Origin of the sequence: Streptomyces sp. NPDC051051 (assembly GCF_040682975.1) — a bacterium.
Taxonomy (GTDB): Bacteria; Actinomycetota; Actinomycetes; order Streptomycetales; family Streptomycetaceae; genus Streptomyces.
Window position 1 is genome coordinate 1 of the sequence record NZ_JBFBCB010000044.1, and the last position, 57,671, is coordinate 57,671.

General features: G+C 72.2%; 45 protein-coding genes, 2 pseudogenes and 1 riboswitch (1 of these 48 running past the window's edge). Of the genes and pseudogenes, 31 read left to right on the forward strand and 16 right to left on the reverse strand.

Annotation, left to right across the window (positions count from 1 at the left end; genetic code table 11):
- Nucleotides 1-99: 99 nt before the first annotated feature.
- A complete protein-coding gene (locus AB0N31_RS27945) occupies nucleotides 100-633 on the reverse strand; it encodes a TerD family protein (RefSeq protein WP_366061202.1) in 534 nt (177 codons plus the stop codon).
- A gap of 153 nt (nucleotides 634-786) precedes the next feature.
- Here AB0N31_RS27945 and AB0N31_RS27950 point away from each other — a divergent pair, with 153 nt between their 5' ends.
- The 3 genes from AB0N31_RS27950 to AB0N31_RS27960 all read left to right on the forward strand — a co-directional run bounded on the left by AB0N31_RS27950 (nucleotide 787) and on the right by AB0N31_RS27960 (nucleotide 3,089).
- A complete protein-coding gene (locus tag AB0N31_RS27950; RefSeq protein WP_366061203.1) occupies nucleotides 787-1,392 on the forward strand; it encodes a YdbC family protein in 606 nt (201 codons plus the stop codon).
- A gap of 121 nt (nucleotides 1,393-1,513) precedes the next feature.
- A complete protein-coding gene (locus AB0N31_RS27955) occupies nucleotides 1,514-2,194 on the forward strand; it encodes a histidine phosphatase family protein (protein ID WP_366061204.1) in 681 nt (226 codons plus the stop codon).
- Nucleotides 2,184-3,089: an ADP-ribosylglycohydrolase family protein gene (locus AB0N31_RS27960; protein WP_366061205.1), complete on the forward strand. Its 906-nt coding sequence runs from the start codon at nucleotides 2,184-2,186 to the stop codon at nucleotides 3,087-3,089. The genes AB0N31_RS27955 and AB0N31_RS27960 overlap by 11 nt, the downstream gene beginning before the upstream one ends.
- A 352-nt stretch (nucleotides 3,090-3,441) precedes the next feature.
- On the opposite strand, the pseudogene AB0N31_RS27965 reads toward AB0N31_RS27960, so the two are convergent.
- Nucleotides 3,442-4,236, reverse strand: a pseudogene (locus tag AB0N31_RS27965) (MFS transporter); the annotation flags it as partial.
- Nucleotides 4,237-4,348: 112 nt separating this feature from the next.
- Between AB0N31_RS27965 and AB0N31_RS27970 the strand changes: the two are divergent.
- From AB0N31_RS27970 to AB0N31_RS27980, 3 genes are all read left to right on the forward strand, one after another.
- A complete protein-coding gene (locus tag AB0N31_RS27970; protein WP_366061206.1) occupies nucleotides 4,349-4,972 on the forward strand; it encodes a TetR/AcrR family transcriptional regulator in 624 nt (207 codons plus the stop codon).
- Nucleotides 4,973-5,064: 92 nt separating this feature from the next.
- Nucleotides 5,065-5,766: a ribonuclease HII gene (locus AB0N31_RS27975; protein ID WP_366061207.1), complete on the forward strand. Its 702-nt coding sequence runs from the start codon at nucleotides 5,065-5,067 to the stop codon at nucleotides 5,764-5,766.
- 68 nt (nucleotides 5,767-5,834) lie between these two features.
- Nucleotides 5,835-6,479: a hypothetical protein gene (locus AB0N31_RS27980; RefSeq protein WP_366061208.1), complete on the forward strand. Its 645-nt coding sequence runs from the start codon at nucleotides 5,835-5,837 to the stop codon at nucleotides 6,477-6,479.
- 390 nt (nucleotides 6,480-6,869) lie between these two features.
- Here the strand turns inward: AB0N31_RS27980 and AB0N31_RS27985 are convergent, their stop codons facing one another.
- Entirely contained in the window at nucleotides 6,870-7,487 is a 618-nt protein-coding gene (locus AB0N31_RS27985) for a hypothetical protein (protein WP_366061209.1), read from the reverse strand.
- Nucleotides 7,488-7,903: 416 nt separating this feature from the next.
- Between AB0N31_RS27985 and AB0N31_RS27990 the strand changes: the two genes are divergently transcribed.
- The 8 genes from AB0N31_RS27990 (at nucleotide 7,904) to AB0N31_RS28025 (ending at nucleotide 21,825) form a co-directional block, all read left to right on the forward strand.
- The gene (locus AB0N31_RS27990) at nucleotides 7,904-10,057 is read left to right on the forward strand and encodes a RecQ family ATP-dependent DNA helicase (RefSeq protein ID WP_366061210.1); all 2,154 of its coding nucleotides are present in this window, start codon (nucleotides 7,904-7,906) and stop codon (nucleotides 10,055-10,057) included.
- Nucleotides 10,058-10,192: 135 nt separating this feature from the next.
- Nucleotides 10,193-12,061 (forward strand): DUF4192 family protein, encoded by a 1,869-nt coding sequence (locus AB0N31_RS27995; RefSeq protein ID WP_366061211.1) that lies wholly within the window; start codon nucleotides 10,193-10,195, stop codon nucleotides 12,059-12,061.
- Nucleotides 12,062-12,498: 437 nt separating this feature from the next.
- Nucleotides 12,499-14,418 carry a glycogen debranching N-terminal domain-containing protein gene (locus tag AB0N31_RS28000; RefSeq protein ID WP_366061250.1) on the forward strand — a complete coding sequence of 640 codons (1,920 nt, stop codon included), beginning with the start codon at nucleotides 12,499-12,501 and terminating at the stop codon, nucleotides 14,416-14,418.
- Nucleotides 14,419-14,549: 131 nt separating this feature from the next.
- On the forward strand, nucleotides 14,550-15,308 hold the full coding sequence (locus AB0N31_RS28005; RefSeq protein ID WP_366061212.1) for an NUDIX hydrolase: 759 nt from the start codon (nucleotides 14,550-14,552) through the stop codon (nucleotides 15,306-15,308).
- A gap of 275 nt (nucleotides 15,309-15,583) precedes the next feature.
- A complete protein-coding gene (locus AB0N31_RS28010; protein WP_366061213.1) occupies nucleotides 15,584-17,779 on the forward strand; it encodes an ATP-binding cassette domain-containing protein in 2,196 nt (731 codons plus the stop codon).
- A gap of 162 nt (nucleotides 17,780-17,941) precedes the next feature.
- Nucleotides 17,942-18,829: an FCD domain-containing protein gene (locus AB0N31_RS28015; RefSeq protein ID WP_366061214.1), complete on the forward strand. Its 888-nt coding sequence runs from the start codon at nucleotides 17,942-17,944 to the stop codon at nucleotides 18,827-18,829.
- 446 nt (nucleotides 18,830-19,275) lie between these two features.
- A complete protein-coding gene (locus AB0N31_RS28020) occupies nucleotides 19,276-20,817 on the forward strand; it encodes an RNA polymerase sigma factor (RefSeq protein WP_366061215.1) in 1,542 nt (513 codons plus the stop codon).
- A gap of 132 nt (nucleotides 20,818-20,949) precedes the next feature.
- Nucleotides 20,950-21,825 (forward strand): serine protease, encoded by an 876-nt coding sequence (locus AB0N31_RS28025; protein ID WP_366061216.1) that lies wholly within the window; start codon nucleotides 20,950-20,952, stop codon nucleotides 21,823-21,825.
- A 102-nt stretch (nucleotides 21,826-21,927) separates the two neighbouring features.
- Here the strand turns inward: AB0N31_RS28025 and AB0N31_RS28030 are convergent, their stop codons facing one another.
- Nucleotides 21,928-22,152, reverse strand: a complete 225-nt coding sequence (locus AB0N31_RS28030; protein WP_073492764.1) for a hypothetical protein — start codon at nucleotides 22,150-22,152, stop codon at nucleotides 21,928-21,930.
- Nucleotides 22,153-22,594: 442 nt separating this feature from the next.
- Here AB0N31_RS28030 and AB0N31_RS28035 point away from each other — a divergent pair, with 442 nt between their 5' ends.
- From AB0N31_RS28035 to AB0N31_RS28060, 6 genes are all read left to right on the forward strand, one after another.
- Nucleotides 22,595-24,718, forward strand: coding sequence for a DNA topoisomerase IV subunit B (locus AB0N31_RS28035; RefSeq protein WP_366061217.1), 2,124 nt, complete (start codon nucleotides 22,595-22,597; stop codon nucleotides 24,716-24,718).
- Between the two features lie 241 nt (nucleotides 24,719-24,959).
- Nucleotides 24,960-25,490, forward strand: a complete 531-nt coding sequence (locus AB0N31_RS28040; RefSeq protein ID WP_366061218.1) for a DUF1453 domain-containing protein — start codon at nucleotides 24,960-24,962, stop codon at nucleotides 25,488-25,490.
- On the forward strand, nucleotides 25,487-26,638 hold the full coding sequence (locus AB0N31_RS28045; protein ID WP_366061219.1) for a histidine kinase: 1,152 nt from the start codon (nucleotides 25,487-25,489) through the stop codon (nucleotides 26,636-26,638). The genes AB0N31_RS28040 and AB0N31_RS28045 overlap by 4 nt, the downstream gene beginning before the upstream one ends.
- A complete protein-coding gene (locus tag AB0N31_RS28050; RefSeq protein WP_366061220.1) occupies nucleotides 26,635-27,318 on the forward strand; it encodes a response regulator transcription factor in 684 nt (227 codons plus the stop codon). Before AB0N31_RS28045 ends, AB0N31_RS28050 begins: the two co-directional genes overlap by 4 nt.
- Nucleotides 27,319-27,399: 81 nt before the next feature.
- Nucleotides 27,400-27,960 carry a DUF485 domain-containing protein gene (locus AB0N31_RS28055; RefSeq protein ID WP_366061221.1) on the forward strand — a complete coding sequence of 187 codons (561 nt, stop codon included), beginning with the start codon at nucleotides 27,400-27,402 and terminating at the stop codon, nucleotides 27,958-27,960.
- The gene (locus AB0N31_RS28060) at nucleotides 27,957-29,549 is read left to right on the forward strand and encodes a cation acetate symporter (protein ID WP_366061222.1); all 1,593 of its coding nucleotides are present in this window, start codon (nucleotides 27,957-27,959) and stop codon (nucleotides 29,547-29,549) included. The genes AB0N31_RS28055 and AB0N31_RS28060 overlap by 4 nt, the downstream gene beginning before the upstream one ends.
- 75 nt (nucleotides 29,550-29,624) lie before the next feature.
- On the opposite strand, the gene AB0N31_RS28065 is transcribed toward AB0N31_RS28060, so the two are convergent.
- From AB0N31_RS28065 to AB0N31_RS28080, 4 genes are all read right to left on the reverse strand, one after another.
- Nucleotides 29,625-30,305, reverse strand: a complete 681-nt coding sequence (locus AB0N31_RS28065; RefSeq protein WP_366061223.1) for a response regulator — start codon at nucleotides 30,303-30,305, stop codon at nucleotides 29,625-29,627.
- On the reverse strand, nucleotides 30,302-31,972 hold the full coding sequence (locus tag AB0N31_RS28070; RefSeq protein WP_366061224.1) for a sensor histidine kinase: 1,671 nt from the start codon (nucleotides 31,970-31,972) through the stop codon (nucleotides 30,302-30,304). The genes AB0N31_RS28065 and AB0N31_RS28070 overlap by 4 nt, the downstream gene beginning before the upstream one ends.
- 135 nt (nucleotides 31,973-32,107) lie before the next feature.
- Nucleotides 32,108-33,049 (reverse strand): sucrase ferredoxin, encoded by a 942-nt coding sequence (locus tag AB0N31_RS28075; RefSeq protein ID WP_366061225.1) that lies wholly within the window; start codon nucleotides 33,047-33,049, stop codon nucleotides 32,108-32,110.
- Nucleotides 33,050-33,176: 127 nt separating this feature from the next.
- Nucleotides 33,177-34,433 (reverse strand): citrate synthase, encoded by a 1,257-nt coding sequence (locus tag AB0N31_RS28080; protein ID WP_366061226.1) that lies wholly within the window; start codon nucleotides 34,431-34,433, stop codon nucleotides 33,177-33,179.
- Between the two features lie 98 nt (nucleotides 34,434-34,531).
- Between AB0N31_RS28080 and AB0N31_RS28085 the strand changes: the two genes are divergently transcribed.
- Nucleotides 34,532-35,695: a citrate synthase/methylcitrate synthase gene (locus tag AB0N31_RS28085; RefSeq protein ID WP_366061227.1), complete on the forward strand. Its 1,164-nt coding sequence runs from the start codon at nucleotides 34,532-34,534 to the stop codon at nucleotides 35,693-35,695.
- 236 nt (nucleotides 35,696-35,931) lie between these two features.
- Here the strand turns inward: AB0N31_RS28085 and AB0N31_RS28090 are convergent.
- Nucleotides 35,932-36,188: pseudogene (locus tag AB0N31_RS28090) on the reverse strand (hypothetical protein).
- Nucleotides 36,189-36,342: 154 nt separating this feature from the next.
- Nucleotides 36,343-36,894, reverse strand: a complete 552-nt coding sequence (locus AB0N31_RS28095) for a DUF6082 family protein (protein ID WP_366061228.1) — start codon at nucleotides 36,892-36,894, stop codon at nucleotides 36,343-36,345.
- A gap of 319 nt (nucleotides 36,895-37,213) precedes the next feature.
- Here AB0N31_RS28095 and AB0N31_RS28100 point away from each other — a divergent pair, with 319 nt between their 5' ends.
- Nucleotides 37,214-38,389: a GTP-binding protein gene (locus AB0N31_RS28100; RefSeq protein ID WP_366061229.1), complete on the forward strand. Its 1,176-nt coding sequence runs from the start codon at nucleotides 37,214-37,216 to the stop codon at nucleotides 38,387-38,389.
- Here the strand turns inward: AB0N31_RS28100 and AB0N31_RS28105 are convergent.
- Nucleotides 38,386-40,842, reverse strand: coding sequence for a DNA topoisomerase IV subunit A (locus tag AB0N31_RS28105; protein WP_366061230.1), 2,457 nt, complete (start codon nucleotides 40,840-40,842; stop codon nucleotides 38,386-38,388). The two genes, AB0N31_RS28100 and AB0N31_RS28105, sit on opposite strands and share 4 nt — an antisense overlap.
- Nucleotides 40,843-41,200: 358 nt before the next feature.
- Between AB0N31_RS28105 and AB0N31_RS28110 the strand changes: the two genes are divergently transcribed.
- From AB0N31_RS28110 to AB0N31_RS28125, 4 genes are all read left to right on the forward strand, one after another.
- Nucleotides 41,201-42,562, forward strand: a complete 1,362-nt coding sequence (locus AB0N31_RS28110) for a pitrilysin family protein (protein ID WP_366061231.1) — start codon at nucleotides 41,201-41,203, stop codon at nucleotides 42,560-42,562.
- Entirely contained in the window at nucleotides 42,559-43,947 is a 1,389-nt protein-coding gene (locus AB0N31_RS28115) for a pitrilysin family protein (RefSeq protein WP_366061232.1), read from the forward strand. The genes AB0N31_RS28110 and AB0N31_RS28115 overlap by 4 nt, the downstream gene beginning before the upstream one ends.
- A 210-nt stretch (nucleotides 43,948-44,157) precedes the next feature.
- Nucleotides 44,158-44,325: riboswitch (cyclic di-AMP (ydaO/yuaA leader) on the forward strand.
- A 13-nt stretch (nucleotides 44,326-44,338) separates the two neighbouring features.
- Nucleotides 44,339-45,082, forward strand: a complete 744-nt coding sequence (locus AB0N31_RS28120) for a M23 family metallopeptidase (RefSeq protein WP_366061233.1) — start codon at nucleotides 44,339-44,341, stop codon at nucleotides 45,080-45,082.
- 188 nt (nucleotides 45,083-45,270) lie between these two features.
- Entirely contained in the window at nucleotides 45,271-45,963 is a 693-nt protein-coding gene (locus AB0N31_RS28125) for a GntR family transcriptional regulator (protein WP_366061234.1), read from the forward strand.
- Nucleotides 45,964-46,211: 248 nt separating this feature from the next.
- On the opposite strand, the gene AB0N31_RS28130 is transcribed toward AB0N31_RS28125, so the two are convergent.
- A complete protein-coding gene (locus AB0N31_RS28130) occupies nucleotides 46,212-46,493 on the reverse strand; it encodes an HPr family phosphocarrier protein (RefSeq protein WP_189262368.1) in 282 nt (93 codons plus the stop codon).
- Between the two features lie 178 nt (nucleotides 46,494-46,671).
- On the opposite strand from AB0N31_RS28130, the gene AB0N31_RS28135 reads away from it, so the two are divergent.
- Genes AB0N31_RS28135 through AB0N31_RS28150 form a run of 4 tightly spaced genes read left to right on the forward strand, consistent with a single transcriptional unit; the run spans nucleotide 46,672 to nucleotide 52,135 of the window.
- Entirely contained in the window at nucleotides 46,672-49,602 is a 2,931-nt protein-coding gene (locus tag AB0N31_RS28135) for a GNAT family N-acetyltransferase (protein WP_366061235.1), read from the forward strand.
- 52 nt (nucleotides 49,603-49,654) lie between these two features.
- The gene (locus tag AB0N31_RS28140; RefSeq protein WP_366061236.1) at nucleotides 49,655-50,242 is read left to right on the forward strand and encodes a DUF5998 family protein; all 588 of its coding nucleotides are present in this window, start codon (nucleotides 49,655-49,657) and stop codon (nucleotides 50,240-50,242) included.
- On the forward strand, nucleotides 50,242-51,432 hold the full coding sequence (locus tag AB0N31_RS28145; protein WP_366061237.1) for a nucleotide pyrophosphatase/phosphodiesterase family protein: 1,191 nt from the start codon (nucleotides 50,242-50,244) through the stop codon (nucleotides 51,430-51,432). The genes AB0N31_RS28140 and AB0N31_RS28145 overlap by 1 nt, the downstream gene beginning before the upstream one ends.
- 55 nt (nucleotides 51,433-51,487) lie before the next feature.
- The gene (locus AB0N31_RS28150; RefSeq protein WP_366061238.1) at nucleotides 51,488-52,135 is read left to right on the forward strand and encodes a thymidine kinase; all 648 of its coding nucleotides are present in this window, start codon (nucleotides 51,488-51,490) and stop codon (nucleotides 52,133-52,135) included.
- A 44-nt stretch (nucleotides 52,136-52,179) separates the two neighbouring features.
- On the opposite strand, the gene AB0N31_RS28155 is transcribed toward AB0N31_RS28150, so the two are convergent.
- A complete protein-coding gene (locus AB0N31_RS28155) occupies nucleotides 52,180-52,998 on the reverse strand; it encodes an SAM-dependent methyltransferase (RefSeq protein WP_366061239.1) in 819 nt (272 codons plus the stop codon).
- A 129-nt stretch (nucleotides 52,999-53,127) separates the two neighbouring features.
- A complete protein-coding gene (locus AB0N31_RS28160) occupies nucleotides 53,128-53,931 on the reverse strand; it encodes a VOC family protein (protein ID WP_366061240.1) in 804 nt (267 codons plus the stop codon).
- A 291-nt stretch (nucleotides 53,932-54,222) separates the two neighbouring features.
- On the opposite strand from AB0N31_RS28160, the gene AB0N31_RS28165 reads away from it, so the two are divergent.
- Nucleotides 54,223-55,074: a sulfurtransferase gene (locus tag AB0N31_RS28165; RefSeq protein ID WP_366061241.1), complete on the forward strand. Its 852-nt coding sequence runs from the start codon at nucleotides 54,223-54,225 to the stop codon at nucleotides 55,072-55,074.
- Between the two features lie 159 nt (nucleotides 55,075-55,233).
- On the opposite strand, the gene sepH is transcribed toward AB0N31_RS28165, so the two are convergent.
- Both sepH and AB0N31_RS28175 read right to left on the reverse strand, forming a co-directional pair.
- Nucleotides 55,234-56,265, reverse strand: coding sequence for a septation protein SepH (gene sepH / locus AB0N31_RS28170; RefSeq protein ID WP_366061242.1), 1,032 nt, complete (start codon nucleotides 56,263-56,265; stop codon nucleotides 55,234-55,236).
- Nucleotides 56,266-56,762: 497 nt separating this feature from the next.
- On the reverse strand, nucleotides 56,763-57,671 hold the 3' portion of the coding sequence (locus AB0N31_RS28175) for a D-arabinono-1,4-lactone oxidase (protein WP_366061243.1). Its footprint extends 411 nt past the window's final position; 909 of the gene's 1,320 nt are visible here — the last part of the coding sequence; the start codon falls outside the window, past its right edge; its stop codon occupies nucleotides 56,763-56,765.

Here is a 57,671-nt window from a genome sequence, read left to right on the forward strand (position 1 = left end):
TTTTTGTGGCGCGCACCCCCCGGCCCCTCGGGCGGGTCGGGCGCGGGGGGGTGGAGCCGGACCCCGGCTCCACCCGCTCGCTCCGTGTCCCACCGGCGTTCAGGACCGGCGCAGTCGGCCCATGATCCTGGTGAAGGCCGCCGGGTCGTCCTCGTAGCCCTGCACGCCGTCGTGGAGTGACCAGCCGTCGACCGGATCGCGCACGAACTCCGCGACCGTGGCCGCCGTCGCGCCGAGCACGCCGCCGAAGTCGTTCTCGGTCAGCACGGTGTAACCCTCGCGTATCCGGAAGGCCGGATTGCGCACGCTGACGAAGGTCCGTTCCTCGGGACGCTGCTGGATGACGACGCCGACCACCACGCGCGCGTACCGGGCATCCAGCCGGTCGAGTTCGAGCGTCATGACCTCGTCCCAGCCGAAGCCCCTGCCGTCCGTGCTGTCGCGGTTGAGCGTGATGGTGCCGTCGGGGGAGCGGCTGTCGAAGTGCACCACGTAGGCGGGCTCGCCCCCCGGGTCGTCCGCGAGGTAGGTGCCGGCCACTATGTCCAGGTCGGTGGGCGGCTCACCCGCCGGACTCGGGTCCCACCTCAGCGCCATCTCGACCTTGCGGATCCCCTTGTTGAGGCCGTTCACCGGTCTTCCCCTCCCCGTCCCCGTCTGCTGTCGCGCCGAACTGGCCGCTCATCAGGGCCGGTTGTCCATCCTGCCACGCGCGTGCGGTAGCCCGCACGAGTGCCTGGTACCCAGGAGTGACCGACGCCACCCCGTCGGCCGTACCATGGCGCGGTGCTGGTCAAGTGGATTCGCTGCACCGTGGTGGACCGTCGCGGGTTCGAGCGGGGGCAGCGAAAGTGGGCGGGGCTTCTGGGGGAGCCGGGATTCCGGGGACAGGGCGGGGGCTGGAGCAGGGCACGGCCCTCGGTCGCGCATGTCTTCGCCTTCTGGGAGAGCCGAGCCTTCTACGACTCCTTCATGGCGCGCTCCCACGACCGGCTCGCGACCACCCAGGCGGGCACCTTCAAGGACGCCCAGGTCCGCCTGTTCGACTACCGCTTCGACGTGAAGACGGGCTTCGAACCCCGCTTCACCGACTCCGACCTGGTCCGGGTGGCCCTGTGCCGGGTCCACGAGGAACGCGCCGAACACTTCACCCTGATGCAGGAGAAGGTGTGGAACCCGGCCATGGCGGGATCACCCGGCATGGTCCGCGGGCTGTTCGCGGAGGCGCCGGGACACGAGTTCCTGGTCCTGTCGATGTGGCGCTCGCAGGCCGAGCACGGCAAGTACCGCACCGAGCGGGTGGAACGGCTCGCCCTGCGCGCGCAGACGGAGGCGGACGTCTCGGCCATGACCGGCGACATCGTGGAGCTGGAGCCCGCCTGGACGGTGTGAGATCCGGATTCCCGGACCGCGCGCGCCGACGCACCTCCAGGGTGCGGGAATTCGTGTGACCTACGCCGTATGGAGGCCGTACGAGTGCTCGATCGGCCGCCACTCGATCTAGTGTTTTCGCATGGCAAGACCACGGCGCATCGTCCTTGTCCGGCACGGGGAGTCAATGGGCAATGTTGATGACACCGTCTACGAGCGTGAACCCGACCATGCCCTGGCCCTGACCGAGCGGGGCCGGCACCAGGCGGAGGAGACGGGCAGGAGACTGCGGGAGGTGTTCGGCGACGAGCAGGTCAGCGTGTACGTCTCGCCCTACCGACGCACCCACGAGACCCTCCGCGCCTTCCACCTCGACCCCGACCTCATACGCGTGCGGGAGGAGCCCCGGCTGCGCGAGCAGGACTGGGGGAACTGGCAGGACCGCGACGACGTCCGCCTCCAGAAGGCCTACCGCGACGCCTACGGGCACTTCTTCTACCGCTTCGCCCAGGGCGAGAGCGGGGCGGACGTGTACGACCGGGTCGGCGGCTTCCTGGAGAGCCTGTTCCGCAGTTTCGAGGCGCCCGACCACCCGCCGAACGTGCTGATCGTGACGCACGGCCTGGCCATGCGACTGTTCTGCATGCGCTGGTTCCACTGGACGGTCGCCGAATTCGAGTCCCTGTCGAATCCCGGGAACGCCGAGATGCGGATGCTCGTTCTCGGGGACGACGGCAAGTACGCTCTCGACCGGCCGTTCGACCGGTGGCGAGTTCCGGAGCCGTACGGGATCACTGGAGAGTGGCAGAGCGATGACCGTTGACTCCTCCCCCGAGGGACGCCTGGGGCGCGCCCTGGCGGCGCTGCGCGGACTCGCGGTGGGGGACGCGCTGGGCTCACAGTTCTTCGTGCCGGCCCATTACCCGCTGCTGAAGCACCGCGAACTGCCGCCGGGACCCTGGCAGTGGACGGACGACACCGAGATGGCCTGCTCCGTCGTCGCCGTCCTGGCCGCCCACCAGCGCATCGACCAGGACGCCCTGGCCCACTCCTTCGCCGCGCACCACGACTTCGACCGCGGCTACGGCCCCGCCGTCAACCGGCTGCTGAGACTGGTCCGGGAAGGCGGCGACTGGCGCGAACTCGCAGCCGCCCTGTTCAACGGCCAGGGCTCCTGGGGCAACGGGGCCGCCATGCGGATCGCCCCCCTGGGCGCCTGGTACGCGGACGATCCCGAGCAGGCCACCCACCAGGCGGAGATCTCCGCCTACCCCACGCACCAGCACCGGGAGGCCGTGGTCGGCGCCATGGCCGTCGCCGCGGCGGCCGCGCTGGCCGGCGCGCCGGGAGGTCCGCCCGGCGCCGACGCCCTCCTGGAGGGTGTCATCGGCCTCATCCCCAGAAGCGCCGTGACGGCGGGACTGCGCCGTGCCCGGGACATGCTCGACTACGACGACGCCGGCACCGTCGCGGCGGTGCTGGGCTGCGGCCGGCGTACGACGGCCCACGACACCGTACCGTTCGCGCTCTGGTCCGCCGCCCGCTCCCTCGGCGACTACGAGGAGGCCTTCTGGACCACCGCTCAGGCGGGTGGGGACGTGGACACGACCTGCGCCATCGTCGGCGGCGTCATCGCCTCCGGAAAGGCCGGGACGCCTCCCGCCACCTGGGTGGAGCGGGTGGAGGCACTGCCGGCCTGGGTCCCCTCGGTGTCCTGAGCGCCGCCGCCCTCACCACTGAGCGGTTTCTGTCCTCACTCGCCGCCCGCCCAGGCGAACACTGTGTGTTCGGCGGGAACTCTGCGTGACCGTTCGCGCGTTGTCCGGACATCCGCCCCGCGATCGGTGAGCCCGGGGGCGGGGAGGCGGTCGAGCGGCTGGACGGAGGCGGGGTGAGCGTGAGGTTCGCGGTGTGGGCGGTGGTGATGGTGTCCGCCATTGCCTACGAGGTGCTCGGCGGGCGGAAGCGCATCGGTCGGGGCGGCGGGTGAGGGGTCGGGCGAGCGGCCGCGGACACGCGCCTGCGAGGTGCGTCGACGCCGGCCCGCGGCCTGCCCGGGTGCCCTCGCGGTCAGCCGACCACGGGGCCAGCCGTGCCCGACAGGGCCTCCAGGTCGCTCTTGCGGACCCGGATGACCAGGGCGGAGATCACCACGGCGAGCGCGGCCATGGCTGCGGCCGGTACGAAGGCCGTCGAGATCCCGTGGGCGAGTACCTCGTGTCCCCACGGAGCGGGCAACTGCCCGGTCCTCGCGAACTCGGCCTTCTGTTCCGCCGATCCCTCGGCCAGGAACTTCGGCAGCTGCTTCTCCGCCTCGTCGGTGCTGGCCGAGCCGAAGACGGTGGTCAAAAGGGCCGGTCCGATCGAACCGTCCACCTGCTGGGTGGCGTTGAGCAGGCCGGACGCGGCGCCCGCCTCGTGCTGGCTGACGCCGGCCACGGCGGTCACCGTGGCTGTCACGAAGTTCAGGCCCATTCCGAAACCGAACACCACCATCGGTCCGAGCACCCCGCCGAGGTAGGAGCTGTCGGGGCTGACGAGGGTCTGCCAGACGAGTCCGACCACCACGAGCGAGGAGCCGGTGAGCATGAACGGCTTGGGGCCGAGGACCGGCAGGAACCGCTGCGACAGACCCGCGCCGAAGGCGGCGAGGGTCAGCCCGTCCCGCCAGCCGTCCTCTGCGGCCCGGATGAAGCCGTAGACCAGGGACGCCATTCCCACCGTGGAGGTGAGGGCGCCCGCGATGTCGAAGCGCCGGGGGTGCCGTTCGGACTCCCCGATGTACAGCGGGGTGAGGACGGCGATGAGGACGCCGATGGGCACGTTGACGAACAGCACCCAGCGCCAGTCGAGCCACTCGGTGAGTCGGGGCGCCGCCACCTCCTCCCCGAACCGCTCTCCGTTCTCTCCCCCCTGCGAACGGCCCCCGCTCCCGTATTGCCCCTCCCCGCTCACTCTGCTCGCTGGAGACATACAGATGGTTACTTCGCGCTGGACGGCCGCTCCCGCTCAGGCGGCCTCCTCCCGCCGGCGCGGCGTCGTACTCGAACGCGCGATCCTCGACGCCGCCCTGGATCAACTGGGCACGGTCGGGTGGAACGGCCTCACGATGGAAGGAGTGGCGGCCGGCGCCCAGACCGGCAAGGCGGCCGTGTACCGCCGTTGGCCGTCCAAGAAGGACCTCGTCGCCGACGCCCTGTGTGCCGGGCTGCCCAGACTGGACGCGGCGCCCGATCTGGGGAGCGTGCGCGAGGACCTGTTGGCCCTGACGCGTCGGGCGCGCGATGCCATGTACTCCCGGCCGGGTTTCGCACTGCGCTCGATCATTCACGAGTGCGATCCGAATCAGGCGGAGCGCTTCCACGCCCTGATCCTCGAGGGGGTCGTCGAGCCGACCGTTCAGCTTCTGCGCGAGGTACTCAGACGTGGGACCGAAAGGGGTGAGGTGCGTTCCGACGCGGCGAACGGCTATGTGCTGGATGCCGTTCCGGCCATGATGATGTACCGATCCAAGATGTGCGGCAGCGAACGGAGCGATCGGGAGATCGAGGAGATGATCGACCAGTTCATGCTGTCGCTGCTGCGGCCGGACCCGGGCTGAACGAGCGACGGCGAGGCTTTCGGTGATCGCGCGCGAGGTCCTGCCGACCGGGGTGTCGCGAGGGGATCCGGGCGGCGTAGGCTAAGGCCGCCATGCCGTACGAACCACCCACTCACACCGTCGAGCGCTCCCTCCGCGCCACGACCGGAGCCAAGGTCATCGCCGGTGTCGACGAAGTGGGGCGCGGTGCGTGGGCCGGTCCCGTCACCGTCTGCGCGGCGGTCACCGGACTGCGCCGGCCCCCCGTCGGCCTCACCGACTCCAAGCTCCTGTCCGTCAAGCGTCGCAACGAGCTTGCCGTGGAACTGGAGAAGTGGGTGACCTCGTACGCCCTCGGGCACGCCTCCCCGGAGGAGATCGACGACCTGGGGATGACCGCCGCTCTGCGACTCGCCGCGGTGCGTGCCCTGGACGCCCTGCCGGCGCGCCCCGAGGCGGTGATCCTCGACGGCAAGCACGACTACCTCGGCGCCCCCTGGAGGGTCCGCACGGTGATCAAAGGCGATCAGTCGTGCGTGGCCGTCGCGGCGGCCTCGGTGCTCGCCAAGGTGCAGCGCGACAAAATGATGGCCGAACTGGGTATCGACCATGCAGACTTCGGTTTTGCGGACAACGCCGGGTATCCGTCGCCCGTCCACAAGGCCGCACTGGAGGAGCGGGGCCCCACCCCGTACCACCGGTTGTCGTGGGCGTATCTTGATGCGCTGCCCCAGTGGCGGCACCTCAAGAAGGCCCGCAGCTGGGCGAACGGAAGCGCGCCGGAGATCGAGGGCCAGCTCGGCTTCGACTTCTGACGATTCCGCTCGCACTGATGTGCCACCCGCTGGCGCGAGCCGCACCACCGTTTGATAGACATCAGCCCATGCCTCTCATTCCCGAGGAGCCTCAGATTCACGAGAGTGCCCAGGGTCCCCGCGCCACTCCGGCCAGTGGCCGCACCGCGCCGACCCCTCGACCCGTACCCGGTCCCCGTCCCGCGGCTCCGTCGCGTCCCGGTCGGCCTGGTCCTGTCCGGCCCACGCCGCCCGTGCAGCGCACGCCGCGCGATGTGGCCGCCGTGCCCGGGCCTTCGGCCCCGGCCGTCTCTGCCGCTTCCCCTTCCGTATCCGCTTCGGCGACTCCCCAGGTCCAGCTGATCCCGGCCTCGGCCGCGGGTGCGCTGGACGCCGCCGAGGAGGCCGTCGACCTGCTGCTCGAGTCGGGCCGCGCCCCGGGTGAGGTGCTGGTGGTCACCACCGGCGAACAGCACCCGTGGGCCGCCCATGAACTGTCCTTCGGTGAGGCGTCCTACTGGGCGCAGCACGACTCGGGGGACGACGTCTTCTACGCCGATGCCTCCGCGTTGGACCGGGCGGCGGTGCGACCCGTGGTCGTCGTCGCGGTCAACGGAGATTCCGCTGCCGTCGCCGCCACCGCCCTTCCGGCGGCCCGCGCCCGGGCCGGTGCCCTGCTGATCGTCTGCGGTGAACCGCAGCAGATCAACTCGGTGCTCGGCGCGGGCATCTGAGCCCGCTCCGGGTCGTCTCCCGGTCGTCCGGGAGAGCATCCGGGGCGGGGGAGGAGTCGCCCCGCGGCGCCTCCGCGACGGTTTTCGGGTGCGCGGGCCCGGAAGCCCGGGTGCGCCCCTCGGCGTGCGCGTGGCTGCGGGCTCGCGCGGGCTCCGGCCCCGCACGGCGGGCGAGCCGGGATGCGGCGTCGTTCGGGGGCGTCATGATGCGTCGCGCGCGACATCGTGGTGTGCCGTGCCGACGTGTGGCACCCGGTGCCGACGCGTGATGCGCGGTGCCGGCGCCCGGTGTCGTGCGGTGCGACGCGGCACCGCGCAGTCGGTTCTTCGGGACCGCTGTCCGGTGAAGGCGGATCGTTTCTGCCGACTCGGCGGGGGAGTCGGCAGCTCTCAGCGCGCGGCCGCGCGGCGCAGCACCTCCGAGGCTGCGCCGCCGGTCCGCGGCAACGGCGGCGGCGCCTCGGACAGCGCGAAGGGCTCCGGCGGTGAACCCGCGTGGGGGCGACGGCCTCCGCGGCCCTCGCCGAGGACCTGCCAGCCGTCCCGGGTCAGCGTGATGTACGCCCCGCAGCGCAGCCCGTGCAAGGTGCAGGCGTCACGCAGGCCCCACATCCAGGCACCGTCCTCCTCCGTCCAGCGCGCGTCGCCCTCGCGGCAGTAGAGCAGCACGGCGGTGCGCACCGGAGTGCGGCGCCGCAGATCGTGCGGGATGACCCGGCGCAGCTGGGCGAGCAGCGCGTTGCGGAACATCCAGCCGTCGGCCTGCGCCTGGCGCCGTGTGAACGAGGCGCTGGCGAGCAGCCTTTCGTCCGGATCGAGCACCGCCACGATCGCGGTGGCCGGCTTCGGCAGATGACGCGCGTGCAGGCCGCTGACGACCTCTCGCGGGTTGCGCAGCAGCGGAATGCCGGCCGAAGCCCACTCCGCGGGTTCGAGCAAGCGGTTGGCGGAAGCGGCGGACGGGGACGTCGACAGTGATGCCGACGACGGAGCGAATCCGAGGGTCACGAGCCTCCCTTCGGCTACGGCCCACACCTGCGGGCGGGTCGGATTCGGGGGCACGCACACCGCAGCAGAGCCCTGCCGGACCACGGGCGAGCCGTGCGGGGAGCGGAACTCAATTCTTCCTGTCGAACTTGGATGCGGCAACGAGCAATTGGGGCCACCGACCCTTATGTGGCGGAGAGTGTCTTATATCCTTACCCCATGAACACAGTGTGACGCGTGCGCCGGTCGTACACCGCTCGTTCATCTGCCCCAGGGGTGGCGTTTCCCGGTCGACGCGTGGGCTTTCCCCGGCCGAGGCGCAGGCGGTGCCGGCCGGCGCACGCGGTGCCGCCCTGGTTTCGGGTGCACGGATGCGCCACGTTCGCTCACGCAGAGTGAGGTGGTCGATTGTCAGTGCCATCGGGTTGCATGGGGGCATGGACAACCTGGAGCTCCGCACCGAAGCAGACGCCATCCTCGCCGAGCTCGTGGGTGTGCCGGGGGCACGGTTGCGGGAGGACCAGTGGCAGGCGGTGGCGGCCCTCGTCGAGGAGCGCCGGCGGGCCCTGGTGGTGCAGCGCACCGGCTGGGGCAAGTCGGCGGTGTACTTCGTCGCCACCGCGCTGCTGCGCCGGCGCGGTTCCGGGCCGACGGTGATCGTCTCGCCGTTGCTGGCGTTGATGCGCAACCAGGTCGAGGCCGCGGAGCGGGCGGGCATCCAGGCGCGCACCATCAACTCGGCGAATCCGGAGGAGTGGGCCGCGATCTACCAGGAGGTCGAGCGCGGCGAGACCGACGTTCTCCTCGTCAGTCCCGAACGCCTCAACTCCGTTGATTTCCGGGACCAGGTGCTCCCCAAGCTGGCGGCCACGACCGGTCTGCTGGTGGTCGACGAGGCGCACTGCATCTCCGACTGGGGCCACGACTTCCGCCCCGACTACCGCCGGCTGCGGGCCATGCTCGGCGACCTCGCCCCCGGTGTGCCGGTCCTCGCCACCACCGCGACCGCCAACGCGCGCGTCACGGCCGACGTGGCCGAACAGCTCGGTACCGGCGCCGGTGAGGCCCTGGTGCTGCGCGGCTCGCTGGAGCGGGAAAGCCTCCGGCTCGGAGTCGTCCGGCTGCCGGACGCCGCGCACCGCCTGGCCTGGCTCGCCGAGCACCTGGACGAACTGCCGGGCTCCGGGATCATCTACGCGCTGACGGTCGCCGCAGCCGAGGAGGCCACCGCCTTCCTGCGGCAGCGCGGCTACACGGTGGACTCGTACACGGGCCGCACGGAGAACGCCGACCGGCTCCAGGCCGAGACCGACCTGCAGGAGAACAGGGTCAAGGCGCTCGTGGCCACCTCCGCGCTGGGCATGGGATTCGACAAGCCGGATCTGGGGTTCGTCGTCCACCTCGGCTCGCCCTCCTCGCCGATCGCCTACTACCAGCAGGTGGGCCGTGCGGGCCGAGGCGTGGAGCACGCCGAGGTGCTGTTGCTGCCCGGCAAGGAGGACGAAGCCATCTGGCGCTACTTCGCCGACACCGCCTTCCCGCCCGAGGCGCAGGTGCGCCAGACCCTCTCGGCCCTCGCCGACGCGGGACGGCCGCTGTCCGTGCCCGCCCTGGAGGCGATGGTGGACCTGCGGCGCACCCGGCTGGAGACGATGCTGAAGGTCCTCGACGTGGACGGGGCCGTCAAGCGGGTCAAGGGCGGCTGGGAGAGCACGGGGCAGCCCTGGACGTACGACACCGAGCGGTACTCCTGGGTGGCCCGGCAGCGGGCCGCCGAGCAGCAGGCCATGCGCGACTACGTGAGCACGACCGCGTGCCGGATGGAGTTCCTGCGCCGGCAGCTGGACGACGAGGGCGCGGTCCCGTGCGGCCGTTGCGACAACTGCGCCGGTGCCTGGATCGCTTCCTCGGTCTCGGCCGAGGCCCTCACCGGGGCGACGAAGGAACTGGATCGCCCGGGGGTGGAGATCGAGCCGCGCCGCATGTGGCCGACGGGCATGGCCGCGCTCGGCGTCGACCTCAAGGGGCGCATCCCCGTTCGCGAGCAGTGCTCCACCGGGCGCGCGCTGGGTCGCCTCTCGGACATCGGCTGGGGCAATCGCTTGCGCCCCCTGCTGGCCGAGAACGCCCCCGACGGACCCGTCCCCGACGAGGTCCTGAAAGCCGCGGTGGCGGTCCTCGCCGACTGGGCGCGCTCCCCGGGCGGCTGGGCGGCCGACGCCCCCGACGCCTCGGCCCGGCCGGTGGGCGTCGTCGCGGTCCCGTCCCTGGCCCGCCCGCAACTGGTCGGCTCCCTCGCCCAGGGCATCGCGGCCGTCGGCCGCCTCCCCTTCCTGGGCGCCCTGACCTACACCGGCCAGGGCGGTGCCCACGCGGTCCGGCGCAGCAACTCCGCCCAGCGCCTCAGGGCGCTCTCGGAGGCCTTCGCCGTCTCCGATGAGCTGGCAGCCGCCCTGGCGGCCGCTCCGGGGCCCGTGTTGCTCGTGGACGACTACACCGACTCCGGCTGGACCCTCGCGGTCGCCGCCCGCCTCCTTCGCCGGGCAGGCAGCGAGGCGGTTCTTCCGCTGGTCCTCGCCGCGGCGGGCTGAGCATCCCCTGCGAAAGGCTCGGGTCCGGGCGGAGGGGGAGGTCGGCGGCAGCGGGCCTCGCGTCGATGACGTGTCCCTGGCCAGACTTATCCACAGGCTCAACCGGAATTTCACAGTCCGCGAGATCGTCGACACATGACGAACCACAGCGAAACGACTGGATCCGCCGGAAACGACGACATCGCCGGACGCGGGGGACGTACCGGTCCCGGACCGCACGAGAGCCGGGCCTCATACGAGCACGAGACCGCGTACGGCCGTGCGGCCTCGTACGAGCACGACGCCTCGTACGACCACGAGACCGAGAGCGCGTACGAAGGGCACGTCCCGTACGACGGGCGCCCCGTCCCCGACGGAGGTCCCGCCTCGCACCAGGTCACCCTGCGCACCCCGGCCGAGTTGGCCGACGCCCTGCCCTACCTGCTCGGGTACCGGCCCGAGGACAGCATCGTTCTCGTCGCCCTCCACGACCAGGGCGGCCGGGGCAGGTTCGGCGGCCGGGCCCGTCTCGGCATCCCGGCCCACCCGGAGGACTGGCCCGCGGTGGCCCGGCAACTGGCACAGGGGCTCGTGACCGGCAGCGAACGCAGGGGGGTCCGCCCCGCGCAGATCGTCGCCTACCTCTGCCAGGAACCGGCGAAGGGCGAGACGGGCAATCGGGTCAGGGAGCGCCTCCAGCCGCTCGCGCACGCGCTCCGTGTCGAGTGCGGTCGGCTCGACATCCCGGTGATCGAGGCGCTGTGCATCTCGGACGGCCGCTTCTGGTCGTACTGCTGCTCCGGCGAGGGCTGCTGCCCGGTCGAGGGGGTGCCGATGGGCCTGCCGGGCACATCCGTGCTGGCTGCGGCGGCCACCTATGCCGGCATCCAGGTCCGCGGCACGCTGAGGGAGCTGAGGGCCCGGCTGCTGCCGCTGGAAACGGGTGCCGCCGTGGAGCAGGAGTTGGCCCTCGACACGGCGGGCATGGACCTGCTTCCCCGGATGCTCCACGACACGAGTCGCGCGGCCGTCGCGGAGGAGACCGTCGCACTGGCCGCACGCGTGATCCGCAGGTTCTCCGAAGCGCCCTCAGTGACGGGCGCCCTCCCCGCGGATCGCCGGGACGACGAACTCGTGGCTTCCGACGAAGCCGCCGCCCTCATTCTGGGCCTCCAGGACCGGGTGACCCGTGACCGCGCCGCCGAGTGGATGGAGGGCGACGAAGCGGCCCCCGCCCTGCGGCTCTGGCGAGCGCTGGCCCGCCGCTGCGTCGGCCCCTACGGCGAGCACGCGGCGGCCCCGCTCACCCTCGCCGGCTGGGTCGCATGGTCCAGCGGTGACGAACTCGAGGCCCGGGAAGCCCTCGCTATGGCCCTGGGCGCGGACCCGAGCTACCTCTTCGCCCGCCTCCTGCACCATGCCTGCAACGAGGGTCTGGACCCCGAATCGGTCCGACGCTGCCTGCGCGCCGAGCGCGAGGTGCGCGAACAGCAGGTCGGAGGAGGAACCGACCGCCGGGGGAGGGCCGGGGCCGGAACGGGGACCGTGACCCGAACCGGGACCGTGTCCGGGACCCGTGGCCACGACCGGGCCGCTGCTCAACTCCAAGGAGGGACACAGCCTCGAGCAGGCGATCAGGACGCCCGGATCGGCGTCGAGAGCCACGAAAGCGGTGCCGGCCGGACCCACGGCCGGGGCGGAGCCCGGCCCGGTGCGGCATCGGATGCCGACAGCGCGACCGGTTCCGCTCCCGCTCCGGTCCCGGAGCGGTCCCCCTCACCGAGCGCCGACCGCCGCCGACGCCGTACGCGTTCCGCCGGTGTCGCCGGCTCTCCCGCGCGGACGACGGCGGGGGCGGCGCAGGAACGGGGAGCGAAGACCCTCCGCACCCGTGCGGCCGGCCCGACGCGGCCCGCCGCTCCCGGCCGGGTCGACACGCGCTCGCGCACCCGCACCTCCGGCGAGGCCGCCGCACGGCGGCGGAGCGGCTGCGCCGACGGCGACGGGAACAACGGGCAGAGGTGAGCCGGTACCCACTCGGAGCAGGGAGGCGGGAGGCGCCCGGCCGCTCGTCGTACCGGACCGGCCGGGAGGCCGCTCACAGCCGGACAGCCGTAGGAGCGGCCTCCCGCCCGCCGCACCAGCGCCATTCGGTGGGCCGCCGCCCGCGCTGGCGTGACCTGGTGGAGCCCGGCCCCGTTCCCTGTGTGGCGGCACCGCCCGCCCGGGTTGTGCCGCTGCGCCCTGCCGGAGACGGCCGTCGACCACGCCAGAGGCGTCCAGAGAGCAGAGGAAGTCACCTCATGCATCAGCCGACTCCGCCCTCAGTCACCGACGAGCGCCGCCCGGTGCTCCCGCCGCCCGGTCCGGCACCGCAGTCCCCGCGACGGCAGATGCCACCGGCTCCGGCTCAGGGAGCCACCCCGCGTCGCCCCGCCGATCTGCCTCCCGTCCACACGGCGATGATCTGCGTCTCCCTGCCCGGTCTCGCCATCTCCACCGGCGAGGGACAGCTGACCGGGCGCGGACTGGAGGGGTTCTACCGGGCGGGCCGACGCGTCCTGTCCCGCTGCCAGGTGCGGGTCGCCGGACGCGAACCGCTCGTCGTCCAGGCACGGATGACATCGGCCGACCGGGCTCGTTTCGTCGGAACCCTGCGGGTCACGCCCCACGGGGGACCGGATCCGGACGTCGTCGTCGAGCGAACCCGTTCCGCGGACGGCGTCGAACGGATCACGTTGCGCAGCGCCGCCACGCGCCCACTGCGTCTGCCGGTGGAGGTGGCCCTCGGCACGGACCTGGCCGACCTGGGCGCCGTCGCGGCCGGCGCCGTCGGGCCCGAGCTGCCCGCCAGCGTGCACGACTCCGGCCTGCGTTGGGCCGGCCCCGCCGGGAACGCCTGCGTCACGGCCCACCCGCCACCCACCGACGCGCTCGCCTCCGCGGGGCTCCTGCGCTGGGAGTTCGACGTGCCTCCCGGCGGCAGCGTGACCGTCGAGCTGAGAGTCCGCCTGGAAGGTGCGGGGCCGATGCGGGCCGTGAGCCGGGCCGCGACGAGCCCCCTGGCCGCCGCGCGGGCGACCGGCGACGACCCCCGGGTCCGTCAGTTCCTGGACACGAGCATCGAGGACCTGGAGGCCCTCCTCGTGCGCGACCCCGTACACCCCGGGGACATCCAGCTCGCCGCGGGAGCACCGTGGCGCTGCGGGCCGGCCCCTACCGAGGCCCTGGCCGCGGCCCGTATGACCCTGCCTCTCGGCACACGGCTCGCCGCCGGCACGCTGCGCGCCCTCGCCCGCACCCAGGTCAGGGGCAAGGGGCCACGGACGGGCATGATCCCGGGGCCGCGGCGCGACGCGGGCGCACACCTGCCCCCGGCCTGCACCGGGACGGAGGCGACGCTGCTCTTCCCCGTGCTCCTGGCGGAGGCCCGCCGGTGGGGGCTGCCCGATCGGGACACGGAGGAACTGCTGCCGACGGCCGAGCGCTGTCTGGCCTGGCTGCGGGCCGCGACGGGGGAGAGCACGTATCTGTGCGATCCCCGGTCCGGCGGGACCGTCCGGTGCGAGACGCAGGCCCAGGCCCACCGCGCGGCACTGCTCGGCGCCGACCTGCTCGATGCCCTGGGCAGACCGGGCGGCAACGGACTGCGGGAATGGGCGCAGGCGCTGCGGACCGCGTTCCAGAAGGACTTCTGGATCGACGACCCGGCAGGCGGCCGCCCCGCCGCCGCCCGGACCCCGGACGGACGCCCGGTGCCCCGTCTGGGAGCGACCACCGTCCACCTCCTGGACACCGGCCTGCTGGGCGGCGGGGAGTACGCCCCCGGGCTCCTCGACAAGGTGCGGACCGAACAGCTCGCCCGGCTCCTCGGCAGCCCGGGCATGGACTCCGGGTGGGGGCTGCGCGGACTGGGTGTGCGAGAGGCGGGTCACAACCCCTTCGGTCATCGCGGCGGTGCCGTACGGGTCCACGAGACGGCGATCGGAGTCTCGGGGCTGGCGGCGGCGGGATACGAGAAGGAGGCGGGATCCCTGCTGCGGGGCGTACTGGCGGCGGCCGAGGCTTTCGGCCACCGGCTCCCCGAGATGTACGGCGGGGAGCAGCGAACCGAGGGGAGTGCCCCGCTGCCCCACCCGGCCGCCTGCCGCCCTGCCGCCACTGCGGCCGCCGCCGGGGTCCTCCTCCTGACCACGGTGGCGGGAATCCGGCCCGACGCCCCGGCCGGGACCGTGACCTTGCGCCCGCTGCGCGGCGCACCCCTGGGCGAGGTCGGCCTGACAGGTCTGCGGGTCTCCGGCGCCGCCTTCTCCGTGCGGGTCAGCCGACTCGGGCTGGCCATGGTCGAGGAGGCGGTCGACGGGCTGCAATTGGGCACGTGACCCGGCGGGGCACGGGACGGGCCGACAGCCCCGGGGTGCGTGGAAACGGCCGCGCGGACCGCGGTGGCCCAGCCGTCGATGCGGCGGACGAAGGGCGTGTTTATCGTCAGGAAGACGACTATGATCGCCGCATGCCCTACGACCCGTCAGCGTTTCCGCCCTTCGCCGTCACTGTGGACCTGGTCGTGCTGACCGTGCGCCGCCATGCCCTGTGCGCGCTGGCGGTACGCAGGGGGGAGCCGCCGTTCCAGGGGTGGTGGGCCCTTCCGGGCGGCTTCGTGCGGGACGACGAGGACCTTTCCCAGGCGGCGGCACGTGAGCTGGCCGAGGAGACCGGACTGCGCGCCCACGGTCCCGCCGCCCCCGACCAGGACAACGGCGCTCACCTGGAACAGCTCGCCACCTACGGCGATCCCGGGCGCGACCCCCGGATGCGTGTGGTCAGCGTCGCCCACCTCGCCCTCGCCCCCGACCTGCCGGCACCGCGCGCCGGCGGCGACGCGAGCAACGCGCGCTGGGCCCCGGTCGAGGAACTGCTGCAGCAGGGCGGTTACGGCCGTGACGGTGAACCGGTGGCACCTCTCGCCTTCGATCACGCGCAGATCCTTGCCGACGGGGTCGAGCGGGCCCGCTCCAAGATCGAGTACTCGTCGCTGGCGACCGCGTTCTGCCCCACCGAGTTCACCGTCGGCGAGCTGCGCCGAGTGTACGAAGCGGTGTGGGGGGTGGCGCTGGACCCGCGGAACTTCCACCGCAAGGTGACGGGCACACCGGGCTTCCTGGTCCCCACGGGCGGCACCACCACCCGTCAGGGTGGCCGCCCCGCGCAGCTCTTCCGCGCCGGCGGCGCGACCCTGCTCAACCCGCCGATGCTGCGTCCCGAGGTGTGATCCCGGCGCGCGTACCGGGACGTGTGACAGGGCCTCGACCGCCTCGGGACATGCGCGGCAGGCCAGGGCCTCGACCGCCCCGGGGCGTGCTGACCGGGTCGTGACCGCTCCGGGGCGTCGACCGCCGCTCGGCATTCACTTCGCGCCCCCCGCGGATCAGGTGTCCGTGTCGATCGCCGTTCCGGGCGGGGTGGTTGGCGCCCCGCGACGATCAGGGTTCCGCGGCCAGCCGTGCTACCCCGCAAAACGTGACATAGCACGCTATCTTGCTGCGGGTGATCCAGGCCTTCGGACTGACCAGCAATCCCCGCAAGGGCCTCCCGCTCGCGCTCGACGACGTTTCCTTCGAGGCGCGCGCGGGACACGTGACCGTGCTGCTCGGAGCGCCGGGCGCGGGTAAGACCACGGCGCTGAGACTCATGCTCGAACTCCAACAGGGCCGTGGTATGACCTACTTCAGAGGCCGCCCCCTGCACCGCATCGCCCACCCGTCCCGGGAGGTCGGTGTCCTCCTGGGGGATGTGCCGGGGCATCCGGCCCGCACCGTCCGGGGCCATCTGCGCATGTTGTGCGCGGCCGCCGGTGTCCCGGTCCGGCGGGCCGACGAGGTCCTCGAAGCGGTCGGCCTGGTCAGCCTGCGCGACGAGCGCCTGGGCACCCTCTCCCGCGGCATGGACCGCCGGCTCGGCCTCGCCTGCGCCCTCCTCGCCGATCCGCACACCCTCGTGCTCGACCACCCGGCCGACGGACTCTCCGAGCGCGAAAGCCGCTGGCTGCACGGTCTGCTGCGCGCGCACGCGGCCCAGGGCGGCACCGTGCTCTCGACCACGGCCGACCCCAAGGAGGCCGCCCGTACGGCCGACCGGGTCGTCACCCTGGACCAGGGCAGGCTCGTCGCCGACCAGGAAGCCGCCCACTTCGCCCGCAACCGGCTGCGGCCCCGCGTCGCCGTCCGCACTCCGCACGCCGCGCGCCTGGCGGCTGCACTCACCAAAGAGGCCCGTACCGCTCGCCACTCCGTCGAGGTCGTGCAGGAGGACGGCAACCGCCTCTCCGTGTACGGCAGTACCTGTGCAGACATCGGGGAGGCCGCGTTCCGGCACCGCATCCTCGTTCACCAACTCGCCGACGAGGTAGGCGACATGGGCCCCGGAGCCGACGGCTGCAACGCGGACTCGACGCACGCCGGGCAGGAGACCGGCGGCCAGGGCGGCGAACCCGGCCCGGTCCCCGCCCGCGACGACCGACCGTCCGGCGACACGCCCCACGAGGAGCAGCCCACCGCGGCCGCCGGCGCCCCCTCCCCGGAACCGGGCCGCTCGACCCAGAACCCGCCCTCCACCTCCACCGGAGCCGGACCCCGGCCGACCCCCACCGCACCGGTACCGGCCGCCACAGACACGGCGACGGCGCCGGTCAAGAGGCCGGTCGCGCCGGGAGTCGTGGGAGCGGGACGGGGCGCCGGAGAGTCGGCGGTTACGCCGGTCGGGGAATCGGTCGCGCCGGGAGGCACCGGACCGGGACCGGCCGCCGCAGCCGCGACGGAGCCCCCCGCGCAGCCGGCCTCGCCGGACGGCCGACCCGACGACCCCCCGGCCGCCGCTGGACCCGCCCGCGCCCCGATCGGGGGCCCCTCGGATCCCTCTCGCGCCCTCGAAGGCGCTCTGCCCGCTCTGCCACCCCCCATCGCCGTCCGTTCCGCCCCCAGCCCGCTGCGCCCTCTCCGCTACGAACTGCGCCGTGCCGCGGGTATCAGCACCGGCTTCCTCACCGGTGCCGCCGTCCTGATCGTCTCCGCCCTCACCTCGCTCGTCCTGGCCCGTATCGGGCACACCTCGCAGGCACGGCTGCTGGCCGCCTGGCCCGTGCAGCTGCCGCTGCCCCCGGCGGCCCTCGGCGCGGGCCTGCTCGGTGCGCTCGCCTTCGGGGACGAGTTCCGCCACCCCGCCCTGGCGGCGGATCGCGGGAGCGTACCGCGCAGGCTGGGCCTGCTCACCGCCAAGCTCCTCGTCTCCGCCCTCACCGCGCTGACGCTCGCCTTCCTCACCGCGGGCTGTGACGCCGAAGTGCTCTATCTCGTCCACGGACGGGAGTTCACGCAGGTTCCCGCCGACTGGTTCCAGCTGGGCGCGAGTTGGCTCGCGCTCACGGTCGGCTGCGCTTGGGCCGGTGTCCTGGCCGCGGGCGTCTTCCGGTCCACCACGGCCGGGCTCGCGGCGGTGGTCGCCGTACCGGTGGCCGTCGTACCGCTCGTACAGAAGGCCGTGGAGAGCGCATCTGTGCGGACCGCCGCCGGATTCCCGGTGCGGCTGCGTGAGGTGCTGCTCTCGCAGTGGCCCTTCGGCGGGGACCGCTATGTGGCAGCCGCGTTGCGTGTGGTCACTCAACCCGTGGGCGGAGCCTTGACGTTGTCGCTGAGCGGTCTGCTCTGCGCGTATCTGCTCACAACCATGCGCAGTCGTGCCCGGTGACGACCGTCCGTTCTCGCCTGGGAACGGATTGTGCGCAACTCCCCGCAGAACGCCCATTTCTTTCCGATAAGGCGTCAATTGCGACGGGGTGAGCGATCACCCTTTCGTGTGCTTTTCACCAAAGACCTCAAGGGAGTTGGAGACGGCGCCGACAAAAGATCCGTGAGTACCCTTGCGCACACCATGATGACCGCCGCCCGCTCCGCCGACTCCGGTCTGGCCGGCCCGGGCGAACTCGACCGCTACCCCTTCGGGGAGGGCCCCGCCGCCGACCGTGTCGGCACCCCTGTCTGGGAGGGTGCGGATCCCGAGCTGGGCCGTGTGGGCCGGCGTGGCACGGGCAGCCGCGGACGCGGGCTGCACGGCCAACTCGTCCAGCAGCTCGGCCAGATGATCGTTTCCGGCGATCTGGGCGCGGACCGTCCGCTCGTGCCGGAGGAGATCGGCCAGCGCTTCGAGGTCTCCCGCACCGTCGTCCGCGAGTCGCTCCGGGTTCTGGAGGCCAAGGGGCTCGTCAGCGCCCGGCCGAACGTCGGTACGCGCGTGCGTCCCGTGAGCGACTGGAATCTTCTCGACCCGGACATCATCGAGTGGCGGGCCTTCGGTCCGCAGCGCGACAACCAGCGGCGCGAGCTGAGCGAGCTGCGCTGGACGATCGAGCCGCTCGCCGCCCGTCTCGCGGCCGGGCACGGGCGCGAGGACGTCCAGCAGCGGCTGTCGGACATGGTCGAGATCATGGGACACGCCATGGGACAGGGCGACGCGCTCACCTATTCCCGGGCCGACGCCGAGTTCCACTCGCTGCTCATCCAGGTCGCGGGCAACCGCATGCTGGAGCACCTCTCCGGCATCGTGTCCTCCGCACTTCAGGTCTCCGGTGGTCCGGTCACGGGCTGTGACCGGCCGACCGATGCTTCGCTGGGCCACCACGGCAGGATCGCCGACGCCCTCGCCGCGGGTGACGGCGCCGGTGCCGAAGCGGCCATGCGGCAACTGCTCACCGTCCACCCCGAGGTGGAGCGGGTCGTCCCGGCGCCCCGCGAGCACTGACCGCACACCGCGGTCGGCGCTGCCGGGGACGCCCCACTCCGCTTCCTCCTCCTGCTTCCTCCTCCTGCGTCGCGCCCCGCCTCCCCGCCCTCCCGTCGGACCCCGCAGGACCCGCCTCGGGTCTGCGGGGTCCGACCGCGCGTCGAGGCCGATTGACTCGCAACGGTGTGGGTAGACACTGCGGGTGACCTTATCTGCCCGCGTCTGACCGCCTTTGAGTGCTTACGGGGTGTGACTCGGGCCACGAAGATTGGGCGTAACGCTCATGGAAGCAACGCGATGACCTAAGAGGTGACTGCCGCGGAAGGAATACGGACGCCACAGAAGGCGCTGTGCAACTTCCCGGCCCCCGCCCGCACCGTCGGCCCACCCCCAGGCCGGTGGTCGGCTCCTGTCCGTCGTGGACGGGGCCGGAAGCCGTTTTCCAACGTTCCGAGAGGTTGTTCGTGTCGGCCAGCACATCCCGTACGCTCCCGCCGGAGATCGCCGAGTCCGTCTCTGTCATGGCGCTCATTGAGCGGGGAAAGGCTGAGGGGCAGATCGCCGGCGACGATGTGCGTCGGGCCTTCGAAGCTGACCAGATTCCGGCCACTCAGTGGAAGAACGTACTGCGCAGCCTCAACCAGATCCTCGAGGAAGAGGGTGTGACGCTGATGGTCAGTGCCGCGGAGCCCAAGCGCACCCGAAAGAGCGTCGCAGCGAAGAGTCCGGCCAAGCGCACCGCCGCCAAGACGGTCGCGGCGAAGACGGTGACCACCAGGAAGGCCACCGCCACTTCCCCCGCCGCTCCGGCCGCCCCCGCTGTGGACGACCCCACAGACGAGGCCGCCACCGAGAAGAAGGCGGCTGCCAGGAAGACCGCCGTCAAGAAGGCGACCGCGAAGAAGGCCGCCCCCGCGAAGAAGACGGCGGCGAAGAAGACCGCCGGCAAGAAGGACGACGCCGAGCTGGTCGAGGACGAGGTCCTCGAGGAGGCCCCCAAGACGGGCGACGAGCCCGAGGGTACCGAGAGCGCCGGATTCGTCCTCTCCGACGAGGACGAGGACGACGCGCCGGCCCAGCAGGTCGCCGCCGCCGGCGCCACCGCCGACCCGGTCAAGGACTACCTCAAGCAGATCGGCAAGGTCCCGCTGCTCAACGCCGAGCAGGAGGTCGAGCTCGCCAAGCGCATCGAGGCCGGTCTGTTCGCCGAGGACAAGCTGGCCAACGCCGACAAGCTCGCCCCCAAGCTCAAGCGCGAGCTGGAGATCATCGCCGAGGACGGCCGCCGAGCCAAGAACCACCTCCTGGAGGCGAACCTCCGTCTGGTGGTCTCCCTCGCCAAGCGCTACACCGGCCGCGGCATGCTCTTCCTGGACCTCATCCAGGAGGGCAACCTCGGTCTGATCCGCGCGGTCGAGAAGTTCGACTACACCAAGGGCTACAAGTTCTCCACGTACGCCACCTGGTGGATCCGTCAGGCGATCACCCGCGCCATGGCCGACCAGGCCCGCACTATCCGCATCCCGGTGCACATGGTCGAGGTCATCAACAAGCTCGCGCGCGTGCAGCGTCAGATGCTCCAGGACCTGGGCCGCGAGCCCACCCCGGAAGAGCTGGCCAAGGAGCTCGACATGACCCCGGAGAAGGTCATCGAGGTCCAGAAGTACGGCCGCGAGCCCATCTCGCTGCACACCCCGCTGGGCGAGGACGGCGACAGCGAGTTCGGTGACCTCATCGAGGACTCCGAGGCCGTCGTACCGGCCGACGCGGTCAGCTTCACGCTCCTCCAGGAGCAGCTGCACTCCGTCCTCGACACCCTGTCCGAGCGCGAGGCCGGCGTGGTCTCCATGCGTTTCGGCCTCACCGACGGTCAGCCGAAGACCCTCGACGAGATCGGCAAGGTGTACGGCGTGACGCGCGAGCGCATCCGCCAGATCGAGTCCAAGACGATGTCGAAGCTGCGCCACCCGTCGCGTTCCCAGGTGCTGCGCGACTACCTCGACTGAGTCGACTCCGTACGACGCCGAAGGCCCGGTTCCCCGCAGGGAGCCGGGCCTTCGCCCTGACGCCCGGGTGCGCGGCGCCAGGAGCTGGATCACTCTGAGTGTCCCTTGTTCACTCCAGAGTGAGGAGCGTGCATGCGTCGTCCCTTTGTCCGGGTGCTGACCCGGCCCTTGGTCCTGGTGGCCGCGATCACGGCGATACCACTGGTCTCCGCCGCCCCCGCAGCCTCTGCGGCCTCAGGCGGTGTCGTGGTGGGCGGCTTCCCGGTCGACGTGTCGGACAGTCCCTGGACCGTCGCCCTGTCCAGCCGTGACCGGTTCGGAGGTATGCGGTCCGGGCAGTTCTGCGGGGGAGTGGCCGTCGGCCCGACCACGGTGCTCACCGCGGCCCACTGTATGGGCGAGGAAGCCCTGGGGGTCCCCCCGGGCCGGGCGCGCGACCTGAAGGTCGTCGCGGGCCGCACGGACCTCTACTCGGACGCCGGCCGGGAGATCGCCGTGAACGAGATCTGGGTGAACCCGGCCTATGACGCCTACAGCAACTCGGGCGACTTCGCCGTGCTCAAGCTGGCCGCGCCGCTGCCGCTGACTTCGGTCATCACGATGACCGGCGTCGGCGATCCGGCGTACGAGCCGGGGACCGAGGCCATGGTCTACGGCTGGGGGGACACCACGGGCAGCGGCTCCTACGCCCACGGTCTGCGGGCCGCTCGTGTGCACGTACTGCGGGACAGCGTCTGCGCGAACGCGTACCCAGGGCCGGCCGACGGTGCGTACCGGGCGCAGACGATGGTGTGCGCGGGGGAGGCCCAGGGGGGCCGCGACTCGTGTCAGGGGGACAGCGGGGGACCGCTGGTCGCCCAGGGCCGGCTGATCGGTCTCGTGTCCTGGGGGGACGGATGCGGGCGGGCCGGGAGCCCCGGCGTCTACACGCGCGTGTCCGACATCGTCAGCACGCTGCGCTGGGAGGCCGCGCTGCCGGGCTCCGCTCGGACGCCGCACGCGGACTGAACCGGGGACGACGAACGAGTGCGGGCGGCCGCCCCTGGGACGCAGGGGCGGCCGCCCGCTACCAGCCTGTGCCGGTTGTGGCTCGTCGTCGAACGCGAACTGTCAGCGCTCTTCTTCTGAGGCGGGAACTGCGGTCAGTCGCTCCGTCTCGTCCTGTATCTCAGCGGCGATCTTCTTGAGTTCCGGCTCGAACTTGCGACCGTGGTGGGCGCAGAAGAGCAGTTCTCCGCCGCTGAGCAGGACGACGCGCACGTACGCCTGGGCGCCGCAGCGGTCGCAGCGGTCAGCGGCCGTCATCGGGCTCGCGGGGGTCAGAACAGTAGTCACGTCGCCTCTTCTCTAGCTCGACGAGCTGTCGTACCAGGGTCAACATCCAACCAGCCCCAAACGTTCCCGCTCGTGGCTTCTCCTCGAAAAAATCTTCCGAGGCGGCCGTCTGCTGCCGGTTTGGCGGCGAATGTGCCGTATTACGTGTCTGTTGTGTCGTACGGTTTCGCGCTGTCGGTCATGGGCCGGTCCTCCCGGCTGGATTGCCGGTTTGTTCATGAGGACGTGCCCGGAGCCTAAATGGTTCATGCCTCGAAGGGAACGTGATATGTACTTCACTCCATCGAGGGATCGAACACGCATGCGACGCTGGACTAGTGTGAGTTCGGGGGAGGGTGGCGTGACAACGGCTCTACCAGGCCTCGGTACCCTCTTTGCGGCGACCGAAGCCGCGCCCTTACCCCGTGAGGGCCCATCTGAAATTCAGCGAGGAGCGAACCGCGTGACCGCCGATACGTCCGTGCCGTCCACAGCGCTGCTGGCAGGAGCAGACCGGGACGGTTCCAACTACACCGCGCGGCACCTGCTCGTCCTCGAAGGCCTCGAGGCCGTGCGCAAGCGCCCGGGTATGTACATCGGGTCGACCGACAGCCGTGGCCTCATGCACTGCCTCTGGGAGATCATCGACAACTCCGTCGACGAAGCCCTCGGCGGCTACGGCGACCACATCGAGGTGATCCTTCACGACGACGGCTCCGTCGAGGTGCGGGACAACGGCCGGGGCATCCCCGTCGACGTCGAGCCCAAGACCGGTCTGTCCGGTGTCGAGGTCGTCATGACCAAACTGCACGCCGGCGGCAAGTTCGGCGGTGGCTCGTACGCCGCCTCCGGCGGTCTGCACGGTGTCGGTGCCTCGGTGGTGAACGCCCTGTCCGCCCGGCTCGACGTCGAGGTCGACCGCGGCGGGCACACCCATGCGATCAGCTTCCGCCGCGGCGTCCCCGGGGTGTTCGCCGGCGCCGGGCCCGACGCGAAGTTCGAGCCCGCGAGCGGACTGCGCAAGACCAAGCGGATCCCCAAGACCCGCAGCGGCACGCGCGTGCGCTACTGGGCCGATCGGCAGATCTTCCTCAAGGACGCCAAGCTCTCCCTGGAGCACCTCCACCAGCGCGCCCGCCAGACCGCTTTCCTGGTGCCCGGCCTGACGATCGTCGTCCGCGACGAATACGGCCTGGGTGACGGCGGCAGCAAGGGCGAGGAGTCCTTCCGCTTCGATGGCGGCATCAGCGAGTTCTGCGAGTACCTCGCCTCGGACAGGCCCGTCTGCGACGTCCTCCGCTTCACCGGGCAGGGCTCCTTCAAGGAGACGGTGCCCGTCCTCGACGACCACGGCCAGATGACGCCGACGGAGGTCACCCGCGAGCTGGGCGTCGACGTCGCGCTGCGCTGGGGCACCGGGTACGACACCACCCTCCGGTCCTTCGTCAACATCATCGCCACCCCCAAGGGCGGCACCCACGTGGCGGGCTTCGAGCAGGCCGTCGCCAAGACGATGAACGAGGTGCTGCGCGCCAAGAAACTGCTGCGCGTCGCCGAGGACGACATCGTCAAGGACGACGCCCTGGAGGGTCTGACGGCCGTCGTCACGGTCCGGCTCGCCGAGCCCCAGTTCGAGGGCCAGACCAAGGAGGTCCTCGGCACCTCGGCGGCCCGTCGCATCGTGAACACCGTGGTCTCCCGGGAACTCAAGGCGTTCCTGACGTCCACCAAGCGGGACGCGGCGGCCCAGGCGCGGGTCGTCATGGAGAAGGCGGTCGCCGCCGCACGCACGCGTATCGCGGCCCGGCAGCACAAGGACGCCCAGCGCCGCAAGACGGCTCTGGAGTCCTCCTCCCTGCCCGCCAAGCTCGCGGACTGCCGCAGCGACGACGTCGACCGCAGCGAGCTGTTCATCGTCGAGGGCGACTCCGCGCTCGGTACGGCGAAGCTCGCGCGGAACTCCGAGTTCCAGGCGCTCCTGCCGATCCGGGGCAAGATCCTCAACGTTCAGAAGTCGTCCGTGACGGACATGCTCAAGAACGCCGAATGCGGTGCGATCATCCAGGTCATAGGAGCGGGCTCCGGGCGGACCTTCGACATCGACGCGGCCCGTTACGGCAAGATCATCATGATGACCGACGCCGATGTGGACGGCTCCCACATCCGGTGCCTGCTGCTGACGCTGTTCCAGCGGTACATGCGGCCCATGGTGGAAGCGGGCCGGGTGTTCGCGGCGGTGCCGCCGCTGCACCGCATCGAGCTCATCCAGCCCAAGAGGGGGCAGGACAAGTACGTGTACACGTACTCGGACCGCGAGCTGCGGGACAAGCTCATGGAGTTCCAGAGCAAGGGGGTCCGGTACAAGGACTCCATCCAGCGTTACAAGGGCCTCGGCGAGATGGACGCCGATCAGCTGGCCGAGACCACGATGGACCCGCGTCACCGCACTCTGCGGCGGATCAACCTCTCCGACCTGGAGGCGTCCGAGCAGGTGTTCGATCTGCTCATGGGGAACGACGTGGCACCGCGCAAGGAGTTCATCTCCAGCTCGGCGGCGACGCTGGACCGGTCGCGGATCGACGCGTAGCAGCTGACGCCGGGCCGGGCGGGCCACCGGGCGGGGCCGACCCGGTGTCAGGGGCGGCCCCGCCCGGCGTTCGGGTCAGGTGCGGTCGGCGGAGGCTCCACCCGTGGGTGGAGAGCACGGCTCACCGAGATCCACCCGTGATCCACCCGGAGTCCGATCTGCGGGCTCGTGCCTTTCCGTAGCGTCGAAGGCGTCGACAGCGCTTGCCGTCGGCGGCCCCTTCCCGCTCACGGAGGCTGACATGCCCGGGCTCGTCAACGCACTGCTGATCGCGGCCGTCGCCGCCGTGGTGATCGTGCGGCAGTTCCGCGCGGGCCGCGTCGAAGGGGACCGGCGCCGGTGGGTGCTGCCCGGCATCCTGGCCGTCGCGGCCCTGTGTGAGCCCGACCTCCTCGACACCCGTCATCACACGGCATCCGCCGCGATACTCGCCGGGGAACTGCTCGTGGGTCTCGCCATGGGAGCCGGCTGGGCCTGGACCACGCGCATATGGGTGGAGGCGGACGGCGCGGTGTGGAGCAGGAGCACCAGGGCGAGCGCGGCTGTCTGGGCCGTCGGTATCGGCCTGCGTGTGGCTCTGTTCGCGTGCGGCGCGATGGTGGGCGTCCACCAGGGCGGCTCGGCCCTGCTGCTCGCTCTCGCCGCCACCCTGCTCGTCCGCTCCGGCGTCCTGACGTGGCGGGTGCGGTCCCTGGAGCCGGCCCCCGCCCTTGCCCCCGCCCCGGCGTACGGTGTCGGCGCGTCCCGGCCCCGGTGGAAGGAGCGCGTGTGATGCGGGACACCTTCCTGCGCTGGCCCTCCCGGGAGGCGCTCGGCCGTGAGGGGATCCCACGGCCGAGGCGGCTGCTCGCCTGGGCCGTACGGCTCCTGGTGGCCGGTCTCCTGCTCTGGAGCGCTTTCCATGACGATCGTGTCCATGGCTGGACAGCAGTGGCCGGGGCCGGCGGAGTCCTCGTGGCCGCCGCGCTGGCCTGGGCGTTCTTCCGCCTGACGGTCGAGCACCGACTGTGGCCGTCCGTGACCCTGTTGCTTCTGCTACTGGGACTGGCCGCCGGCGTCCATGCCGTGGGATTCGAGACGCCGGCCACCGTTGTGTGGTGCGGGTCCGCCATCGCGGCTCTGGAGAGACTGCCCCTGGCAGCCGCGCTTCCGACGGCGGGCACGGGCTTCGCCGCGTTCGCACTGTTCAGCGGTGACGGGTGGCTGGGCGCAGCCGCTACGACCGGTGGCATGGCCCTCGCGGGGTACGCGCTCCGCCTGGACGCGGAGGCCCGGGGCAGTGCCCAGCGGCTGCTGGCCCAGGAGAGAGCCGCGCGGGCCGCGGAGGCGGAGTCGGCCGCGCTGGCCGAGCGGGCCCGGATCGCCCGGGAGATCCACGACGTGCTGGCGCACAGCCTCTCGGCGCAACTCGTGCACCTGGAGGCCGCCCGGCTGCTGATCGAGCGGGACGCGGGCCGCGACCGGATTCTCGAGCGGGTGGTCGCGGCGCGCGGGATGGCGCGCGACGGTCTCGACGAGACACGGCAGGCGCTCTCCGCGCTGCGGGGTGAGCTGACTCCCCTGGAGGAGTTCCTGACCGGGCTGGTGCGGGCGACCGCCGGCGCGGAGGTCACCGTGGCGGGGGAACGCAGAGCGCTGCCGGCCGACGCGTCACAGACCGTGCGCAGGGTTGCCCAGGAGGCCCTGACCAACGTCCGCAAGCACGCGCCCGGGGCCAGAGTGCGTCTGCGCCTCGACTACGAGCCCGGCCAAGTGACGCTGCACGTAAGGGACTCGGGAGGAGCTCCGGGCGAACTCGCCGGGGCGGGAGGCGGGTACGGTCTGCTGGGGATGCGGGAGCGTGCCGAACTGTTGGGAGGTTCGCTCGAGGCCGGACCGGGTGAGGAAGGGTTCGTGGTGACGCTGAAGGTGCCGGTATGACCGGGGAATCGGGGGCGCAGACCGCCCGGGTCGTGGTGGCGGACGACCAGACCGTCGTCCGGGAAGGCATCGTGATGCTGCTCGGGCTGCTGCCGGGGATCGAGGTCGTGGGTGCCGCCGCGGACGGCGAGGAGGCGGTGCGGCTCGTCGCCGAACTCGCCCCGGACGTCGTGCTCATGGACCTGCGGATGCCCCGCTGTGACGGAGCCGAGGCGACTCGGCGCATCCGTGCCGGGCATCCCGGCACCCAGGTCGTGGTGCTCACGACCTTCGGGGACGACGAGTCCTTGTTCCCCGCGCTCAGAGCGGGCGCACGGGGTTACCTGACCAAGGACGCGGGCGGCGACGAGATCCTGCGGGCCGTGCAGAGCGTGCTGTCAGGGGACGCGGGACTGTCGCCGAGCGTTCAACGGCGGCTGCTGGAGCGGCTCTCGGAGCCCGATCCGGAACCGACGGTGCTCGTCGGACCGCCCGACGGGCTGACCGCGCGGGAGACCGAGGTGCTCGTCCTGATCGCGGAGGGGCTCAGCAACCAGGAGATCGCCCGCGAACTGCAGGTGTCCACAGCGACGGTGAAGACCCACATCAACAACATGTTCACCAAGACGGGGCTCAAGGACCGGGCGCAGGCGGTGCGTTACGCGTTCAGGAAGGGGTTGGTGCGGCCGTCGGCGGGGTGAACGGGGCTTTTCGTCACCTGATGGGGTGAAGTGGGAGGGGAAGAAGAGTCGGGGATCTTCCCGTTCTGTCCATCCTTGGGCATGCAGTCAAGCAACGGCCGTGCCCGCGGCAGCGAGCAGGGTTCCGAGAGTTCGGGCGACCGATGGCAAGGCGCGGGCCTGGCATCCGTCGAGGTACCCGGGAATGTGCGGTACGACGACCCTTGGTATGAGGCGCTGGCCTCCGGCTGGGGCGAGTCCGGCACCACGGACCCGCCCGTGACCGAGGTTCCGGCAGCCCGTCGACAGCGTACGGACGGAGCCGCCGCGGCGGCTCTCGTGTACGTCGAGGTTCAGCGGAGCGACGCGTTCCAGGAGGTCCGCAGACGGTACCGGCGGTTCGTCGTTCCCGCGGTCATCGGATTCTCCCTCTGGTACGTGGCCTACGTCGTGGCGGCGACGACCGCGCCCGGAGTCATGGCCCGCCCCGTGTGGGGCGCGGTGAACGTGGCGCTTCTGGCGGGACTCGGCCAGTTCCTCAGCACGTTCCTGCTCACCTGGGCCTACTCCCGGCACGCGCGGCTGCGCAGGGACCGTGCGGCCCTCGAACTGCGCTGGGACACCCAGGAACTGACGCGCGAGGCACGAGGCGGTGCGGTGTGACCGGTGACCATCAGACGCTGGCGTTGCTGCTGTTCAGTGTCTTCGTCGCGATCACCCTGGGAATCACGACGTGGGTGAGCCGCAGCCGGCATGGTTCGGCGGAGGAGTTCTACGCGGGCGGGCGGCTGTTCTCGCCCATGGAAAACGGGTTTGCCATCGCGGGCGACTACATGTCGGCCGCCTCCTTCCTCGGTATCTCGGGGCTCATCTCCCTCTTCGGCTACGACGGGCTGCTGTACTCGGTGGGCTTCCTGGTGGCCTGGCTCGTCGTGCTGTTCCTCGTGGCCGAACTGGTGCGCAACTGCGGTCGCTTCACGCTCGCCGACGTCATCGCCGCGCGGATGAACGAACGTCCCGTGCGGATCGCGTCGGGGACGGCCTCGGTCACCGTGTCGGTCCTCTACCTGGTGGCGCAGATGGTGGGCGCGGGCAGCCTGGTCGCGCTCCTGCTCGGCGACACGGGCGAGGCCGCCCGGGCGTGGGCGGTGATCGGCGTCGGCGCGCTCATGGTGATCTATGTGTCGCTGGGAGGGATGCGGGCCACCACATGGATCCAGATCGTGAAGGCGGTTCTGCTGCTCGGCGGCACGATCGTGCTCACCGTGCTCGTCCTGGTGCGGTTCCACGGTGATTTCGACCGGCTGCTGCGCACGGCGGCCGAGCGCAGCGGGCACGGGGCCGCGTTCCTGGCACCCGGCCTGAAGTACGGCGGGGACTGGATCTCACGGTTCGACTTCATGAGCCTGGGGCTCGCACTGGTACTGGGTACGGCGGGGCTGCCGCACATCCTGTCCCGCTTCTACACCGTGCCGACGGCGCGGGCCGCCCGGCGTTCCGTCGTCTGGTCGATCGGGCTCATCGGCGGCTTCTACCTCATGACGATCGTCCTCGGCTTCGGCGCGGCGGCGATCGTCGGCCCGGACGCCGTACGCGGCTCCCATGCCTCCGGCAACACGGCGGTACCGCTCCTGGCCCTGGACCTGGGCGGCGGAGCCGGCTCCACGGGCGGGACGGTGCTGTTCGCGATCGTGGCGGCCGTCGCCTTCGCCACGATCCTCGCCGTGGTCGCAGGGATCACGCTCGCCTCCTCGGCGTCGGTGGCACACGACCTGTACGCCTCCCTGCGGCGCAGGCATGTCGCACCTCGCAGCGAGGTGACGGTGGCGCGGATCGCCGCCGTCGGCATCGGTGCGATCGCGATCGGCCTCGGACTGCTGGCCCGCGATCTCAACGTCGCGTTCCTGGTGGGACTCGCCTTCGCCGTCGCCGCTTCGGCGAATCTTCCGGTCCTGCTGTACTCGCTGTTCTGGCGGGGCTTCACCACCCGCGGTGCCGTCTGGGCGATCTACGGCGGGCTGGTTCCGTCCCTGGTGCTCGTCGTCCTGTCGCCCGTGGTCTCGGGCAGCCCCCAGGCGCTCTTCCCGGACGTCGACTTCCAGATCTTCCCGCTCGAGAACCCCGGGCTGGTCTCGATCCCGCTGGGCTTCCTCGCCGGCTGGCTCGGCACGGCCACCTCGGCCGAGGTGCCGGACGAGGCCAAGCACGCGGAGACCGAGGTCCGCTCGCTGACGGGTGCGGGGGCCGTCTGAGGTCCTGCCTCCGACCGCCGTCGGACAGCCCCTGGAGGACCTCAAGGTCTCGTCCGTCGTCCACGGGCCGCGTCCTCAGGCGCGGGTCGCCCACACGTAACGGTGTTCCGGGCGGCCCGCGTCGCCGTACTTCAGGGTGAGCCGGGCCCTGCCGGTGCGCTCCAGGAGCTTCAGATAACGCTGCGCGGTCTGGCGGCTCACCCCGGTGCGCTCGGCGATCTCCAGGGCGGACAGGGGCCCCTCGGCGTTCATCAGGGACTGGCGCACGAGTTCCGCCGTGGTGGGGGAGTGCCCTTTCGGCAGCCCCGGTTCCGAGGGCGCGGACAGGGCCCCGAAGATGCGGTCGACGTCGGCCTGTTCGGCCTCGACGCGGCTGTCGAGCGTACGGCGCAGTTCCGCGTACGCCTCCAGCTTGCCGCGCAGTCCCGCGAAGGTGAACGGCTTGACCAGGTACTGCAGGGCGCCTTGCCGCATCGCCGCCTGCACCGTCGTGACGTCCCGTGCGGCCGTGACCATGATCACGTCGGCCTGGTGGCCGCGTCCGCGTATCTCCTGAACGACCTCCAGGCCCGTCTCGTCGGGGAGGTAGTGGTCGAGCAGGATCAGGTCGAGCCGCGGCAACTGCGCCACCTGGCGGAGCGCTTCGGCCGCGCTGTGCGCCACGCCGGCGACGTGGAAGCCCGGCACCTTCTCGACGTAGGCCGCGTTGACCCGGGCGACCCTGGTGTCGTCGTCCACGACCAGGACCTCGATCATCGCGCCTCCTCCTCGACAGTGCTCCGCGCGGACGCGGTCAGGGCGGGTTCCCTCTCGGCCTCGGTCAGCGCCTCGGGCAGTACGACGGTGAACTCGGCGCCCCCGCCGTGCGCGTCGCTCACGGAGGCGCGCCCGCCCTGCCGCTCGGCGAGCCTGCGCACCAGGGAGAGGCCGATGCCGCGCTTGCCGTGGGCCGGCGGCTTCTTCGTGGACCAGCCCTCAGTGAAGATCAACTCGTGCTGTTCGGCCGGGATTCCCGGCCCCGTGTCCCTCACCCGCAGAACGGCGGTGCGGCCCTCGGAGCGCAACTCGACCTCCACGCGCGCGTGGGGGGCGCCCGCCACGGCGTCCAGGGCGTTGTCCACCAGGTTGCCCACGACCGTCACCAGCCCGCGCGGGTCGACCAGCCGGTCGGGCAGCCGCGTGCCCTCCGAGATCCGCAGCGCCACACCGCGTTCGGCCGCGACGGTCGCCTTGCCGACCAGCAGGGCGGCGAGCAGCGGATCCCCGATCTTCTCCGTCACCTGCTCGGCCGTCGCCCGGTGGTCGCCGACCACCTCGCCGACGAAGTCCACGGCGTCGTCGTACATCTCCAGTTCGAGCAGTCCCAGGAGCGTGTGCATGCGGTTGGCGTGCTCGTGGTCCTGGGCCCGCAGGGCGTCGATCAGCCCGTGCGTGGAATCGAGTTCCCGGCCCAGCTGCTCCAGCTCGGTGCGGTCGCGCAGGGTGGCCACGGCGCCGCCGTCGTCGGTGGGCATCCGGTTGACGACCAGCACGCGCTGCCCGCGGACGGCGATCAGGTCCGTACCGGTCACCCGGCCGGCCAGGACGTCGGACGTACGGCCCTCGCCCAGCGCTTCGTCCGGTGACCGGCCCACCGCCTCGTCCCCGATGCCCAGGAGACGTTGCGCCTCGTCGTTCAGCAGGCGGACGCGGCCGGTCCGGTCCAGCGCCACGACGCCCTCCCGGATGCCGTGCAGCATCGCCTCGCGCTCGGCGAGCAGCGCCGAGATGTCGGAGAACGCCAGGTCCCGGGTCTGTCGCTGAACCCGTCGGGAGATCAGCCAGGCGGCCAGGGCCCCCACGGCGAGCGCGCCTCCCGCGTAGGCGAACAGCCCCGGGATGGCGTGGATCAGCCGGGCGCGCACGCTGTCGTACTCGATGCCGACCGAGACCGCCCCGACGATCCGGCCCGTACTGTCGCGCAGGGGTACCTTGCCGCGGGCCGAGCGGCCCAGGGTGCCGTCGTCGATCTCCATGACCTCCCGGCCGGCCAGGGCCTCGCTGGGATCCGTCGAGACGTGGCCGCCGACCTCCTGCGGCTGGGTGTGGGACCAGCGGACACCACGGAGGTCCATCACCACCACGTACTCGGCCCCGCTCGCCCTACGGATCCGTTCCGCCTCGCGCTGCACCGGACCGTCGGCCGACGGCTGTGTGCGCCGCAGGTCCTCGGCGATCTGGGGTACGGCGGCGGTGGTCTGCGCGATGGCGAGCGCGCGGCGCATGGCCTGGTCGTCCAGCTGCTCGCCGAGCGGTGCCAGGAACAGTCCGGTCGCGAGCACGGCGACTCCCGCGGCGATCGCCAGCTGCATGAGCAGGACCTGCGAGAAGACGCGCCGGGGCAGGCCGAGGCGCAGGCGACGGGCGGGGGGAGTGGGGCTCATACCCACGACGGTACGTGGGCGGCCCCGCAGAGCCGTAGGGGTGTGTGGTGTGGATCTCTTGATCGACTCAAGAGGAAACGATTCGGCGATCGGCTCACGGCGTGAGCGGCCGGCAGGGACCGGCCGATCGGCGGATCAGCCGACCAGGACCGCGGGCCTCAGTTCGCGCACCGCCACCACGTCCATCCGTGCGGGTGACCCCAGGACCGCCGCCCCGCAGCTCTCCGGGCGGGGCGGCAGGGACGCGCCCTGGGCCACGACGACCCGCCAGTGTCGCCCGTCGACGTGGGTGACGGTCACCTCCCAGCGCGGCGCCTCGCCCTGTGTGCGCACGACGGTGAGGGCCTCGGCCGCGTACTCGCCGGTCGCCCTCCGTACGGCCAGCTCCGCCGCCTGAGCGGGCCGTTCCCAGGCGGAGTTCCCGCGGCAGCCGTCCACGACGATGCGGCCCTCCTGGACGCCGTGCAGCACCTCTTCGACGGAGTGGGCCCGAGCGCGGCCGTAGGCGTAGCCGTACGGCAGGACGAGCACGGTCGGCGAGAACCGGTGACCGCCCAGGTGGGTGACCTCCCAGACGCCGTCCACGCCCGACGCGGCGAGTTCGGCGGCGAGGGGGCGGCCGAGGAGGGCGCAGCAGCGGTCGCGCTTGCCGTTGGTGCAGACGAGGGCGAGCGGGTCGCCGGTGTGCGGAGTGCCGCCGAGCGCGGTGCCGAAGGTCCGGTGGTCGCCTCGGCCGAGCGCGGCGAAGTCGAGGTCCAGCAGCCGGCCCGGGTCGTCGGTCCTGGCGCTGTGCAGCCACACCCCGCCGGGCACGGTGTGGGCCGCGTACACCTGGCGCAGGGGAAGGGTGCCGAAGTCGGCGTGCGGTCCGGGGCGGCGGATGAGCGCGACGCGTACGCCGGTGTCCTGCGCGGCGGCCTCCAGAGCGCGGCCCAGCGAGGGATCCAGGTGGCTCGACGTGAGCGCCTTGGCACCCCAGGGGCCGGGCTGTTCCAGCAGCAGCCAGGTCGTCGCCGTGGCCGCGGTCCCCGGCATGGGCTCGTCGAGGTCCCGCGAGACGGTCGTGCACGTACTCACAGAGGTGAGCCTAACCTGACTTGATGCCCAGCTGCCTCCGTGGGGCGCGTGTCCCGCGACACGGCATGCGCGCACGTGCCGCTCGGTTCCCGGCGCCGCCGCGTCGCGGCCGTCCGGCGCGACGGGCCTACTCGGGGACCGGCTGGGGAGGTTTCGGGCCCACGTAGATTCCGCTCGGACGCATGCGCAGGGGGCGTTCGCCGTACTCCTCCAGGGCGTGCGCGATCCAGCCCGCCGTCCGGGCGACGGCGAAGACGGTCTCGCCGGCCGACGCCTCCATGCCGCAGGACGCCGTCAGGACCGCCAGCGCGAGGTCGACGTTGGCGTGCAGCGGGGCGTGGCGGGCGGTCGTGTCCACGATGTCGCGGGCGGCGGCCAGTGCCGGCGCCGCCTCGGGGATCTCCGCCAGGCGGGCGAAGAGGACGCGCGCGCGGGGGTCCTCCCGCGCGTAGAGCCGGTGTCCCAGGCCGGGGATGCGGCGGCCGGCCCGCAGCTCCTCCGCGATCACGGGGCCCGCCGAGCCCCGGTCGAGCACGTCGAGCACCAGCCGGTGCGCGAGCCCGCTCGCCGCGCCGTGCAGAGGGCCCTCGATCACTCCGAGCCCCGCGGTGACGGCCGCGTACGCGTGTGCGCGGGCGCCGGCCGCGACCCGCACCGCGAGCGTCGACGCGGCCAGGTCGTGGTCGACGAGCAGGGCGAGCGCGGTGTCCAGGACGTGCAGGGGCGCCTCTGCCGCCGGCTGCCGGCTGAGCCGCCCCCACAGCCGCTGGGCCAGCGAACCGCCGTCCCGGTGGGTGGGCAGTTTCGGCGGCAGGGCGGCGACGAGGGTCGGGATGAGGCCGCGGGCGGCGCCGAGCACCGCGTCCGCGGACAGGTCGAAGCGGAGCGGGTCCGCCACCGCGGCGGCGATCGCGGCGACGCGCAGGCGGTCGGTGGGGCCGGCGTGTTCGGGCAGGGCGTCGACCGCGCGGCGGGCGGCCTCGACAGCGGCCCGTGGCGCGGTGAAGGCGGCTCCGTGCCGCATCCGGCCGGTCCAGAGCCATTCGGCGACCTCTTCGTACGAGTGCCGGGCGGCCAGCTCGGTCGCGTCGACGCCCCGGTAGTAGTACCGGTCCTCGCGGATGAGGGTGAGGCGGGTGCGTACGGACTGTTCGGCGCCGGTGCCCGGACTCCCGCTGCTCTCCCGCCTGTTGCGCCGCGCGAGCGTCTCGACCTCCCGGGCGTCGAAGGTGCTGCCCCGGCCGCCGGGCACGCGCCGGCTGCCCAGCTGGCCGCGGCTGACGTAGGCGTACACGGTCTCGGGCTTCACGCCGAGCAACTCGGCGGCCTCCTTGGTGGTCAGCCGTCGTTCCGGGTGGCCGGGGCCGGGTTCCTGATCGCGCATGGGATCACCGTATCCACAAGATACATGTATTGATTCAATCAATATTGACACTTCATTAGTCAACCATGGACAGTCGAATCAAGTTCGAGGAGGAAACCATGTCCGTCAACAGGTACGCAGCCACACCCGTCGAGGTGCCGCGGGGGCTCGCCGGTGTCGTCGTCGCCGACACCGAGGTCGGTGACGTCCGGGGACGCGAGGGCTTCTACCACTACCGGCAGTACTCGGCCGTCGACCTCGCCCGCAGCCGCCCGTTCGAGGACGTCTGGCATCTCCTCGTCCACGGCCACCTGCCGGACGCGCGCCGCGCCGCCGCCTTCGCCGCGGAGACCGCCGCTCTGCGAAGGCTCCCCGACCGGGTGACGGCCGCCCTGCCCGCCGTCGCGGCGGTGGGCGCGGGCGCCGACCCGCTCGCCGGCCTGCGGACGGCCCTGTCGCTGCTGGGCGCCGCGAAGGGCTTCCGGCCGGTGTACGACATCGACGCCGACCGGCGTCGGCAGGACACCCTCGCCGCGGCGGCCGCCGTGCCCACACTGCTCACCGCGCTCCACCGGCTGGGCAGGGGCCTCGAGCCCGTCGAGCCGCGCGACGACCTCTCGTACGCGGCGAACTACCTGTACATGTTGACGGGGGCCGAGCCGGAGCCGGAGCGGACGCGGGCCGTCGAGCAGTACTTGATCTCCACCATCGACCACGGATTCAACGCGTCCACCTTCACCGCCCGGGTCGTCGCCTCGACGGGCGCGGACGTGGCCGCCTGCCTGGTCGCCGCCGTGGGGGCGCTGTCGGGACCCCTGCACGGCGGTGCCCCCAGCCGTGCGCTGGACACTCTGGACGCGATCGGCACGCCCGACCGCATCGACCCGTGGATCCGCGAGAGGGTTCTCGCCGGCGACCGCATCATGGGTTTCGGGCACGCCGTCTACCGGACCGAGGACCCGCGTTCGCGCATGCTCCGCGAGATCGCCCAGGGTTTCGGGGGGCCGCGCGTGGACTTCGCCGTGGAGGTCGAGCGGCAGGTCGAGGCGATCCTCGCCGAGCTGAAGCCGGGCCGGGAACTGCACACGAACGTGGAGTTCTACGCGGGCGTGGTCATGGAGCTGTGCGGGTTGCCCCGTGAGATGTTCACCCCCACCTTCGCGGCGGCCCGCGTCGTGGGCTGGAGCGCCAACATCCTGGAGCAGGCGGAGGACAAGAAGATCATCCGGCCCGCGGCCCGGTACGTGGGACCTCGGGCGCCCGTCCCTGTGTCGGCGGCCTGAGCCGGAGCGCGACCGCCCCGGCGGGTGACCGGCCCGTGGGCGGCTTCCCGGAAGGCGGCCGGAGAACGCGTGTGGCCTGGTGCCGTTCCGGCGCCAGGCCTCATCGGTGGTGATCGAGCAGGGACGGGGTGCCGGGCTGCTCGCCGGGTGACCGCCGGCTCGCCGAGCGGTTGCGCGCGGCCGGGGTGCGGGCGACGGGACGGGTCTTAGGGTGGACGCGTGCCCGGGCGGTGGAGTCAGGCGTCGGGGATGTCCGCCTTGGCGCGGATCAAGGTTTCTCTGCTCACGACGACGATGCGTTCGTAGTCGGCGCGTGCAGCGTCCGCGGGCAGTTCACCGTCCAGCGCCTCGGTGGCCTCGGTGGCCTCGGTGGCCTCGGTGCCGATGACGGCGAAGTTGCCGTCACTGAGTTCGAACACGTCGGGGCAGGTCGATCCGGAGGAACTGCCACGGGCGCTGGGGGGGGGGCACCGATGCGGCGCACGATCTTCAAAACTACCGGTCCTTATGAACGTTCAACTCGGACAGAGTGGTGAACGCCACACGTTACTGGTGCTCGAGAGGCCCCTGTGGCTGCATGGCCGAAAAACACCCCCGTCGTGTCACCGATGCCGGTGCGTTGACCCGCTCGGCGGGACCGCTCGACGTCAGTCGGTGGGAGGAGTGCCGACGACCCACCATTCGTCCGTGTCGGCCTCGTCGAGGTCCTGGACCAGGCGGTCGACCATGCGGCCCACGCGCGCCTCTTCCGAAGTTTCGTCGAGGGAGGCGCGCATGCGCCTCGCCGCCTCCCAGTACTCCCGGAAGATCGGGCTCTGGAAGAACTCCCGGAGGGCCGCGTAGAGCTCGTCGCGGTCCACCAGCCCCGCCCGGTAGACGTGGTAGAGGTTGACGTACCAGGCGTTGGCGTAGAAGAACTGGCGGCGCCGCTCTGCCGGAATGTCCTTGTCGTACGTGTCGATGACCTCGGCCAGGGACGGGTCGTCGATCGCCCTGGTCAGCAATTCCCAGTGCATGCGCTGCTGATGTGTCAGGGACTCGCGCCGGATCGCCAGCTCCTCCGGCTCCAGTCGGCGCGCGTGCAGACGGGCCTTCTCCATTCGCCGCTGACGTGCGGCCAACGTCAACCCTGCCGTGGCGACCAGGATCCCTGTCGCCGCCGAGTTGAACCTCCCCGTGATCTTCTTCCGCGTGACCATGTCAACCCCCGAATCGGGCGGCCGCCCGCCGGTCGTCGAGTGCGGGTCGGCTGACGGGGACCGGCGAGCGATGGGCGGCGCTTGCCACCTCCAGGGTGCCGAGCGGCTCTGATCGGCGGGGGAGGCGGAGAAGAGGCGCACGGAGGGAAGCGAGGGTCGCACACTCCGGCGCCGTGCCCAACGTCTGCCCCACGAGCGCTGCTAACAATCGTTCACTTCGCGGAGATTCCCCCTGCTCGTATCCTGGCTGCGCATTCCATCCCCGACCGTGCGCCGGGCCGTGAGCCGGTGCACGCGTAGGTGTCAGAGAGGTCGCACGTTGACGCAGAGCCGCACTCCGCAGCAGATCCCGGTCGTCGTACTCGCCGGATTCCTGGGTTCCGGCAAGACGACACTGCTCAACCACCTCCTCCACCGCAGCGGAGGCAGCCGTATCGGCGCGATCGTGAACGACTTCGGCTCCATCGAGATCGACGCCATGGCCGTGGCGGGCGCCCTCGGCGACTCGACCGTCTCCCTCGGCAACGGCTGCCTGTGCTGCGCCGTCGACGCCGGTGAGCTGGACGGGTACCTCGAACGCCTCGCGCGCCCCTCCACCGGCATCGACGTCGTCGTCATCGAGGCCAGCGGGCTCGCCGAGCCGGAGGAACTCGTCCGGATGGTCCTCGCCAGCGAGCATCCGGGGATCGTGTACGGCGGGCTCGTCGAGGTCGTCGACGCCGCCGAGTTCGACGAGACCCGCACTCGGCACCCGGAGATCGACCGGCACCTCGCCCTCGCCGACCTCGTCGTGGTGAACAAGCTCGACCGGACGCCCGACGCCGCCCGCGTCCTGGACCTCGTCCGCTCCCTCACCGACCGGACCGCCGTCGTACCCGCGACCTACGGCCGTATCGACCCCGAGTTCCTCTTCGACTGCCGGCCGAACGAGGAGCGCGTGGGGCAGCTCTCCTTCGACGACCTGTACCGACAGGACGGCGTCGACGGACAGGACGGGCAGCACGCCCACGACCGACAGGACGGCCCCGACGGGCCGGAAGGTCACGGCGATCACCCCGGCCACCTGCACACCGCCTACGACAGCGTGTCCTTCGTCTCCGAAGTCCCGCTGGACCCGCGCCGGTTGATGCCTTTCCTCGACAGCCGTCCCGAAGGGCTGTACCGCATCAAGGGGTACGTCGACTTCGGGCCGCACGACCCTGTCAACCGCTATGCCGTGCACGCCGTCGGGCGCTTCCTGCGTTTCTACCCGGAGCCCTGGGGGCCCGCCGAGGAGCGCCGCACCCAGCTCGTCCTCATCGGTTCCGGCATCGAGGCCGCCGCCCTCGCCAAGGAACTGCAGGCCTGCGAGAACGACGCCCCGCACGCCGACGAGCGCGGCATGTGGGGCGTCCTCCGTTACGTCCGGGACCCCGACGTCGAGGCGGTCGAGGCGGTCGAGGCGGTCGAGGCGGTCGAGGCGGTCGAGGCGGTCGAGGCGGTCGAGGAAGCCTAGAGCGGGCCGGCCACGACCGACACCGGCTTGCCCAGCGACACGCCCGAGCCGTCCCGGCGCGGGTCGATCTCCGGCATGTCGACCGGTGTGCCGTTCTTCTGGGCGGCCCGCGCCGGGACGGCACCCGCCCAGGCCAGGGACAGGCAGTCCTCGCCCTTCAGGAACCGCTGGCAGCGCACGCCGCCGGTCGCCCGCCCCTTGCGCGGGTACTGGTCGAACGGGGTCAGCTTGGCGGTCGTCTGGACGGAGTCGTCCAGGGTGCCGCGCGAGCCCGCGACCGTGAAGACCACCGCGTCGGCCGCCGGGTCCACGGCGGTGAAGGAGATCACCTTCGCGCCGTCCGTGAGCTTGATGCCCGTCATACCGCCGGCCGGGCGGCCCTGCGGGCGGACCTGCGACGCCTGGTAGCGCAACAGCTGGGCGTCGTCCGTGATGAAGACCAGGTCCTCCTCGCCGGTGCGCAGCTCGACCGCGCCGACGATCCGGTCACCCTCCTTGAGGGTGATGACCTCCAGCTCGCCCTTGTTGCTCGGGTAGTCGGGCACCACACGCTTGACGACGCCCTGCTCCGTGCCGAGCGCGATACCGGGGGAGGACTCGTCGAGCGTGGTCAGGCAGACCACCGTCTCGTCACCCTCCAGCGAGACGAACTCCGCCAGCGGCGCGCCGCCCGAGAGGTTCGGCGCGGACGCCGTGTCCGGCAGCTGCGGCAGGTCGACGACGTTGATGCGCAGCAGCCGGCCCGTCGAGGTGACCGCGCCGATCTCCCCGCGCGCGGTGGCCGGCACGGCCGACACGATCACGTCGTGCTTGGTCCGCCGGGCGTCCGCGTCCTCCCCGAAGGGCTCGGCGTTCGCCGTGCGGGCCAGCAGACCCGTCGAGGAGAGCAGCACCCGGCACGGGTCGTCGGCGACCTGGAGGGGCACGGCGGAGGCCGGCGTGCCCGCCGACTCCAGCAGGACCGTACGGCGCTCGGTGCCGAACTTCTTCGCCACCACGGCCAGTTCGGCCGAGACCAGCTTGCGCAGCTCCGCGTCCGACTCCAGGATCCGGGTCAGCTCGGCGATCTCCTCGTTGAGCTTCTCCTTCTCCGCCTCCAGCTCGATCCGGTCGTACCTGGTCAGCCGGCGCAGCGGCGTGTCGAGGATGTACTGCGTCTGGATCTCCGACAGGGAGAAGCGCTCGATCAGACGCTCCTTGGCCTGCGCGCTGTTGTCGCTGGAGCGGATCAGCCGGATGACCTCGTCGATGTCGACGAGCGCCGTGAGCAGGCCTTCGACCAGGTGCAGACGGTCGCGGCGCTTGGTCCGGCGGAACTCGCTGCGCCGCCGGACGACCTCGAAGCGGTGGTCGAGGTAGACCTCGAGCAGTTCCTTCAGGCCCAGCGTGAGCGGCTGGCCGTCCACCAGCGCCACGTTGTTGATGCCGAAGGACTCCTCCATGGGCGTCAGCTTGTACAGCTGCTCCAGGACCGCCTCCGGCACGAAGCCGTTCTTGATCTCGATGACCAGGCGCAGCCCGTGCTCGCGGTCGGTGAGGTCCTTGACGTCGGCGATGCCCTGGATCTTCTTCGAGCCGACCAGGTCCTTGATCTTGGCGATGACCTTCTCGGGGCCGACGGCGAAGGGCAGTTCGGTGACGACGAGGCCCTTGCGGCGGGCCGTCACGGTCTCCACCGACACCGTGGCGCGGATCTTGAAGGTGCCGCGGCCCGTCTCGTAGGCGTCCCGGATCCCCGAGAGGCCGACGATCCGCCCGCCGGTGGGCAGGTCCGGGCCCGGGACGTGCTTCATCAGCGTGTCCAGATCCGCGTTCGGGAACCGGATCAGGTGGCGGGCGGCCGAGACGACCTCGCCCAGGTTGTGCGGCGGCATGTTCGTGGCCATGCCGACCGCGATGCCCGAGGAGCCGTTGACCAGGAGGTTCGGGAACGCGGCGGGCAGTGCCGCCGGCTCCCGCTCCTGGCCGTCGTAGTTCGGGTTGAAGTCGACCGTGTCCTCGTCGATGGACTCGGTCATCAGGCTCGTCGCCGCGGTCTGACGGCACTCGGTGTACCGCATGGCGGCCGGCGGGTCGTCGTTGCCCAGCGAGCCGAAGTTGCCGTGGCCGTCGACCAGGGGCACGCGCATGGAGAACGGCTGGGCCATGCGCACCAGGGCGTCGTAGATCGACGCGTCGCCGTGCGGGTGCAGCTTGCCCATGACCTCGCCGACGACCCGCGCGCACTTCACGTAGCCGCGGTCGGGGCGCAGGCCCATCTCGTTCATCTGGTAGACGATCCGGCGGTGGACGGGCTTGAGGCCGTCGCGGGCGTCCGGCAGGGCGCGGGAGTAGATGACCGAGTACGCGTACTCGAGGAAGGAGCCCTGCATCTCGTCGACGACGTCGATGTCGAGGATCCGCTCCTCGTACGAGTCGTCGGGCGGCGGGGTCTTCGTGCTGCGGCGGGCCATCGCTGCCGGCTCCTCCTGTTTCCTGGTCGCTCGCCTGCGGGGCGCTCACGTCGGTGTCGACGCGCGTCCTGCGGCTCACTCTTGCTGAGGCGTGTGACGGGATCTCCGCGGACCATTGTGGACCGTGGCACCGACAGTGCGTCCCGGGGCCCGGGCGTCGGCGACCGGACCGGCCGGAGAGGCACCTCGTCCACGGCTGTCCGCAGGCTACGCGATCTCGCTCTCGGCGTACGCCGCCCGGGAACTCCACCGCCGCTCCGCACGCTTGCATACAGTGGCAGGACCGGCAGGAAAAACTGGCAGGACCGGCAGGAAAAACGCGGTTTCGACGACCGCGCCCGCGATCGGAAGGACGTACATGCCCATGGGTCACACGGCCACAGCCCAGGCAGGCTCCGGGGGCCTGACAGCGACCGAGCACCGCCTGGCCAACGGCCTGCGCGTGGTGCTCTCCGAGGATCACCTGACCCCCGTCGCGGCGGTGTGCCTCTGGTACGACGTGGGCTCGCGCCACGAAGTCAAGGGCCGCACCGGCCTTGCCCACCTCTTCGAGCACCTGATGTTCCAGGGCTCCGGGCAGGTCAAGGGCAACGGTCACTTCGAGCTGGTCCAGGGTGCGGGCGGCTCGCTCAACGGCACGACCAGTTTCGAGCGCACCAACTACTTCGAGACCATGCCCACGCACCAGCTGGAGCTCGCCCTCTGGCTGGAGGCGGACCGCATGGGCTCGCTGCTGGCCGCGCTGGACGACGAGTCCATGGAGAACCAGCGCGACGTCGTCAAGAACGAACGCCGCCAGCGCTACGACAACGTCCCCTACGGCACGGCGTTCGAGAAGCTGACCGCCCTCGCCTACCCCGAGGGCCATCCTTACCACCACACGCCGATCGGCTCGATGGCCGACCTGGACGCGGCGACCCTGGAGGACGCGCGCGCGTTCTTCCGCACGTACTACGCGCCCAACAACGCCGTGCTGTCGGTCGTCGGCGACATCGACCCGGAGCAGACGCTCGCCTGGGTCGAGAAGTACTTCGGCTCCATCCCCGCCCACGACGGCAAGCCCCAGCCCCGTGACGGCTCCCTGCCCGACATCATCGGCGAGCAGCTGCGCGAGGTCGTAGAGGAGGAGGTCCCGGCCCGCGCCCTGATGGCCGCCTACCGTCTGCCGCAGGACGGCACACGCGCGTGCGACGCGGTCGACCTGGCGCTCACCGTGCTCGGCGGCGGCGAGTCCTCCCGCCTCTACAACCGCCTGGTCCGCCGCGACCGTACGGCCGTGGCCGCCGGCTTCGGCCTGCTGCGCCTGGCCGGGGCGCCCTCCCTGGGCTGGCTGGACGTCAAGACGTCCGGCGACGTCGAGGTGCCCGTCATCGAGACGGCCATCGACGAGGAGCTCGCCCGGTTCGCCGAGGAGGGCCCCACCGACGAGGAGATGGAGCGCGCCCAGGCCCAGTTGGAGCGCGAGTGGCTGGACCGTCTCGGCACGGTCGCCGGCCGCGCCGACGAACTGTGCCGGTACGCGGTGCTGTTCGGCGACCCGCAGCTGGCCCTGACCGCCGTCCAGCGCGTGCTGGACGTCACCGCGGAGGAGGTCCGGGAGATCGCCCGGGCCCGCCTGCGCCCGGACAACCGAGCCGTACTGGTCTACGAGCCCACCGAGCCCACCGAGCCCGCCGAGAACACCGCCGACGAGGACGAGAACGAGGAGGCGGCCCAGTGACCGAGCTCGCCGCGATGGACTTCCACCCCCAGCCCCGCGCGGGCGAGGCCAGGCCCTGGGCGTTCCCCGCCCCCGAGCGCGGGACGCTCGACAACGGCCTGACCGTCCTGCACTGCCACCGCCCCGGACAGCAGGTCGTCGCCGTCGAGGTCATCCTCGACGCGCCCCTGGACGCCGAACCGGCCGGCCTCGACGGCGTCGCCACGATCATGGCGCGGGCCTTCTCCGAGGGCACGGACAAGCACTCCGCCGAGGAGTTCGCCGCCGAGCTGGAGCGCTGCGGCGCCACCCTCGACGCGCACGCCGACCACCCCGGCGTCCGCCTCAGCCTGGAGGTTCCGGCCTCCCGCCTGGCCAAGGCCCTCGGCCTCGTGGCCGACGCCCTGCGGGCGCCCGCGTTCGCCGACAGCGAGGTCGAGCGCCTCGTCCGCAACCGCCTGGACGAGATCCCGCACGAGCTGGCCAACCCCTCCCGGCGCGCCGCCAAGGAGCTCTCCAAGGAGCTGTTCCCGGCGACCGCGCGCATGTCGCGCCCGCGCCAGGGCACCGCGGAGACCGTCGAGAAGATCGACTCCGCCGCCGTACGCGCCTTCTACGAGAAGCACGTCCGCCCCGCCACGGCCACCGCCGTGGTCGTCGGCGATCTCACCGGAGTCGACCTCGACGCGCTCCTGGGCGACACCCTGGGCGCCTGGACGGGGTCCGCGGCCCAGCCGCGGCCGGTGCCGCCGGTGACCGCCGACGACACCGGACGGGTCGTCGTCGTGGACCGCCCCGGGGCCGTCCAGACGCAGCTGCTGATCGGCCGCATCGGCGCCGACCGGCACGCGCGCGTGTGGCCCGCGCAGGTGCTCGGCACGTACTGCCTGGGCGGCACCCTCACCTCCCGGCTGGACCGCGTCCTGCGCGAGGAGAAGGGCTACACCTACGGCGTGCGCGCCTTCGGCCAGGTCCTCAGGTCCGCGCCGGACGGCTCGGGCGCCGCGATGCTCGCCATCAGCGGTTCGGTCGACACCCCCAACACCGGTCCCGCGCTGGAGGACCTGTGGAAGGTGCTGCGCACCCTCGCCGAGGGCGGTCTGACCGACGCCGAGCGGGACGTCGCCGTGCAGAACCTCGTCGGAGTGGCGCCCCTGAAGTACGAGACGGCCGCCGCCGTGGCGGGCACGCTGGCCGACCAGGTCGAGCAGCACCTGCCGGACGACTACCAGGCCACGCTGTACCAGCAGCTCGCCGCGACCGGCACCGTGGAGGCCACGGCGGCGGTCGTGAGCGCCTTCCCGGTGGATCGCCTGGTGACGGTCCTCGTCGGCGACGCGGCCGCGATCAAGGCGCCGGTCGAGGCCCTCGGCATCGGTGAGGTGAAGGTCGTCTCCGCGGAGTAGGAACGCGGACCGGCGGCCGTGAGGCCGCGCGCAGGAGCCCTGGTGGACGGATGTGCCACCAGGGCTCCTTGATGTCCGAATTGAGGGAAAGGCTGCCTGTCTGCCCTGTGGCATGCGCTACAAAAGCCGCGTTCTGTTTGGGGATCGACGGCCGCCGCGTCTAGTTTCAACCGGGCTGTTCGTCAGGCAGTGCGCCGCGTCCGCGGCACCGGACAGTCATCGCCGAGTCCCCCCACGGCGCGAGCCAGGGGAGCCGGGGACCCAACCAGACAGTCCCTGGGGTGAATCGGACGCCCGCGCGAGCCGCGAGGGGGTCCGTAGGAGACCTTCCTGCTCCGAACCCGTCAGCTAACCCGGTAGGCGAGAGGGAAGGAAAGGACCGCTCAACTTCATGGCGTCCACTTGCGCCACCGGGAAGCACCGTCGTCCCAGCAGGATGAAGCGCACCACCGCCCGCGCGGCGGGCATCGCTGCGCTCACCACCACCGGCGTCATCGGCACCGTCGCCTCCGGCCCCGCCCTCGCCGCGGAGAAGGCCGTCGAGCAGACCGGCCTCATCCCGGTCGTCACGATCGGCGACACGGTCGCCGAGCGGATCGACGACCAGGCCGCCGCGCAGAAGCAGGCCGCCGTGGCGGAGGCCGCGCGCCAGGAGGCCGCCGCCCAGGCCGAGGCGGAGCGCGAGGCCCGGGTCCGCGCCGCCCGCGCGGCCGAGCGCGAGCGCCTGAACGCCTTCGTCTCGCCGATCAGCGGCTCCTACGTCTCCACCGGCTACCGGTCCGGCGGCTCGCTGTGGTCCTCCGGCAGCCACACCGGCATCGACTTCCACGCCGCCAGCGGCACCCCCGTGCACGCGGTGGGCCTCGGCACCGTCGTCGAGGCCGGCTGGGGCGGCGCCTACGGCAACCAGGTCGTGATCCGGATGAACGACGGCACGTACACCCAGTACGGCCACCTGTCGTCCATCAGCGTCTCGGTGGGCCAGAAGGTGGCCCCGGGGCAGCGCATCGCCCTGTCCGGCGCCACCGGTAACGTGACCGGCCCGCATCTGCACTTCGAGGCCCGCACCGGCGTGGAGTACGGCTCGGACATCGATCCGGTCGCCTACCTCCGCAAGCACGGTGTGCACATCTGACGACGTACGGCGACAGATCGTACGGCCCCGGCCCGCGCGGCCGGGGCTTTCGTCGTTTCCGGGACCGTACTGTCCGAAAAATATCCCTGGATTCCGGCCCGCCATCGGAAATTCCCGCTGATTGCAATAGAGTCACGGAACACACGTCAATCGTCGACGTTTCACGGGGATTAAGGCGGAGGTCGGTCATGCGTATTCCGGCGCACTCGGTGTGCACGGCCATCCGGGACGACATCGTCGCGGGTGTCTACGAGCGCGGCAGCCGCCTCACCGAGGAACTCCTCGCACGCCGCTACGGTGTCTCGCGCGTCCCCGTCCGGGAGGCGCTGCGCACGCTGGAGGCGGAGGGTTTCGTCGTGACGCGGCGGCACGCGGGCGCGTGCGTCGCCGAACCGACCGAGCAGGAGGCCGCCGACCTGCTGGAGATGCGCATGCTCCTGGAGCCGCTCGGCGCCGCCCGGGCCGCCCAGCGACGCACCGAGGCCCACCTCAAGGTGCTGCGCGGCCTCGTCCGGCTGGGCCAGGAGCGTGCCAGGCGCGGCAACAGCGAGGATCTGCGCTCCCTGGGGGGCTGGTTCCACGAGACCCTCGCCCAGGCCTCCGGCAGTCACGCCCTCACCTCGACGCTCACCCAGCTGCGCCACAAGATCTCCTGGATGTACACGGTCGACGCGTCGGCCACCCCCATGGAGTCCTGGGCGGAACACGGCGCGATCGTGGACGCGGTGGCGCGCGGCGACGGAGAACGCGCGCGGGCGGTGACGGCGCTGCACACCGAGCGCGCGACCTCCGCGCACCGGCTGCGCTTTCCGGGCGGTGACCGCCGGGACCGTGTGAGGACTTCGCAACACGTCGTCAACATGTCCGGCCTCCGGCATTAACACGAGGGCCGTATACAAAGAAGGTAATTCGGCGGAGAGGTATTTCCGCTGCCTTTTTCCGGCGCGCCCCCGCATTTATGGTGGTGTGCCCCTCGCGCGCCTGTCGCATGTTCTTCGCATGCCCTTCTCGGGGCCTGCGCGATATCCGTGACACGCGGCCGGCGATTTCCGCCGGGCCCCGGAAACGGCGGAGCCGCGCCGCCCGGACCGGGCGACGCGGCTCCTGTCCGCTGCGGGTGGCGGCCGGCTCAGACGGTCTCGGGAAGCTCCTCGAGCCCCTCGGCGACCAGCTTCGCCAGACGGTCGAGGGCGGCGTCCGCACCCTCGGCCTCGGAGGCGAGGACGATCTCCTCGCCGCCCTGGGCGCCCAGGCCGAGAACGGCCAGCATGGAGGCCGCGTTGACGGGGTTGCCGTCGGCCTTGGCGATCGTCACCGGGATGCCTGCGGCCGTGGCGGCCCGGACGAAGATGGAAGCGGGGCGGGCGTGAAGGCCCTCGGCCCAGCCGACGTTGACGCGGCGCTCAGCCATGTGATGCTGCCCTTCGGTGTTCAGGTTGTCTAGACCAGTGTTCCACACGTGAAGCGTGTGGGGAGAGGGCTGTGCGGCCCCCTCCCGGCGTGGTCGTCGGATCGCGGCCTCGATCCGGCGTCCGTCCTCCACAGACTGCCTCGCGCCGTTGTCGTACGCGAGCCGTACTCTGGGCCCCATGCAGAGCGCGTCGGACCGCCACGAGTACCCCGCCCACTGGGAAGCCGACGTGGTGCTGCGCGACGGCGGCACCGCGCGCATCCGCCCCATCACCGTCGATGACGCCGAGCGCCTGGTCAGCTTCTACGAGCAGGTGTCGGACGAGTCGAAGTACTACCGCTTCTTCGCGCCCTACCCGCGACTGTCCGCCAAGGACGTCCACCGCTTCACGCACCACGACTTTGTGGACCGGGTGGGACTCGCGGCCACGGTCGGCGGCGAGTTCATCGCCACCGTACGCTATGACCGCATTGGCGCCGACGGGACGGCCGCCCCGGCGCCGGCCGACGAGGCCGAGGTCGCGTTCCTCGTGCAGGACGCCCACCAGGGTCGCGGTGTCGCCTCCGCCCTCCTCGAACACATCGCGGCCGTCGCGCGCGAGCGCGGCATCCGGCGGTTCGCCGCCGAGGTGCTCCCGGCCAACACCAAGATGATCAAGGTGTTCACGGACGCCGGCTACACCCAGAAGCGCAGCTTCGAGGACGGCGTCGTGCACCTGGAGTTCGGCCTCGAACCCACCGAGCGCTCCCTCGCGGTGCAGCGCGCGCGGGAACAGCGCGCCGAGGGCCGCTCCGTGCGGCGACTGCTGGTGCCCGGCTCGGTCGCCGTCATCGGCACCGGCCGCACCCCCGGCGGCGTCGGCCGCAGCGTCCTCGGCAACCTCCGCGAGGCCGGCTTCACCGGCGACCTGTACGCCGTGAACAAGGCCTTCCCCGAGGACATCGAGGAACTCGACGGCGTGCCCGCCCACCGCTCGGTCCGCGACATCGGCGGGCACGTCGACCTCGCGGTCGTGGCCGTCCCGGCCGACCACGTGCCCGAAGTCGTCGCCGAGTGCGGCGAGCACGGCGTGCAGGGACTCGTCGTCCTGGCCGCCGGGTACGCCGAGAGCGGCCCCGACGGGCTGCAGCGCCAGCGCGAACTCGTGCGGCACGCGCGCGCGTACGGGATGCGGATCATCGGCCCCAACGCCTTCGGGGTCATCAACACCTCCCCACAGGTACGGCTGAACGCGTCACTGGCCCCGCAGATGCCGCGCCCCGGCCGGATCGGCCTGTTCGCCCAGTCCGGGGCCATCGGCGTGGCCCTGCTCTCCCGGCTGCACCGGCGCGGCGGAGGCGTCACCGGGATCACCGGCGTGTCGACCTTCGTCTCCTCCGGCAACCGCGCGGACGTGTCCGGCAACGACGTCCTCCAGTACTGGTACGACGACCCCGACACCGACGTCGCCCTGATGTACCTGGAGTCCATCGGTAACCCGCGCAAGTTCACCCGGCTCGCGCGGCGCACGGCCGCGGCCAAGCCGCTGGTGGTGGTCCAGGGCGCCGGCTCGGCCCCCCAGGGCCACGCCGTACGGGCCACGCGGCTGCCCCGCGCCACGGTGTCCGCCCTGCTCCGCCAGGCCGGGGTGATCCGCGTGGACACCATCACCGAACTGGTCGACGCGGGCCTGCTGCTGGCACGCCAGCCGCTGCCACGGGGACCGCGCGTGGCCATCCTCGGCAACTCGGAGTCGCTGGGGCTGCTCACGTACGACGCGTGCCTCTCCGAGGGTCTGCGCCCGCAGCCGCCGCTGGACCTCACCACGGAGGCGTCGGCGGAGGACTTCCACGCCGCGCTGGCGCACGCCCTGGCCGACGAGACGTGCGACGCGGTCGTGGTGACCGCGATCCCCGCCATCGGCGAGGCGTCCCCCGACGACGCGGAACTGGCGCAGGCGCTGCGCTCGGCCGCGGCCGCCGGTCCCGCCAAGCCGGTGCTCGTGGTGCACGTGGAGCTGGGCGGCCTCGCGGAGGCCCTGTCCGCCGCGACGAGCACCGCCCCACGCGCGCGTACGGCGACCCCGGCCACGGCGGCGGCCGAGGCCGGGCCGACGGGAACCGGGACGACCGGGACGACCGGGGCGGGGACGACATCGACCGGCCCCGGCTCGGCGACGGCCGTGTCGACGACGCCGACCGGCACACCCCCCGCTCCCGCCGCCGTGCCCGGCGAACCCGCCGAGCGCTCCCGAGCCCCCGAGGGCGCCCACCTCATCCCCGCCTACCCCGCCGCGGAACGCGCGGTCCGCGCCCTCGCCGAGGCCGTGAAGTACGCGCAGTGGCGGCGCGAGGCCGCCGAACCCGGCAAGGTGCCCGAGCACGAGGACATCGACGAGAAGGGCGCCGCCGCGCTGATCGGCAGGCTTCTAGCGCGCGGACAGGGCCTCACCCTCGGCACCGACGAGACCTGCGAGCTGCTCGGCCGGTACGGCATCCCGGTCCGCCGGGCCATCCCCGCACCCACCCCCAACGAGGCCGCACGGGCCGCCGGCGCCCTCGGCTACCCCGTCGCCCTCAAAGCCACCGCACCCCACCTGCGCCACCGCGCCGACCTGGGCGGCGTCCGCCTCGACCTCGCCGACGAGGAACAACTGCGGCGGGCGTACGCCGAGTTGACCGAGCTGTTCGGGGCTCCGCAGCAGCTGCGCCCGGTGGTCCAGGCGATGGCCCCGCGCGGGGTGGACACCGTCGTCCGGGCGGTCATCGACCCGGCGGCCGGAGCCGTCCTGTCGTTCGGACTCGCCGGCGCCGCCTCGCAGCTGCTCGGCGACATGGCGCACCGCCTGATCCCGGTCACCGACCGGGACGCCACCTCCCTGGTCCGGTCGATCCGGACGGCACCCCTGCTGTTCGGCTGGCGCGGTTCGACGCCCGTCGACACCCCCGCCCTGGAGGAGCTGCTGCTGAGGGTGTCCCGCCTGGTGGACGACCACCCGGAGGTCGTCGCGGTGACGCTGGAGCCGGTCGTCGTCGCCCCGCACGGCCTGAGCGTTCTCGGCGCCTCCGTCAGCCTCGCGCCCCCGCCCGCCCGCGACGACCTCGGCCCGCGGACGCTCCCCGTCTACTGAGACGGCCGTGACCGGTCCCTCGCAGTCAGTGGGTCCCCGTAGGATGGAGGACATGGCCAAGACCAGTACGACGACCCAGGGGCTGCGTGCGGCGATCGAGCGCAGCGGCTACTACCCGGCCCTCGTGGCCGAGGCGGTGGAGGCCGCCGTGGGCGGCGAGCCCATCCGGTCGTACCTGGTCCACCAGGAAACCACGTTCGACCAGAACGAAGTCCGCCGGCACGTGACCGTGCTGGTCCTCACCGGCAACCGCTTCATCGTCAGCCACACCGACGAGCAGGCCGCCGACTCCACCTCCCCGACGCCGTACGCCACCACGTCCACCGAGTCCGTGAAGCTCGGCCGGATCTCGTCGGTCGTGCTGAGCCGTGTGGTCGCCAACCCGGAGTCGTACACGCCGGGCAGCCTGCCGCGCGAGGTCGTGCTGACGATCGGCTGGGGTGCGGTCTCCCGCATCGACCTCGAGCCGGCCGCCTGCGGCGACCCGAACTGCGACGCCGATCACGGCTACACCGGAAGCTCGACGGCGGACGACCTCAGCCTGCGCGTCAGCGAGGCCGGGGACGGCCCGGAGACGGTGCGCCAGACCCTCGCCTTCGCGCAGTCCCTCTCCGAGGCGACCGCGGACCAGACCGCGTAATGGCTCAGCCCGCCGTCTGGGACGACCCGGAACCCCTCGCCGTCTCCTCCGCACCCGTCCCCCAGTACGGCTCCGGCTCCCTCGCCGACCTGCTGCCCACGCTGGCCGCCGGCATGGGCGTCCCGGGCACGACCGCGGCCATCGCGGAACTCACCCCGGCCGACCGCAACTGCGTCTTCCTGATCGACGGCCTCGGCTGGGAGCAGCTCAAGGCCCACCGTGACGAGGCGCCCTACCTGCACAGCCTCCTCGCCGGCTCGCGCGGCGGCACCGGGCGCCCGCTCACCGCCGGCTACCCGGCGACCACCGCGACGTCGCTCGCCTCCGTCGGCACCGGCCTCCCGCCGGGCGCGCACGGCCTGCCGGGCTACACCGTCCGCGACCCGGCCACCGGCGAGCTGATGAACCAGCTCCGCTGGCAGCCGTGGACCCCGCCGCACGCCTGGCAGCCGTACCCCACGGTCTTCCAGCTGGCCGACGCGGCCGGCGTGCACACCGCACAGGTGTCCTCGCCCCACTTCCAGAACACCCCGCTCACCAAGGTCGCCCTCAGCGGCGGCACGTTCCACGGGCGCCTCACCGGCGAGGAGCGCATGGACTTCGCGGCCGAGCAGCTCGCGGCCGGCGACCGGTCCCTGGTCTACACGTACTACGCCGAACTCGACGGCGCCGGTCACCGCTACGGCGTCGCGTCCGACACCTGGCGCGGCCAGCTCATGTACGTCGACCGCCTCGTGCAGCGCCTCGCCGAGCAGCTCCCGCCGCGCAGCGCGCTCTACGTCACCGCGGACCACGGCATGGTCGACGTGCCCTTCGACGAGGACCACCGCATCGACTTCGACGCGGACTGGGAGCTGCGCGCCGGGGTCGCCCTGCTGGGCGGCGAGGGCCGTGCCCGTCATGTCTACGCCGTGCCGGGCGCCGAGGACGACGTCCTGACCTGCTGGCGCGAGGTGCTCGGCGAGCAGTTCTGGGTGGCCTCGAGGGACGAGGCGATCGCCGCGGGATGGTTCGGCCCGCACATCGACGAGCGGGTGTACGCCCGCCTCGGCGACGTGATCGCGGCCGCCCGGGACGACGTCCTGCTCATCGCCTCGGAGCGCGAACCGAAGGAGTCGGCCATGGTCGGCAACCACGGCTCCATGACCCCGGCCGAGCAGTTCGTGCCGCTGCTCGAAGTACGCTCCTGACGCCCGTCGCCCCGACCACGCCACCCACATCCCACCGAAAGGTGCTCGACTCCCCATGCCCGAGCTGGTGTTCTTCTCCGGAACCATGGACTGCGGGAAGTCCACGCTGGCTCTCCAGATAGAGCACAACCGCTCCGCGCGCGGACTCCAGGGCATCATCTTCACCCGCGACGACCGCGCCGGTGAGGGCAAACTCTCCTCCCGCCTCGGACTGGTCACCGACGCGGTGGAGGTCGAGGACGGCCAGGACCTGTACGGCTACCTCGTCGACCACCTCTCGCACGGCGGCCGCGCCGACTACGTGATCGCGGACGAGGCGCAGTTCCTCGCGGAGGAGCAGATAGACCAGCTCGCGCGCGTGGTCGACGACCTGGAGATCGACGTCTACGCCTTCGGCATCACGACCGACTTCCGCTCCAAGCTGTTCCCCGGCTCCCAGCGGCTCGTCGAGCTGGCCGACCGCGTGGAGGTCCTCCAGGTCGAGGCCCTGTGCTGGTGCGGCGCCCGCGCCACGCACAACGCCCGCACGGTCGGCGGGGTGATGGTCGTCGAGGGCGCGCAGGTCGTGATCGGCGACGTGGACCAGGCGGACACCGTCGGCTACGAGGTCCTGTGCCGGCGCCACCACCGCCGCCGCATGACGGCCGCGTCGGCCCGCGCGGCGGTCCTGTCGCCGGACGTGCTGCCGGTCAACTCCGCCTGACCGGGCGCCCGCGGTTCCCACCAGGCGGACGGGCGGGCGCCGCCCTACGGCTTACGGGCCAGTCCGGCGGCGATGAGGCGCTCCCAGACGGTGAGTTCCCGTTCGCCGTCGCCGCTCCACGGGCTGTCCACCACCTCGGGCCGCCAGCGCGGCGCGGGCACTATGCCGGGGGCGAGGATCTCCAGGCCGTCCAGGAGGGACTCGATCTCCTTGTCGGTGCGCCACCGGCCGCGGCCGAACGTCTCCTGGAGGACCCGCTCGGCCTCCGCCGTCTCTGGGTTGTTGCCGGAACGGAAGTGGCTGACGAAGAAGTAGCTGCCGGAGGGCACCTGGTCGCGCCAGTAGCGGACGATCCCGGCCGGGTCCTCCTCGTCGTTGACGTGGTGGAGGATGGCGCTGAACATCACGGCGACGGGCCGGTCGAAGTCGATCAGCCCCACGGTCTCCGGGTGCGTGCGTATGGCCTCGGGGTCGCGTACGTCGGCCGGGACCACCCGGGTCCGGTCGTTCTCCTCCAGCAGGGCGCGCCCGTGGACCAGCACCTGGGGGTCGATGTCGACGTACACGACCCGGGACTCCGGAGCATGCCGCTGCGCGACCTGGTGGACGTTGTCCGCGGTGGGAAGACCACTCCCGAGATCGATGAACTGCCGTACGCCGGTGGTCGTCGCGATCTCCCGGACCGCCCGTATCAGAGCCGCGCGGTTGGCGAAGGCGATCGCCAGCGAACCGGGGAGATCACGCTTGAACACGTCGCCGACCTGCCGGTCCACGGCGTAGTTGTCCTTGCCGCCGAGCAGATAGTCGTAGACGCGGGCGATGCTCGGCCTGGTGGGGTCGATCGGGGAGCCTTCATCCTTCATACGGGCCATCTTCTCCCGTGACTCCGGCTGCCGACCACCGTTTCGGGAGCGTCGACCCGGCGGGTCTCACGGCTCGTCAGGTCGGTTGCCGGGCAGCCGCGTCGGCCCCCGACGGACAGCGCACCGGCCTCAGAGAGACTCCTGCATCAGCGCGAAGCGGGCCCCCTCCGGATCGGCGACCGTCGCCACGCGCCCGTGCGCGCCGTCCCGCGCCGGCGCGAGGAGCCGGCCGCCCAGGCCGGCGACCCGCGCGACCGCCTCGTCCACGTCGTCCACCTGGAAGTACGTCATCCAGTGCGGTCCGCGGTCCCGGGGCAGGGCGTTGCCCAGGCCGTGGACTCCGGCGACCGGACGTTCCGCGACGTTCAGCGTGACGTAGTCGAAGTCGTCGGCCACCACGGCTTCCCGGCGGTAGCCGAACACCGTCTCGTAGAACTTGACGACGCTCGCCGACTCGAAGGTCAGCAGCTCGTTCCAGGCGGGGGTGCCGTGCACGCCCGTGATGCAGGTGCCGAGGTGGGCCGTCGCCTGCCAGATGCCGAAGACCGCGCCGACCGGGTCGGAGCCGATGGCCAGGCGTCCGGCGTCGGCGGCGTCCAGCGGACCGACCCCGATCGTGCCCCCGCTCAGGCGCACCGTTTCGGCGGTGGTGTCCACGTCGTCGGAGGCGAGGTAGGGAGTCCAGGCCACGGGGAGGTGCCGGTCCGGGGGGAGTTGGCCGATGCCGGCCACCTCACGGCCGTCGAGCAGGGCACGTGCGTACGGGCCGAGCTGATGCGGTCCGGGTTGGAACGTCCAACCGAACAGCTCGCCGTAGAACTCCTGCGTGGCCGTCAACCCGTGCACCATCAAGCTCACCCAGCAGGGTGTGCCGGGTACGTACCGAGTGTGCGCTTCGCCGTTCAGGCCGGCCGGCCCACGTGCCTCGGGCATCGTCACTCTCTCCTCGGCCACTCGCGGTGGCCGCGTCGCTTCCGCACCCCGGGGCCGATGTTCGCACCACCCACGGTGCCGAGCGCTCCGGGCGCGCCGTCGTCGTGCGGCGGGCGTGTCGGGAGGCCGCCCGGTGTGCGGTTCCTCATCCGTCTTCGTGCGATTGCCGAAGGACGCCGATCGGCCGTACGGCATGTGCCCGGTCCCGTACGCCGGGTGATCGGGCCCGTCCGGCCGAGCAGAGTAGCCGGGCCTGGACGGCGGGGCCACCCCGTGCGCGAGGATGGGGCCATGAACGCCATCATCTCCGCATCCGAACTCGCGAGCGCCCTGACGGGGGAGAACCCGCCGGTCGTGCTGGACGTCCGCTGGCAGCTCAGTGTGGCGAAGGCGGCCGGAGAACCGCCGTTCGACGGCCGTGCCGCCTACACGTCCGGGCACGTGCCGGGCGCCGTCTACGTGGACCTGGACCGGGAGCTGGCCGGGGCGCCCGGCGGGGGCGGCCGCCATCCGCTGCCGGACCTGGCGGAGTTCGGCGCCGCCATGCGCCGAGCGGGTGTGTCGGCCGCCCGGCCGGTGGTCGTGTACGACGGCGGACAGGGCTGGGCGGCGGCCCGCGCGTGGTGGCTGCTGCGCTGGACAGGTCACCCGGACGTGCGGGTCCTCGACGGCGGGTTGACGGCGTGGCAGGGAGAACTGTCGGTCGACGTCCCGGCGCCCGGAGGAGGCGACTTCGAGCCGCGGCCGGCCGCCACGGGACTGCTCGACGCGGACGCGGCGGCGGTGCTGGCCCGCTCCGGCGTGCTGTTCGACGCGCGCGCGGGCGAGCGGTACCGGGGCGAGGTGGAGCCGATCGACCGGGTCGGCGGACACATTCCGGGCGCCGTCTCGGCGCCGACCACGGACAACGTCGGCCCGGACGGCCGCTTCCTGCCCGTCGGGGACCTCAGGGACCGTTTCACGTCGCTCGGGGCGACCGACGGCAGCGAGGTGGGCGTGTACTGCGGCTCCGGCGTCTCCGGCGCCCACGAGGTGCTGGCGCTCGCGGTGGCGGGGATTCCGGCGGCGCTGTACGTCGGTTCCTGGTCGGAGTGGTCCTCGGACCCGTCCCGCCCGGTCGCCGTCGGACCTGACCCCCGGTAGGTCCGTCGCACGCGACGAGGAAGCGCGGCAAGGAAGGAGGGGCCGCACCGAACAGGTGCGGCCCCTCCGTACGTATGAACCCGTGTGCGAACCCACTCCGGCGAAGCGTCGGCCACCACCACCGGGCCGCCGTGCGGCGGCCCGCTCCCGTGCTCCTGCTTACTCCTGCTTCTTGCGCCGGGTGCCGAACACGATCTCGTCCCAGCTGGGCACCGCCGCGCGGCGGCCGGGGCGGACGCCGTCGGCCTCGGCCTGACGGTCCGTGGAACCGATGAGCCGATCGCGGTGGCTGCCCACGGAGCGGGGCATGAGGACGTCCGCGTAGGCGGAACCGGCGGACGCGGCGGGCGCCGGAGGCTCCTCGAGGTCCGCTTCCTCGGCGGGCTCCTCCGGTTCCTCGGAAGGGATCTCCGGGACCACCATGTCGCCCCGGAAACTCGGCACCGCTTCCAGCAGGCTGGTCAGCGAGTCCCGCTCGCGCTCGCCGGTGCTCTCCTCGGGAGGCTCGGAGGGCTGTGCGGGCAGGCTCGCCCGGTCGAGAGCGCGGTCCATCGTGCGGTCGCGGGGCAGCCGGGCGATGCGCGGCACGAACGGGAAGCTGGGCTCCGGCGCGGCGAGGTCGTCGGACTCGCCGATCAGCGAGCGCGCCTCGTCGTCGACGGCCTGGACGAGCCGCCTCGGCGGGTCGTACGTCCAGCTCGCCGAGTGCGGTTCGCCCGCCACCAGGTAGACGAGCAGGACCTCCCAGGTGCCGTCGTCGCGGCGCCAGGAGTCCCACTGCACGGTGTCCTTGTCGGCGCCGCGCAGCGTCAGCCGCTCCTGCACGGACTCGCCGAGCTGGGGTCCGGCGTTCTCACCGGGCCGGCGGACCGGGGTCTTGCGGGCGCGCTCGGCCATGAACGCGCGCTCGGCCAGCACGGGGCCCTCGAAGCGGCGTACGCGGTCGACGGGGATGCCTGCCATCTGCGCGACTTCTTCCGCGGTCGCGCCGGCACGTATACGCGCCTGGATGTCGCGGGGGCGGAGATGGCTCTCCACCTCGATCTCGATCTGGCCGAGGCGGGGACGGTCGCCGCGGACGGCGGCGCGCAGACGCTCGTCGATCGGAAGCGTGTACTCCGTGCTGTCCGCAGCCTTCAGCACCAGCCGTGTGCCGTCATTCGAGACGGCCACGACACGCAGTTCGGGCATGGGGACCTCCCGGGTGGTGCCTGCCGACGTCACGTGCGTCGCTGCTTCCGCTAGTCGAGTGTGGCCTGCCCGGGTGCAGCCTGCCACAACCTTGCCGAGTTGCCCGGCGTGTCGCGCGAGGGCCCTTGATCGCCGTTATGACACGGTTATCAATTCGCCACGCTAAGTGACCAACTCCGTAACCCTGCGCAATCGGCCCCCTCCTGACTGTCCGTCGAGGCTCCGGACATCCTGGTGGGAGACCGGACCCAGGGCTCGCCACAGTACTCCATTCGGGCCACGTGCGTGGCTCGGCGCGCCGCCCAACTTCCGGCAAGGGGTGCGGCTTGTTGATTCGGCAAGCGCTTTCCGCGATCTCGGGCGTGGCGTACGTCACGCAGCCGCCGGAGGTCGGGAAGGCGGCGGCGGGCGAGGGGGGAACCGGCCTGAGCGTCCCTCGGGCCGTGGGCACCGCAAGGGCGGGATCGACAGTCACCGCCCCCACGCCGGCGAGCCCGCTACTGCCCCAGGACCCTCCGCAGGTAGTCGTTCTGGAAGCGCCGGTCGGGATCCAGCCGGTCCCGCAGTGCCGTGAACTCGCCGAACCGCGGGTAGACCCCGGCGCAGTACTCCGCGTCCCGCGTGTGGATCTTCCCCCAGTGCGGCCGGCCCTCGTGCGCGGTGAAGATGTGTTCGGCGGCGGTGAAGTATCCCCGGTAGGGCGCGCCCTTGGCCATGTGGACGGCGACGTACGCGCTGTCGCGGCCGGAGGCGGTGGACAGGGTGATGTCGTCGGCCGGCGCGGTGCGCACCTCCACGGGGAAGCTGATCCGCAGCGGAGAGCGTTCGATCATGGCCCTCAGCTCGCGCAGCGTCTCGGTCACCGCCTCGCGCGGCACGGCGTACTCCATCTCCACGAACCGGACCCGGCGCGGCGACGTGAAGACCTTGTACGGGATGTCCGTGTAGCTGCGTGCGGAGAGCGCCCTGCTGGACACCTCGGCGATGGCCGGGACGGTGGCCGGCACCGCCCGGCCCACCCACTGGGCCGCCTGGAAGACGCCGTTGGAGAGGAACTCGTCCTCGAACCAGCCGGCCAGTCGCCCCACCGGCCTGCGCGGGCCCGCGCTGCGGTTGTTGCGCTTGGTGTTGGTGTTGCCGGTGTGCGGGAACCAGTAGAACTCGAAGTGCTCGTTCTCGGCCCACAGTTCGTCGAAGTCGGCGAGGACCTTGTCGAACGGCATCGGTTCCTCGCGCGCGGTGAGCAGGAAGACCGGCTCCACGGCGAAGGTGATCGCGGTGACGACGCCGAGGGCGCCGAGACCGATCCGGGCCGCAGCGAAGACGTCCGGGTTCTCCTTCTCCGAGCAGGTCAGCACCGAGCCGTCGGCCGTGACCAGCTCCAGGCCCCTGATCTGCGCGGCGAT

Bases quoted from the DNA above. Each gene is read 5' to 3' on its own strand.
- AB0N31_RS27955 (WP_366061204.1), top strand. From the start codon at position 1,514: ATGGCAAGACCACGGCGCATCGTCCTTGTCCGGCACGGGGAGTCAATG.
- AB0N31_RS27960 (WP_366061205.1), top strand. From the start codon at position 2,184: ATGACCGTTGACTCCTCCCCCGAGGGACGCCTGGGGCGCGCCCTGGCG.
- AB0N31_RS27970 (WP_366061206.1), top strand. From the start codon at position 4,349: ATGGTTACTTCGCGCTGGACGGCCGCTCCCGCTCAGGCGGCCTCCTCC.
- AB0N31_RS27975 (WP_366061207.1), top strand. From the start codon at position 5,065: ATGCCGTACGAACCACCCACTCACACCGTCGAGCGCTCCCTCCGCGCC.
- AB0N31_RS27980 (WP_366061208.1), top strand. From the start codon at position 5,835: ATGCCTCTCATTCCCGAGGAGCCTCAGATTCACGAGAGTGCCCAGGGT.
- AB0N31_RS27990 (WP_366061210.1), top strand. From the start codon at position 7,904: ATGGACAACCTGGAGCTCCGCACCGAAGCAGACGCCATCCTCGCCGAG.
- AB0N31_RS27995 (WP_366061211.1), top strand. From the start codon at position 10,193: ATGACGAACCACAGCGAAACGACTGGATCCGCCGGAAACGACGACATC.
- AB0N31_RS28000 (WP_366061250.1), top strand. From the start codon at position 12,499: ATGATCTGCGTCTCCCTGCCCGGTCTCGCCATCTCCACCGGCGAGGGA.
- AB0N31_RS28005 (WP_366061212.1), top strand. From the start codon at position 14,550: ATGCCCTACGACCCGTCAGCGTTTCCGCCCTTCGCCGTCACTGTGGAC.
- AB0N31_RS28025 (WP_366061216.1), top strand. From the start codon at position 20,950: ATGCGTCGTCCCTTTGTCCGGGTGCTGACCCGGCCCTTGGTCCTGGTG.
- AB0N31_RS28040 (WP_366061218.1), top strand. From the start codon at position 24,960: ATGCCCGGGCTCGTCAACGCACTGCTGATCGCGGCCGTCGCCGCCGTG.
- AB0N31_RS28050 (WP_366061220.1), top strand. From the start codon at position 26,635: ATGACCGGGGAATCGGGGGCGCAGACCGCCCGGGTCGTGGTGGCGGAC.
- AB0N31_RS28055 (WP_366061221.1), top strand. From the start codon at position 27,400: ATGCAGTCAAGCAACGGCCGTGCCCGCGGCAGCGAGCAGGGTTCCGAG.
- AB0N31_RS28065 (WP_366061223.1), bottom strand. From the start codon at position 30,305: ATGATCGAGGTCCTGGTCGTGGACGACGACACCAGGGTCGCCCGGGTC.
- AB0N31_RS28070 (WP_366061224.1), bottom strand. From the start codon at position 31,972: ATGAGCCCCACTCCCCCCGCCCGTCGCCTGCGCCTCGGCCTGCCCCGG.
- AB0N31_RS28080 (WP_366061226.1), bottom strand. From the start codon at position 34,433: ATGCGCGATCAGGAACCCGGCCCCGGCCACCCGGAACGACGGCTGACC.
- AB0N31_RS28085 (WP_366061227.1), top strand. From the start codon at position 34,532: ATGTCCGTCAACAGGTACGCAGCCACACCCGTCGAGGTGCCGCGGGGG.
- AB0N31_RS28095 (WP_366061228.1), bottom strand. From the start codon at position 36,894: ATGGTCACGCGGAAGAAGATCACGGGGAGGTTCAACTCGGCGGCGACA.
- AB0N31_RS28105 (WP_366061230.1), bottom strand. From the start codon at position 40,842: ATGGCCCGCCGCAGCACGAAGACCCCGCCGCCCGACGACTCGTACGAG.
- AB0N31_RS28110 (WP_366061231.1), top strand. From the start codon at position 41,201: ATGCCCATGGGTCACACGGCCACAGCCCAGGCAGGCTCCGGGGGCCTG.
- AB0N31_RS28120 (WP_366061233.1), top strand. From the start codon at position 44,339: ATGGCGTCCACTTGCGCCACCGGGAAGCACCGTCGTCCCAGCAGGATG.
- AB0N31_RS28125 (WP_366061234.1), top strand. From the start codon at position 45,271: ATGCGTATTCCGGCGCACTCGGTGTGCACGGCCATCCGGGACGACATC.
- AB0N31_RS28130 (WP_189262368.1), bottom strand. From the start codon at position 46,493: ATGGCTGAGCGCCGCGTCAACGTCGGCTGGGCCGAGGGCCTTCACGCC.
- AB0N31_RS28135 (WP_366061235.1), top strand. From the start codon at position 46,672: ATGCAGAGCGCGTCGGACCGCCACGAGTACCCCGCCCACTGGGAAGCC.
- AB0N31_RS28140 (WP_366061236.1), top strand. From the start codon at position 49,655: ATGGCCAAGACCAGTACGACGACCCAGGGGCTGCGTGCGGCGATCGAG.
- AB0N31_RS28145 (WP_366061237.1), top strand. From the start codon at position 50,242: ATGGCTCAGCCCGCCGTCTGGGACGACCCGGAACCCCTCGCCGTCTCC.
- AB0N31_RS28150 (WP_366061238.1), top strand. From the start codon at position 51,488: ATGCCCGAGCTGGTGTTCTTCTCCGGAACCATGGACTGCGGGAAGTCC.
- AB0N31_RS28155 (WP_366061239.1), bottom strand. From the start codon at position 52,998: ATGAAGGATGAAGGCTCCCCGATCGACCCCACCAGGCCGAGCATCGCC.
- AB0N31_RS28160 (WP_366061240.1), bottom strand. From the start codon at position 53,931: ATGCCCGAGGCACGTGGGCCGGCCGGCCTGAACGGCGAAGCGCACACT.
- AB0N31_RS28165 (WP_366061241.1), top strand. From the start codon at position 54,223: ATGAACGCCATCATCTCCGCATCCGAACTCGCGAGCGCCCTGACGGGG.
- sepH (WP_366061242.1), bottom strand. From the start codon at position 56,265: ATGCCCGAACTGCGTGTCGTGGCCGTCTCGAATGACGGCACACGGCTG.